Source organism: Kitasatospora sp. NPDC058046, assembly GCF_042885595.1.
Taxonomy (GTDB): Bacteria; Actinomycetota; Actinomycetes; order Streptomycetales; family Streptomycetaceae; genus Kitasatospora.
In genome coordinates, this window is sequence record NZ_JBHVRS010000005.1 from 216,257 (window position 1) to 270,340 (window position 54,084).

Annotated in this window: 57 protein-coding genes and 1 pseudogene (2 of these 58 only partly in view); 26 read left to right on the forward strand and 32 right to left on the reverse strand. The window is 73.9% G+C overall.

Annotated elements, in window-relative coordinates; genetic code table 11:
* A protein-coding gene (locus ACFVU7_RS13200; protein WP_049655082.1) for a DUF4097 family beta strand repeat-containing protein crosses the window boundary here: on the reverse strand, positions 1-480 show its 5' portion. It extends 249 nt beyond the left edge of the window; only the first 480 of its 729 coding nucleotides appear in the window; its start codon is at positions 478-480; its stop codon lies off the left edge, out of view.
* Between the two features lie 187 nt (positions 481-667).
* Here ACFVU7_RS13200 and ACFVU7_RS13205 point away from each other — a divergent pair, with 187 nt between their 5' ends.
* Entirely contained in the window at positions 668-1,396 is a 729-nt protein-coding gene (locus ACFVU7_RS13205; RefSeq protein WP_053112228.1) for an aspartate/glutamate racemase family protein, read from the forward strand.
* A 72-nt stretch (positions 1,397-1,468) separates the two neighbouring features.
* On the opposite strand, the gene ACFVU7_RS13210 is transcribed toward ACFVU7_RS13205, so the two are convergent.
* The gene (locus ACFVU7_RS13210; RefSeq protein ID WP_388045068.1) at positions 1,469-2,182 is read right to left on the reverse strand and encodes a 2-hydroxychromene-2-carboxylate isomerase; all 714 of its coding nucleotides are present in this window, start codon (positions 2,180-2,182) and stop codon (positions 1,469-1,471) included.
* A 161-nt stretch (positions 2,183-2,343) separates the two neighbouring features.
* On the opposite strand from ACFVU7_RS13210, the gene ACFVU7_RS13215 reads away from it, so the two are divergent.
* On the forward strand, positions 2,344-3,597 hold the full coding sequence (locus ACFVU7_RS13215; RefSeq protein WP_380777695.1) for an RNA-guided endonuclease InsQ/TnpB family protein: 1,254 nt from the start codon (positions 2,344-2,346) through the stop codon (positions 3,595-3,597).
* Between the two features lie 13 nt (positions 3,598-3,610).
* Here the strand turns inward: ACFVU7_RS13215 and fabG are convergent, their stop codons facing one another.
* The 8 genes from fabG to ACFVU7_RS13255 all read right to left on the reverse strand — a co-directional run bounded on the left by fabG (position 3,611) and on the right by ACFVU7_RS13255 (position 9,757).
* A complete protein-coding gene (gene fabG, locus ACFVU7_RS13220) occupies positions 3,611-4,345 on the reverse strand; it encodes a 3-oxoacyl-[acyl-carrier-protein] reductase (RefSeq protein ID WP_388045069.1) in 735 nt (244 codons plus the stop codon).
* The gene (locus tag ACFVU7_RS13225; RefSeq protein ID WP_049655093.1) at positions 4,345-4,842 is read right to left on the reverse strand and encodes a 3-hydroxyacyl-ACP dehydratase FabZ family protein; all 498 of its coding nucleotides are present in this window, start codon (positions 4,840-4,842) and stop codon (positions 4,345-4,347) included. The genes fabG and ACFVU7_RS13225 overlap by 1 nt, the downstream gene beginning before the upstream one ends.
* A complete protein-coding gene (locus tag ACFVU7_RS13230; protein WP_074002437.1) occupies positions 4,839-5,234 on the reverse strand; it encodes a hypothetical protein in 396 nt (131 codons plus the stop codon). The genes ACFVU7_RS13225 and ACFVU7_RS13230 overlap by 4 nt, the downstream gene beginning before the upstream one ends.
* Positions 5,235-5,337: 103 nt before the next feature.
* A complete protein-coding gene (locus ACFVU7_RS13235) occupies positions 5,338-6,459 on the reverse strand; it encodes a beta-ketoacyl synthase N-terminal-like domain-containing protein (protein WP_387823100.1) in 1,122 nt (373 codons plus the stop codon).
* Positions 6,456-7,421: a hypothetical protein gene (locus tag ACFVU7_RS13240; RefSeq protein ID WP_388045070.1), complete on the reverse strand. Its 966-nt coding sequence runs from the start codon at positions 7,419-7,421 to the stop codon at positions 6,456-6,458. The genes ACFVU7_RS13235 and ACFVU7_RS13240 overlap by 4 nt, the downstream gene beginning before the upstream one ends.
* The gene (locus tag ACFVU7_RS13245; protein ID WP_181970522.1) at positions 7,418-8,221 is read right to left on the reverse strand and encodes an alpha/beta fold hydrolase; all 804 of its coding nucleotides are present in this window, start codon (positions 8,219-8,221) and stop codon (positions 7,418-7,420) included. Before ACFVU7_RS13245 ends, ACFVU7_RS13240 begins: the two co-directional genes overlap by 4 nt.
* Positions 8,218-9,459, reverse strand: coding sequence for a beta-ketoacyl synthase (locus ACFVU7_RS13250; RefSeq protein WP_049652156.1), 1,242 nt, complete (start codon positions 9,457-9,459; stop codon positions 8,218-8,220). Before ACFVU7_RS13250 ends, ACFVU7_RS13245 begins: the two co-directional genes overlap by 4 nt.
* A gap of 37 nt (positions 9,460-9,496) precedes the next feature.
* Positions 9,497-9,757 (reverse strand): acyl carrier protein, encoded by a 261-nt coding sequence (locus tag ACFVU7_RS13255; RefSeq protein WP_049652157.1) that lies wholly within the window; start codon positions 9,755-9,757, stop codon positions 9,497-9,499.
* Positions 9,758-9,918: 161 nt separating this feature from the next.
* Here ACFVU7_RS13255 and ACFVU7_RS13260 point away from each other — a divergent pair, with 161 nt between their 5' ends.
* From ACFVU7_RS13260 to ACFVU7_RS13275, 4 genes are all read left to right on the forward strand, one after another.
* A complete protein-coding gene (locus ACFVU7_RS13260) occupies positions 9,919-10,260 on the forward strand; it encodes a winged helix-turn-helix domain-containing protein (RefSeq protein WP_049652158.1) in 342 nt (113 codons plus the stop codon).
* 54 nt (positions 10,261-10,314) lie between these two features.
* Positions 10,315-10,554, forward strand: a complete 240-nt coding sequence (locus tag ACFVU7_RS13265) for a hypothetical protein (RefSeq protein WP_049652159.1) — start codon at positions 10,315-10,317, stop codon at positions 10,552-10,554.
* A gap of 78 nt (positions 10,555-10,632) precedes the next feature.
* On the forward strand, positions 10,633-11,460 hold the full coding sequence (locus ACFVU7_RS13270; RefSeq protein WP_388045071.1) for an ABC transporter ATP-binding protein: 828 nt from the start codon (positions 10,633-10,635) through the stop codon (positions 11,458-11,460).
* Entirely contained in the window at positions 11,460-12,818 is a 1,359-nt protein-coding gene (locus ACFVU7_RS13275) for an FtsX-like permease family protein (RefSeq protein WP_049652161.1), read from the forward strand. Before ACFVU7_RS13270 ends, ACFVU7_RS13275 begins: the two co-directional genes overlap by 1 nt.
* On the opposite strand, the gene ACFVU7_RS13280 is transcribed toward ACFVU7_RS13275, so the two are convergent.
* The 4 genes and pseudogenes from ACFVU7_RS13280 to sbnB form a co-directional block, all read right to left on the reverse strand.
* Positions 12,710-13,654 (reverse strand): substrate-binding domain-containing protein, encoded by a 945-nt coding sequence (locus ACFVU7_RS13280; protein ID WP_234348408.1) that lies wholly within the window; start codon positions 13,652-13,654, stop codon positions 12,710-12,712. The two genes, ACFVU7_RS13275 and ACFVU7_RS13280, sit on opposite strands and share 109 nt — an antisense overlap.
* A 3-nt stretch (positions 13,655-13,657) precedes the next feature.
* Positions 13,658-14,041 (reverse strand): annotated as a pseudogene (locus tag ACFVU7_RS13285) (LysR family transcriptional regulator); the annotation flags it as partial.
* Positions 14,042-14,054: 13 nt separating this feature from the next.
* Positions 14,055-14,855 carry an AfsR/SARP family transcriptional regulator gene (locus tag ACFVU7_RS13290; protein WP_234348407.1) on the reverse strand — a complete coding sequence of 267 codons (801 nt, stop codon included), beginning with the start codon at positions 14,853-14,855 and terminating at the stop codon, positions 14,055-14,057.
* 310 nt (positions 14,856-15,165) lie between these two features.
* Complete coding sequence (sbnB, locus tag ACFVU7_RS13295; RefSeq protein WP_388045072.1) at positions 15,166-16,248, reverse strand: 2,3-diaminopropionate biosynthesis protein SbnB; 1,083 nt, start codon at positions 16,246-16,248, stop codon at positions 15,166-15,168.
* A gap of 294 nt (positions 16,249-16,542) precedes the next feature.
* Here sbnB and ACFVU7_RS13300 point away from each other — a divergent pair, with 294 nt between their 5' ends.
* From ACFVU7_RS13300 to ACFVU7_RS13310, 3 genes are read left to right on the forward strand one after another with little or no spacing between them, the layout of a single operon-like run.
* On the forward strand, positions 16,543-18,093 hold the full coding sequence (locus ACFVU7_RS13300) for a tryptophan halogenase family protein (RefSeq protein ID WP_388045073.1): 1,551 nt from the start codon (positions 16,543-16,545) through the stop codon (positions 18,091-18,093).
* Between the two features lie 30 nt (positions 18,094-18,123).
* The gene (locus tag ACFVU7_RS13305; protein ID WP_388045074.1) at positions 18,124-19,434 is read left to right on the forward strand and encodes a cation:proton antiporter; all 1,311 of its coding nucleotides are present in this window, start codon (positions 18,124-18,126) and stop codon (positions 19,432-19,434) included.
* Positions 19,431-19,991, forward strand: coding sequence for a flavin reductase family protein (locus tag ACFVU7_RS13310; RefSeq protein ID WP_117487100.1), 561 nt, complete (start codon positions 19,431-19,433; stop codon positions 19,989-19,991). The genes ACFVU7_RS13305 and ACFVU7_RS13310 overlap by 4 nt, the downstream gene beginning before the upstream one ends.
* A 60-nt stretch (positions 19,992-20,051) precedes the next feature.
* On the opposite strand, the gene ACFVU7_RS13315 is transcribed toward ACFVU7_RS13310, so the two are convergent.
* Complete coding sequence (locus ACFVU7_RS13315; protein ID WP_388045075.1) at positions 20,052-21,062, reverse strand: ArsR family transcriptional regulator; 1,011 nt, start codon at positions 21,060-21,062, stop codon at positions 20,052-20,054.
* Between the two features lie 104 nt (positions 21,063-21,166).
* Positions 21,167-21,385, reverse strand: a complete 219-nt coding sequence (locus ACFVU7_RS13320) for an MbtH family protein (protein WP_074002447.1) — start codon at positions 21,383-21,385, stop codon at positions 21,167-21,169.
* Positions 21,386-21,852: 467 nt separating this feature from the next.
* Between ACFVU7_RS13320 and ACFVU7_RS13325 the strand changes: the two genes are divergently transcribed.
* Complete coding sequence (locus ACFVU7_RS13325; protein ID WP_388045076.1) at positions 21,853-23,061, forward strand: MFS transporter; 1,209 nt, start codon at positions 21,853-21,855, stop codon at positions 23,059-23,061.
* Positions 23,062-23,155: 94 nt separating this feature from the next.
* Here ACFVU7_RS13325 and ACFVU7_RS13330 read toward each other — a convergent pair whose 3' ends face one another.
* The 3 genes from ACFVU7_RS13330 to ACFVU7_RS13340 form a co-directional block, all read right to left on the reverse strand.
* Positions 23,156-23,743, reverse strand: a complete 588-nt coding sequence (locus tag ACFVU7_RS13330; RefSeq protein ID WP_074002449.1) for a hypothetical protein — start codon at positions 23,741-23,743, stop codon at positions 23,156-23,158.
* A gap of 178 nt (positions 23,744-23,921) precedes the next feature.
* The gene (locus tag ACFVU7_RS13335) at positions 23,922-25,193 is read right to left on the reverse strand and encodes an MFS transporter (RefSeq protein WP_388045077.1); all 1,272 of its coding nucleotides are present in this window, start codon (positions 25,191-25,193) and stop codon (positions 23,922-23,924) included.
* 177 nt (positions 25,194-25,370) lie between these two features.
* The gene (locus tag ACFVU7_RS13340) at positions 25,371-26,105 is read right to left on the reverse strand and encodes a sulfite exporter TauE/SafE family protein (RefSeq protein WP_117487094.1); all 735 of its coding nucleotides are present in this window, start codon (positions 26,103-26,105) and stop codon (positions 25,371-25,373) included.
* 292 nt (positions 26,106-26,397) lie between these two features.
* Here ACFVU7_RS13340 and ACFVU7_RS13345 point away from each other — a divergent pair, with 292 nt between their 5' ends.
* Positions 26,398-28,926 carry an SdrD B-like domain-containing protein gene (locus ACFVU7_RS13345; protein ID WP_388045078.1) on the forward strand — a complete coding sequence of 843 codons (2,529 nt, stop codon included), beginning with the start codon at positions 26,398-26,400 and terminating at the stop codon, positions 28,924-28,926.
* Positions 28,927-28,985: 59 nt separating this feature from the next.
* Here ACFVU7_RS13345 and ACFVU7_RS13350 read toward each other — a convergent pair whose 3' ends face one another.
* A complete protein-coding gene (locus tag ACFVU7_RS13350; RefSeq protein WP_388045079.1) occupies positions 28,986-30,347 on the reverse strand; it encodes a right-handed parallel beta-helix repeat-containing protein in 1,362 nt (453 codons plus the stop codon).
* Between the two features lie 31 nt (positions 30,348-30,378).
* Here ACFVU7_RS13350 and ACFVU7_RS13355 point away from each other — a divergent pair, with 31 nt between their 5' ends.
* Positions 30,379-31,605, forward strand: coding sequence for a Dyp-type peroxidase (locus tag ACFVU7_RS13355; protein ID WP_388045080.1), 1,227 nt, complete (start codon positions 30,379-30,381; stop codon positions 31,603-31,605).
* 113 nt (positions 31,606-31,718) lie between these two features.
* Here ACFVU7_RS13355 and ACFVU7_RS13360 read toward each other — a convergent pair whose 3' ends face one another.
* Together ACFVU7_RS13360 and ACFVU7_RS13365 are read right to left on the reverse strand one after the other, a co-directional pair.
* Complete coding sequence (locus tag ACFVU7_RS13360; protein WP_388045081.1) at positions 31,719-32,966, reverse strand: cytochrome P450; 1,248 nt, start codon at positions 32,964-32,966, stop codon at positions 31,719-31,721.
* A 102-nt stretch (positions 32,967-33,068) separates the two neighbouring features.
* The gene (locus tag ACFVU7_RS13365) at positions 33,069-33,707 is read right to left on the reverse strand and encodes a TetR/AcrR family transcriptional regulator (protein WP_388045082.1); all 639 of its coding nucleotides are present in this window, start codon (positions 33,705-33,707) and stop codon (positions 33,069-33,071) included.
* 101 nt (positions 33,708-33,808) lie between these two features.
* Between ACFVU7_RS13365 and ACFVU7_RS13370 the strand changes: the two genes are divergently transcribed.
* Together ACFVU7_RS13370 and ACFVU7_RS13375 are read left to right on the forward strand one after the other, a co-directional pair.
* Positions 33,809-34,225 carry a DUF4345 domain-containing protein gene (locus ACFVU7_RS13370; RefSeq protein ID WP_388045083.1) on the forward strand — a complete coding sequence of 139 codons (417 nt, stop codon included), beginning with the start codon at positions 33,809-33,811 and terminating at the stop codon, positions 34,223-34,225.
* A 91-nt stretch (positions 34,226-34,316) separates the two neighbouring features.
* A complete protein-coding gene (locus ACFVU7_RS13375) occupies positions 34,317-34,859 on the forward strand; it encodes an MOSC domain-containing protein (RefSeq protein ID WP_117487089.1) in 543 nt (180 codons plus the stop codon).
* Positions 34,860-34,870: 11 nt separating this feature from the next.
* Here ACFVU7_RS13375 and ACFVU7_RS13380 read toward each other — a convergent pair whose 3' ends face one another.
* From ACFVU7_RS13380 to ACFVU7_RS13390, 3 genes are all read right to left on the reverse strand, one after another.
* The gene (locus tag ACFVU7_RS13380) at positions 34,871-35,173 is read right to left on the reverse strand and encodes a hypothetical protein (protein WP_388045084.1); all 303 of its coding nucleotides are present in this window, start codon (positions 35,171-35,173) and stop codon (positions 34,871-34,873) included.
* Between the two features lie 99 nt (positions 35,174-35,272).
* Positions 35,273-35,554: a metal-sensitive transcriptional regulator gene (locus ACFVU7_RS13385; protein ID WP_375875564.1), complete on the reverse strand. Its 282-nt coding sequence runs from the start codon at positions 35,552-35,554 to the stop codon at positions 35,273-35,275.
* A 117-nt stretch (positions 35,555-35,671) separates the two neighbouring features.
* Positions 35,672-35,992, reverse strand: coding sequence for a heavy-metal-associated domain-containing protein (locus tag ACFVU7_RS13390; protein WP_388045085.1), 321 nt, complete (start codon positions 35,990-35,992; stop codon positions 35,672-35,674).
* Between the two features lie 231 nt (positions 35,993-36,223).
* Here ACFVU7_RS13390 and metF point away from each other — a divergent pair, with 231 nt between their 5' ends.
* Positions 36,224-37,156 (forward strand): methylenetetrahydrofolate reductase [NAD(P)H], encoded by a 933-nt coding sequence (gene metF / locus ACFVU7_RS13395; protein WP_082346002.1) that lies wholly within the window; start codon positions 36,224-36,226, stop codon positions 37,154-37,156.
* Positions 37,157-37,236: 80 nt separating this feature from the next.
* Here metF and ACFVU7_RS13400 read toward each other — a convergent pair whose 3' ends face one another.
* Together ACFVU7_RS13400 and ACFVU7_RS13405 are read right to left on the reverse strand one after the other, a co-directional pair.
* Positions 37,237-37,542, reverse strand: coding sequence for a hypothetical protein (locus ACFVU7_RS13400; protein WP_388045086.1), 306 nt, complete (start codon positions 37,540-37,542; stop codon positions 37,237-37,239).
* 223 nt (positions 37,543-37,765) lie between these two features.
* Positions 37,766-39,352 (reverse strand): serine protease, encoded by a 1,587-nt coding sequence (locus tag ACFVU7_RS13405; protein WP_388045087.1) that lies wholly within the window; start codon positions 39,350-39,352, stop codon positions 37,766-37,768.
* A 123-nt stretch (positions 39,353-39,475) separates the two neighbouring features.
* On the opposite strand from ACFVU7_RS13405, the gene ACFVU7_RS13410 reads away from it, so the two are divergent.
* Both ACFVU7_RS13410 and ACFVU7_RS13415 read left to right on the forward strand, forming a co-directional pair.
* A complete protein-coding gene (locus tag ACFVU7_RS13410; protein WP_375877149.1) occupies positions 39,476-40,123 on the forward strand; it encodes an RNA polymerase sigma factor in 648 nt (215 codons plus the stop codon).
* Complete coding sequence (locus ACFVU7_RS13415; RefSeq protein WP_388045089.1) at positions 40,120-41,253, forward strand: CU044_5270 family protein; 1,134 nt, start codon at positions 40,120-40,122, stop codon at positions 41,251-41,253. Before ACFVU7_RS13410 ends, ACFVU7_RS13415 begins: the two co-directional genes overlap by 4 nt.
* Before the next feature lie 104 nt (positions 41,254-41,357).
* Here the strand turns inward: ACFVU7_RS13415 and ACFVU7_RS13420 are convergent, their stop codons facing one another.
* Positions 41,358-42,263, reverse strand: coding sequence for an NADP-dependent oxidoreductase (locus ACFVU7_RS13420; RefSeq protein ID WP_388045090.1), 906 nt, complete (start codon positions 42,261-42,263; stop codon positions 41,358-41,360).
* A gap of 279 nt (positions 42,264-42,542) precedes the next feature.
* On the opposite strand from ACFVU7_RS13420, the gene ACFVU7_RS13425 reads away from it, so the two are divergent.
* From ACFVU7_RS13425 to ACFVU7_RS13435, 3 genes are all read left to right on the forward strand, one after another.
* Positions 42,543-43,979 carry an MFS transporter gene (locus ACFVU7_RS13425; RefSeq protein ID WP_117487080.1) on the forward strand — a complete coding sequence of 479 codons (1,437 nt, stop codon included), beginning with the start codon at positions 42,543-42,545 and terminating at the stop codon, positions 43,977-43,979.
* Positions 43,980-44,067: 88 nt separating this feature from the next.
* Positions 44,068-44,238 carry a hypothetical protein gene (locus ACFVU7_RS13430; protein ID WP_388045091.1) on the forward strand — a complete coding sequence of 57 codons (171 nt, stop codon included), beginning with the start codon at positions 44,068-44,070 and terminating at the stop codon, positions 44,236-44,238.
* A 35-nt stretch (positions 44,239-44,273) separates the two neighbouring features.
* Positions 44,274-44,597, forward strand: coding sequence for a hypothetical protein (locus ACFVU7_RS13435; RefSeq protein WP_388045092.1), 324 nt, complete (start codon positions 44,274-44,276; stop codon positions 44,595-44,597).
* A gap of 12 nt (positions 44,598-44,609) precedes the next feature.
* Here ACFVU7_RS13435 and ACFVU7_RS13440 read toward each other — a convergent pair whose 3' ends face one another.
* A complete protein-coding gene (locus ACFVU7_RS13440) occupies positions 44,610-45,548 on the reverse strand; it encodes a LysR family transcriptional regulator (protein WP_388045093.1) in 939 nt (312 codons plus the stop codon).
* Between the two features lie 72 nt (positions 45,549-45,620).
* On the opposite strand from ACFVU7_RS13440, the gene ACFVU7_RS13445 reads away from it, so the two are divergent.
* The 4 genes from ACFVU7_RS13445 (at position 45,621) to ACFVU7_RS13460 (ending at position 48,556) form a co-directional block, all read left to right on the forward strand.
* Positions 45,621-46,508 carry an SDR family NAD(P)-dependent oxidoreductase gene (locus ACFVU7_RS13445; protein WP_388045094.1) on the forward strand — a complete coding sequence of 296 codons (888 nt, stop codon included), beginning with the start codon at positions 45,621-45,623 and terminating at the stop codon, positions 46,506-46,508.
* A 40-nt stretch (positions 46,509-46,548) separates the two neighbouring features.
* Positions 46,549-47,478 carry an SDR family NAD(P)-dependent oxidoreductase gene (locus tag ACFVU7_RS13450; RefSeq protein ID WP_388045095.1) on the forward strand — a complete coding sequence of 310 codons (930 nt, stop codon included), beginning with the start codon at positions 46,549-46,551 and terminating at the stop codon, positions 47,476-47,478.
* A 46-nt stretch (positions 47,479-47,524) separates the two neighbouring features.
* Complete coding sequence (locus tag ACFVU7_RS13455) at positions 47,525-47,920, forward strand: contact-dependent growth inhibition system immunity protein (protein ID WP_380745555.1); 396 nt, start codon at positions 47,525-47,527, stop codon at positions 47,918-47,920.
* 135 nt (positions 47,921-48,055) lie between these two features.
* Positions 48,056-48,556 carry a hypothetical protein gene (locus tag ACFVU7_RS13460; protein WP_388045096.1) on the forward strand — a complete coding sequence of 167 codons (501 nt, stop codon included), beginning with the start codon at positions 48,056-48,058 and terminating at the stop codon, positions 48,554-48,556.
* Between the two features lie 223 nt (positions 48,557-48,779).
* On the opposite strand, the gene ACFVU7_RS13465 is transcribed toward ACFVU7_RS13460, so the two are convergent.
* Complete coding sequence (locus ACFVU7_RS13465; RefSeq protein ID WP_049651127.1) at positions 48,780-49,496, reverse strand: TetR/AcrR family transcriptional regulator; 717 nt, start codon at positions 49,494-49,496, stop codon at positions 48,780-48,782.
* Between the two features lie 123 nt (positions 49,497-49,619).
* On the opposite strand from ACFVU7_RS13465, the gene ACFVU7_RS13470 reads away from it, so the two are divergent.
* Positions 49,620-50,321 (forward strand): NAD(P)-dependent oxidoreductase, encoded by a 702-nt coding sequence (locus ACFVU7_RS13470; protein WP_375877139.1) that lies wholly within the window; start codon positions 49,620-49,622, stop codon positions 50,319-50,321.
* A 139-nt stretch (positions 50,322-50,460) separates the two neighbouring features.
* Here the strand turns inward: ACFVU7_RS13470 and ACFVU7_RS13475 are convergent, their stop codons facing one another.
* A complete protein-coding gene (locus ACFVU7_RS13475) occupies positions 50,461-51,360 on the reverse strand; it encodes a hypothetical protein (protein ID WP_388045097.1) in 900 nt (299 codons plus the stop codon).
* Positions 51,361-51,450: 90 nt separating this feature from the next.
* Positions 51,451-51,732 (reverse strand): metal-sensitive transcriptional regulator, encoded by a 282-nt coding sequence (locus ACFVU7_RS13480; protein ID WP_049651130.1) that lies wholly within the window; start codon positions 51,730-51,732, stop codon positions 51,451-51,453.
* 302 nt (positions 51,733-52,034) lie between these two features.
* Here ACFVU7_RS13480 and ACFVU7_RS13485 point away from each other — a divergent pair, with 302 nt between their 5' ends.
* On the forward strand, positions 52,035-54,084 hold the 5' portion of the coding sequence (locus ACFVU7_RS13485; protein ID WP_388045098.1) for a heavy metal translocating P-type ATPase. It continues 197 nt past the right edge of the window; the window shows 2,050 of its 2,247 coding nt (coding positions 1-2,050); its start codon is at positions 52,035-52,037; its stop codon lies off the right edge, out of view.

The window sequence follows — 54,084 nt, forward strand, 5'->3', positions numbered from 1 at the left end:
CCCGCGCCCGGTGATGGCGCCGTTGGTGGTCTTCACCTCCGTGGTGCCGTTCACCCCGTCCAGGCTGACCGCCCCGGAGTGGGTGGACACCTGCACGTTGCCCACCTGGGTCAGGTTGACCGAGCCGGAGTTGGTCTGGCCGCTGACCGGCAGGCCCGGGGGGACCTCGACGGTGTAGGTGACCGAGCAGTACTGGCCGCAGCCGCCCAGCACCAGGACGCCGTTCTCGACCCGGCTCGTCACCCCGGGCTTGTCGTTCTTGTAGCTGACCGACCGGTGCACGGAGACCTTGTCGAGGCCGTCCTTGCCGCGCAGGGTCACGCCGCCGGAGGTGGTGTCGAGCCGTACGGCGGTGATCTTGTCGCTCACCGTGGCGTCGTCGTCGAAGTTGTTGTCGGGAGCCAACCCGCACGCGCTGAGACCGCCCACGGCGGCCGCGAGGACGACGAAGGACGCGAGACGGCCGGACTGCTGGCGCATGTCATTCCCCAGATCTGAAGGACGTTCCTGGACAGGCCCCGTCGCGGGGCGGACCCCACGAAGCTATCCCGCTGGGAAAGCCGGGGACCATGGGGCTAACCCCCGTCTCCTGAGGGGGAGTTCCCCCAAACGGTGGATGTCAGGCGAATGTCAGTTCCGGGTCAGCGCAGCCGTCCAGAGTCGAGGCATGACAGCGCTGACGGCACGGGCTCCCGAGCGGACCCTGGGCGTACTGGGCGGCATGGGCCCGGCGGCGACCGCGGAGTTCCTGCGGCTGCTCGCGGCCGACGCGCCGGCCTCCCGGGACCAGCAGCACCCCCGGTTGCTGCTGCTGTCCGAGCCGGGCATCCCGGACCGCACCGCCGCGATCCTCGGCGGCGACGACGAGCCCGGGCGGCGGGTGCGGGAGTGCCTGCGCACCCTGGCCGGCTGGGGCGCGGACCTGCTGGCCGTCCCCTGCAACACGGCGCACGTCTTCCTGGACGGCTTCGCCGCCACCTCGCCCGTCCCGGTGGTCGACATCGTCGACGCCACCCTGGACGAGGCCGTCCGGCTGAGCCCGGACGGCGGCTGGCTCACGGCGACCACCGGGACCGTGCGCAGCGGCCTCTACCAGCGGCGGGCCGCGGCCCGGGGCTACCGGCTGCTGGTGCCCGACGGCGGGACGCAGGAGGCGGTCCACGGGGCCGCCGAACGGGTGAAGGCCGGACGGGCCGAGGAGGCCGGCGCCGCCTTCCGGGAGGCCGTCGGACGGCTCTGGCGGCGCCGGCGGCTGCCGGTGGTGGCGGCCTGCACCGAACTCCCGCTCGCCTACCGGAGCGCGGGCCTGCCGCCGGAGCTGATGGTCTCCAGCCTGGCCGCGCTCTCCCGGGCCTGCATCGCCGAGCTGTACCGGAGCGTCCCGGTGCGGTCCTGAGGCGCGCGCGTACGCGTACGGCACGGCCCCGGCGGAGGAACGCCGGGGCCGTGCCGTACGCGTGCGGGCCGGTCAGCCGCAGCCGCCCGCGTGGCCGTCGTCGACGGCCCGGGCGCCGAGCCCGACCGCCGGGGCGGCCGGCGGCGGCAGCGCCCCGTCGCCGCCGGCCCGGGCCCGCAGGTGGGCGACGAAGTCCGGCAGCCGGTCCAGCCCCCAGAATCGGTTGAAGCCCTGGACGAAGAACGGGACGCCGAACACCCCGTCGTCGCAGATGTCCTTGAGCAGCAGGGCCCCCTGCCGGCGCAGCTCCGGGTCGTCGCTCGCACCCGCCAACTCCGCCGGGTCGAGGCCCAGTTCGGACCCGATCCCGGCGATGACGGTCCGGTCGCAGATGTCCCGGCCCTGCTCCCAGCGGGCCCGGTAGGCGGCCGCGACGAACTGCGGGCCGAGACCCCCGCACAGGGCCCGCAGATAGGCCAGGTGGGGGACCTCCCAGACCGGGTCGCGGTCCACCGGCCAGCGGAACGCGATCCCCCGCGCGGCGGTGAGGCGCCGCACGTCCTGGAGGACGTACAGGTGCTTGGCGCGGGACATCGCGGTGTACGGGAACGAGCCGCCCAGCTCGGCCAGCAGCCGCTCGCTGGTGCCGTCCGGTTCGAAGAAGGGCCGCCACTCCACCGCCCCGGCGACGTCCGGGTGCCGCTCCAGCAGCTCGCGGTAGGCGAGCCAGGAGTACGGGCTGCGCAGCGAGAAGTAGAACCGCGGAGCCCTGCCGGACCCGCTCACCTCGGGTCTCCCACAAGGCCCCGGCTTTCGAGCCGGGGAGACAGGGGTCCATCCGCCCAGGGAGTGGGGGACACTCCTTGGTTTGGAGCCGCGATACGACGGAGCGAGCTGCGCGGGTTCGGGCGGAGGTCGTTGTCAGTGGTCCTCGATAGGTTGATCGTGTGCATCTTCGGTACTCCTATCGCATCTATCCGACGGTTGGTCAGCGCGAGGCTCTGGCCCGTACGTTCGGGTGTGCGCGGGTTGTGTACAACGACGCCTTGGCGGCACGGAAGGACGCCCGCAAGAGCGGCTTTCCGTACCCTAGGAGCTCCGACCTGCAGAAGCAGGTCATCACGGCGGCGAAGGGGACACCGGAGCGCGCTTGGCTTGCTTCGGTCGGGGTGGACCCGTTGATCCAATCGCTGAGGGACCTGGATGCGGCTTACCAGAACTTCTTCGACTCCGTCTCGGGCAAGCGTGCCGGCTGCCCTGTGGGGCTTCCCCGGTTCAAGTCCCGCAAGGACAATCGGCAGTCGCTGCGGTTCACCCGCAACGGGTTCCGCATCCGGGGGAACGGGAAGCTGAACCTGGCGAAGATCGGCGACGTGCGGGTGAAGTGGTCCCGGAACCTTCCGGCCGACCCGTCGTCGGTGACGATCGTGCTCGATCCGGCCGGCCGCTACCACGCCTCGTTCGTGGTGGACGTGGAGCCAGAACCCTTGCCCGAGGTTCAGGCCGAGGTCGGCATCGACCTCGGCCTGACCACCTACGCCGTCCTCTCCGACGGCGGCGTGATCGACAACCCGCGCTTCCTGCGCAAGGCGGAGAAGAGGCTCAAGGTCGCGCAACGGGAGTTGTCCCGTAAGGCCAAGGGCAGCAAGAACCGGGAGAGGGCCCGGGTGAAGGTCGCCAGGGCGCATGCCAAGGTGGCCGACACCCGCCGGGACTGGCTGCACAAGCAGACCACCAGGATCATCCGCGAGAACCAAGCGGTATACCTGGAGGACCTGAATGTGCGCGGCCTCGCACGGGGCCGTCTGGCCAAGTCCGTTCACGACGCCGGATGGGCCGCCTTCCGGCGCCTGCTCGAAGAGAAGGCGGCCCGGTACGGGCGTACCGTCGGCATCGTGCACCGCATGTTCCCGTCGTCCCAGCTCTGCTCGCGGTGCGGACACCGCGACGGTCCCAAGCCCCTGGTGGTACGGGAGTGGGCCTGTGGTGCGTGCGGTGTGCTGCATGGTCGTGACCTCAACGCTGCTCGGAACATCCTGGCCGCCGGGCAGGCGGACAGGCTAAACGCCCCTGGAGGGCCGGTCGGTCCCGGCGTGGCAATCCCACGCCGGGCACGGCCCGTCGAACGGGGAACCCACCTCGGCGACTTGCGACCCACGGGCAACCGTGCCGCAGGCGTGGGAGGAATCCCCATTCATTAGGGTGGGGAGGATGTCAAAGCACGAGCCCGCCGTCGACGCCGAAGACCTGCCCGGTGATGTACGAGGCGCGGTCGGACAGCAGGAAGGAGACCAGGTCGGCGACCTCCTCGGGGCGGCCGAGGCGGCCCAGCGGGATGCGTCCGGTGAGGTCGGTGCCCTCGGCGAGGGCGGAGGTCATGTCGGTCTCGATGAAGCCGGGCGCCACGGAGTTGACCCGGATGCCGCGCGGCGCGACCTCCTTGGCCAGCGCCTTGGAGAACCCGATGATCCCGGCCTTGGACGCCGAGTAGTTGGTCTGGGTGGCGTTGCCGTACACGCCGGCCACCGAGGACATCGTCACCAGGGCGCCGGCGCGGCGCTTCATCATCGCGAACACCGCCGCCCGGCAGACGTGGTACGTGCCGTCCAGGTTGACCCGCATGACGTCCTGCCAGGCCTGCTCGGTGAGCAGCACCAGCGGGTTGTCCCGGACGATGCCGGCCGAGGAGACGACCGCGTGGAGCGGCCCCAGCTCCTGCTCGGCGGCCTTGACGAAGGCCTCGGCCTGGGCGCGGTCGGCCACGTCGACCCGCCGGGCCAGCACCCGGGCGCCGGCCGCCTCGGCCTCCTTCGCGGTCTCCGCCGCGGCCTCCTCTCGGGACTGGTAGCAGAACGCCACGTCGTAGCCGTCGGCGGCGAGCCGGGCCACCACGCTGCGTCCGATGCCCCGGGACCCTCCGGTCACCAGGGCGACCCGTCGTGCGGACATCAGGACCTCCCGTCGGTCGTGCTTCCAGGGGCCCGGAGGAGTTCCGCCGGGCGCAGCGCCAGCGTCAACTGGCCGACCTCCAGCACCGGGTGGCCGTCCACGGTGCTGCGGCCGGAGGTGATGAAGGAGTCGCCCAGGGCGCGGACCATGGTGACCTCGTGCACCACGACCGAGCCGGGGCGGACCGGGCCGAGCACCCGGACGTCCCGGGTCCGGGCCAGCAGCACGACCTGCCCGTCCAGCACGTTGGCGTTCGGCCGCTCCCAACAGGACAGCAGCACCGCGCACTGCGCCCAGGACTCCAGCAGCTGGCCGAGCGGGTAGTCGTACTCCTCGTTGGCGGCGTCCTCGGGCACGTCCCGGTAGGCGGGCTCGGCGAGGGTGACCGCCTTGTACGCGACGAGCCGGCGGCCCGGTTCGATCTCGGCGATCCGGTCGACCAGCAGCGCGGGGTGGCGGTGCGGGACGACCGAGGTGATGGCGGCGATGTCCTTCACAGGGCCTCCCGGGGGTAGAACAGGGTGATCTCGGCGGCGAGTCGGTCGTCGGCGTGGACCTGGGCGCAGACCCGGGCCCCGTCGTGGTCGCGCTGGATCCGGGCGTCGACGGCGATCTCGTCGCCGGGCCGCACCGGGCTCAGGAAGCGCGCCCGGGTGAGCTCGGCCCGGCCGGGGCCGGGGACGGCGGCCGCGGCCGCCAGCTCGTGGACGTACTGCACCAGGCCGAAGCCGGGGACCACCGGCAGTCCGGGGTAGTGCCCGCGCAGGAACGGTTCGGCCGCGGTCAGCACGACGGTGCCCCGGACGTGCCGCGCCACCGGTTCGCCGGCCGCGCCGGGGGGTTCCGGGCGGCCGTCCGGCTCCGCCACGGTCAACGCTGTGAGCATCATGGTCTGTCCCTCCTCTGTGTCGGGGCCGTCCGGGCCTGCCGACCGGGCCCCGCCGGGGCCGGGCCTGCCGCGACCGGGCCCCGCCGTGTCCGGGCCGCCGCGGTCAGCCGCCCAGGAGTGCGCAGCCGACCGTGCCGTCCCGGTCGACGCAGGTCACCAGTGCCAGCCCGCCCTCGGGCAGCCGTCCCTCGCCGGCCGCGGCCAGCACCGCCGCCAGCTGGAGGCCGGTCGCGGCCGCCGAGGCGTCGCCGAGCAGCGGCCGGCAGCGGAGCCACTGCGGCTCCGCCCCGGCGGGCAGGGCCGCGCGCACCGCCGCCTCCTCGTCCGGTCCGCCGAGCGGGGCCGCCAGGCGTACGTCCCGGCCGTCCGCGCCGGCCTCGGCGAGCGCCGCGCGCACGCAGTCGGTGAGCGCCCCGGCGGCCTGCTCGGGCCGGTGGTAGGCGCGGAAGCGGGTGCCGAGCAGCCGTGCCAGGACCGGGCGGTGCGCCGCGCGCGCCTGCTCGGCGGACTCCAGCAGCCAGGCGACGCCGCCCTCGCCGAGCGGGGTCCGGCCGTCCTCGCCCGCGCTGTGCCACTCCAGCCAGGCGCGCTGGACCGAGTACTCCTCGGCGGCGCCGCACAGCACCCGGTCGCAGTGCCCGCCGCGGTACAGCCGGGCGGCGTAGCCGAGGGCGAGCAGGCCGGCCGACCAGCCGCCCGCGATGGTGCTGTTGGGGCCCTTGATGCCGTGCCAGATCGCGCACTGGCCCGCGGCCCGGTTCATCACGGTGTTCGGGAACCTGGCCGGGTCGACCAGGTAGGGGCGGTCGCCGGTGAGCGAGTCCTTGGTGAAGTCCATGATGCTCTGCACGCTGCCCGAGCCGGTGCCCAGGACCAGGCCGACCCGTTCGGGGCGGTCCAGCAGGCCGGGCCCGCAGCCGTCGAGCAGGGTGCCGAAGGTGTGCACGGCGAGCGCGGTGACCCGGTCCATGGTCCTGGTGCCCTTGCGGCCGAGGGCCGCGGCGGCGCTGAAGTCCGGTACCAGGGCGGCCTGTTCGTAGGGGCCGGGGTACGCGGTGCGGTCCAGTGCGGCGACGGCGCCGGTGCCCGCGCGCAGCCCCGCGCCGAAGGCCTGCGCGCCGACCCCGAAGGGCGAGACCGCCGACCAGGCGGAGAACACCGGCTCGGGCACCGCCCGGTCCGGGCCGGCCGGCCGGGCCCGGGCCCGGCTGTCGGTCGCCGTCATGCCCGGCCCCGGCCGAGGGCCTTGCCCGCCTTGCCGGTCAGGGCGTCGGTCAGCCGGTCGTCGAAGTCGACCAGGCTCCAGTCGCGGCGGTTCTCGATCACCGCCCAGCCGTGGGTGATCCGGCCGGTGGCGGTCGGCACCAGGACGCCGTCGCGCAGCACGTAGGCGTCCATCCGCGCGGTGTAGGTCAGCCGCTTGAAGACGCTCTCGACGGTGTAGACGGTGTAGAGCGTCTCCTCCATCAGCGCCTCGTCGAGGAGGGTGATCCGGGAGTGCGGGACGACCGGGATCCAGTCCTGCTCGTCCAGCAGGGTCTTGATGGAGACGCCGCGGTCCGCCAGGAAGAGGTCGACGACCTCCTCCATCTGCCGCAGGTACCCGGACATCTGGACCCGCTCGGTGAAGTGGCAGTAGAAGTACGGCATCCGCCACGCCCAGCCGAAGGCGTTGCGGCCCGCCGTCAGCTGTTCGAGCGGGTCGGTGCCGGGCTCCAGCGGGACGGGTGCCGCGCCCGCGCCCAGCCGGTCGACGGTGAGTCCGACGAGCTCGGCGGGCGGTTCGGCGACGGCGTGGCCGCGCGGGTCGGAGCGGAGGTGGACGGTGGCCTTGGCGGCGACGGCCTTCACCGTCTCGCCGGAGCGCTCCACGGTCAGCTCCACGCCCAGGCGCAGCCCGCCGGCGTCCTGGGCGGGCAGCCGGCGCACGGTGGCCGTCACCACGTCGTCGATGTGCAGCGCGGTGAGGATCTTGGTGTCGAGATCGGTGAGGTCGACGCCCAGGCCGTACCGCTCGAAGAGCTCCCCGGGCGGGAACCCGTGCTGCCGGGCGTGGTCGTAGACCGCCTCCTCGACCAGGTAGTTGACGTGCTTGAAGCCGATCCAGGTGCAGATGTTCGAGCCCTCGTAGCGGGGGCGCAGCCGCACCCGCGTGGTCGGGTCGGCGGCGGGGGCACTGCTGGTCATGGCAACTCCTGGGGTGAGAGGGTGGTGGCGTCGGCGTGCGGCGCCCCGGGCACGGCGGCGCGCAGGAACTCGCACACCAACCGGGTGACCAGGTCGGGCCGCTCGACCATCGGGAAGTGCCGACAGCCCGGCAGCAGTTCGTACCGCGCCCCGGGCACCCGGGCCGCGAGGGCCCGGCCGTCCTCGGGCCGGGCGGCGGTGTCCCGCTGCCCGGACAGCACGAGCAGCGGCGAGCCGACGGCGCCGAGGTCGAGCGTGGGGGAGCGCAGGTAGGCCTCGAAGAACCGCATCCAGCCGTACGGCCCGACCTGGTCGCGCAGTTGGCGCGCCATCCAGTCGCGGTGGGACCGGGCGAACCGCGCGGTCTCGCCGACCTCCAGCGCCTCCTCGAAGACGCGGTGGAAGTCGTTGAGGTAGTACGAGATCACCGACCAGTCGAAGTCCTTGGGGCTGGGCCGGTAGAAGGGGCTGATCAGCACGGTCGGCCGGGGCGCGGTGCGGCCGGCCGCGGTCGCCTCGACGACCAGGTTCGCCGCGTACGAGTGGGCCACGACGGCGTCGAAGCGCTCGTCCAGCAGCTCGACCAGGAACCGGCCGGGGTCGGGCCGGGCGCCCCAGCCGTCGCCCTCGGACTGGGCACGCCAGGGCAGTTCGACGTCCCAGAGCTCGAAGGCGGCCCCGGCCCGCCGGACCAGCGGGCTCCACACCGAGGGTTTGCCGCCCAGGCCGTGCAGCAGCAGCACCCGGACCGGGTCGGGGCCCTCGGCGGCCCTGCGCAGCCGGGGGGTGGGCGCGCTCATGCGTCCGGGTGCGCTCGGTACGCGCCGAGGATGAGCACCGCGTTGTTGCCGGCGAAGGCCAGCGCGTTGTTCTGCACGATGCGCACCTCGGCGGGGCGGGCCCGGTTGGGGACGGGGTCCAGGCCGCACTCCGGGTCGGTCTGCCGGTGGTTGATCGTCGGCGGGATGAAGCCCTCCTTGATCGCCAGCGCGCAGGCGGCGGAGGCGAGGGCGCTGGCCGCGCCCATGGTGTGGCCGAGCATGGACTTGATGGAGACGGTCGGCGGCGGGGTGGCGAACACCTGCCGGATCGCGCCCGCCTCCGTCACGTCGTTGGCCTTGGTGCCGGTGCCGTGCGCGGAGATGAAGTCGATGTCCTCCGGCTTCACCCCGGCGTTGCGGTGGGCCAGTTCGATGCAGGCGGCGAGGCTGTCGCGGTCCGGCGCGACCGGGTGGTGGGCGTCGCAGTTGAGCCCGTACCCGAGCACCTCGGCGTAGATCCCCGCGCCGCGGGCCAGTGCCGACTCCAGGCTCTCCATCAGCAGGATGCCGGCGCCCTCGCCGGTGAGGATGCCCTTGCGGTCGACGTCGAAGGGCTGGCTCAGCTCCGGCGCGATGGTGCCGAGCCGGTAGAAGCCGGTGAAGGTCTTGCGGCAGACCGCGTCGGCGCCGCCGGACAGGGCGACGTCCGCCTCGCCCGAGCGGATCGCGTCGAAGCCGGAGCCGATGGCGTAGTTGCCCGCGGCGCAGGCGGTCGCGATGGTGACGGCCTCCACGTCGGTGAGCTCCAGTTCGCGCACCACGCTGCTGGACAGCAGGCCGGCCGCCGACCGGCGGGCCACCACGGCGGGCAACCCTTCGGGTCCGTGGTGGAGTTGGTGCTCCGTCAGGGCGTCGAGGTCGCGCGACTCGCCGTCGGTGGTGCCGACCGAGACCAGGACGCGCCTGGCGCGGAGCTCCTCCAGGGCGAGGCCCGCGTCGGCCACCGCCATCCTCGCCGCCGCGACGGAGAACTGGCTGGCCCGGCCCAGCTCTTCGGGATCCCCGTGCTCGATCCACTGGGCCGGGTCGAAGTCGTCGATCTCGCAGCCGTTCGCATGGGCGTAGCCCGTGGTGTCGAAGGACGTGATCGGTTTGACGCCGCTGCGGCCGCTGCGGAGCCCGCCGAGGAACTCGGCCGCCCCGGTGCCGATGCTGGTGACCGCGCCCAGCCCGGTGATGACGACCCGGCGCGGTTCCCGGTCTCCGCTGCCCACCATTGCTGACTCCGTTCTGTCGACTCGGCGCTGCGGCGGGCTACTTGGACAGGCTCTCCTGGACGACGGCGACGACGCCGTCCAGGTTGACCATCCGGATCAGCTCGGCCTGGTCGATCTCGATCGAGAAGGTCCGCTCCAGCGAGGAGAGGATCTCGATGGCGCCCAGCGAGTCGGCGTTGTGGTCCTCCTTGAACCGGCTGGTGTCGGTGACCTCGTCGGCCTCCAGTTCGAGGATGTCGCAGACGATCTCCTTGATCTGGGCGCGCTGTTCGGTGGTGACGACCGCGGTGCTGGGCATTTCGCCTCCCGGTGAGGGGGTGGGTGCGACAGATGATGATCTGAATTCTTCTCGCCCGCGCTGACGGACAACTGACGTGCAACTGACGGTCGTTGATCGGCTTGACAGTGCTCGCCAACACCTGTCAGTCTCAACTTTCAGGTAGGAGGAAGAGGGTGGGGGTGCCGACAAGCGCGGAACTACTGGCCCTGCTCGCCGCCGTCGGGCACACCCAGCGCCTGCGGATCATCGGCGAACTGGCGCAGGGCCGGGTCCACGTCAGTGAACTGGCCCGGCGGCTGGGCATGTCCAGGCCGCTGCTCTACATGCACCTGGAGCGGCTCGAACACGCCGGCCTGGTCGCCGGCGCGCTGGAGCTCTCCGATGACGGCAAGGCCATGAAGTTCTTCGAACTCACTCCGTTCGACATCCGCGTCACGGTCGACACCGTCATCGCCGCCCTCCGGGAGGACCGGGCGCAGGTCGACGGGCGCAACGCGACGCCCGAAGGCAGCGACGCCTGAACCAGGCGCCGCCCGGAGGAAGGCGCGACGCCCGAAGGAACAGAAGGGACCCTCATGAGCGGCGGCGTGATCGCCATCGTCATCACACTGATCGTCATCGGCGGGATCAGCGTCAGCATCGTCTCGTACTTCACCCTCCAGCGGCACCGCGCGGACGCCGCCGCGATGGCCGCCTACCGGCAGCTGGCCGAGGAGACGCTGACCGGACAGAAGGCGCTCCGGGGTGAACTACGGGCGCTGACCGCCAGGTTGGCATCGGTCGAGGACCTGCTGCGAAGCGTCGACGAACTCTGAACCACCCGTCCCACCCGTTCCATCCGCGCCGTCCGGCGCCATCCCGTCCCATCCGTCCTGGTCACCCACGGAGTCGCCATGACCACCGCCACCGTGCACGGCATCGACGATGCCGTGCGACTGAGGAACGTCTGCCGTGGCTACGGCAACGAGCGCAACCGGGTCGTCGCCCTCGACGACGTGTCGGTGGGCTTCGGCCGCAGCACCTTCACCGCGGTGATGGGCCCGTCCGGCTCCGGCAAGACCACGCTGCTGCAGTGCGCCGCCGGGCTGGACCGGCCGGACTCCGGCTCGGTCTCGCTGGACGGCATGGAGCTCGCCGGGCTCAGCGAGAAGGAGCTCACCAGGCTCCGCCGGGACCGGATCGGCTTCATCTTCCAGGCCTTCAACCTGCTGCCCGCGCTGAGCGTGGCCGACAACGTGGCCCTGCCGCTGCGGCTGGCCGGGCGCCGACCCGGCCGGGAGAGCGTCGAGCGGGTGCTGGAGCAGGTCGGCCTCGGCGCGCGCAGCAACCACCGGCCCGGCGAGCTGTCCGGCGGCCAGCAGCAGCGGGTCGCCATCGCCCGGGCCCTGATCACCCGGCCCGCGGTGCTCTTCGGCGACGAGCCGACCGGCGCGCTGGACACCCGCACCGCGGTGGAGATCCTGCGGCTGCTGCGCCAGGCCGTCCACAACGACGGGCAGACCGCCGTCATGGTCACCCACGACCCGGTCGCCGCCTCCTACGCCGACCGGGTGCTGTTCCTGGCCGACGGGCGGATCGTCGACGAGCTGAGCGGCGCCTCGGCCGACACCATCGCCGAGCGGATGACCCGGCTCGGCGCCTGGGGCGACAGCCCGGACACCCCGGTGACGTCCGGCGCCCATGGCACCCCCGTCGCCCGCGGCGGAGAGGCGGCCCGCTGATGTTCGCCCTGGCCCTGCAGACCCTGCGGTTCCGCAGGACGAGCTTCATCGCCTCCACCGTCGCGCTGTTCTTCGGCGCGGTGATCCTGACCGCCTGCGGCGGCCTGATGGAGACCGGCATCCGCCACCGGGTGCCCCCGTTCGCGGCCGTCCCGCCGGGCACCCAGCAGGCGGCCAGCCGGCTGATCTCGATGTCCGCGGTGTTCGGCGGGATCGCCGCGATGGTCACCGTCTTCATCGTCGGCTCCACGCTGGCCCTGGTGGTCCAGCAGCGGCTCGGCGAGATGGCGCTGCTGCGCGCGATCGGCACCCTGCCCGGCCAGCTCCGCCGGATGATCGTGGTGGAGACCCTGGTCGTCGCGCTCGTCGCCGTCGCCCTCGCCCTCGTCCCGGGCTACCTCGCGGGCGGGTGGATGCTGGAGCAGATCGCGGCCAGCGGCGTGGTCACGAAGGGGATCACCTACCACGCCGGCTGGATCCCGATGGTCACCGCGGGCGGCACCTCGATGCTCGCCGCGCTGACCGCGGCCTTCATCGCCTCCCGGCGGGCGGCGCTCTCCCGGCCCGCCGACGCGCTCGCCGAGTCCCGCCTCCAGCACCGCTGGCTGAGCGGCCCGCGGCTGGCCTTCGCGGTGCTCTGCCTGGCCGGCGGCACCGCGCTGGCGGTGGTCACCGGCACCGTGATGAACGGCGAGGTCGCCGCCAGTACGGCCGGCCCCTCGGCGATGCTCTGGGCGGGCGGGATCGCCCTGCTCGGCCCCGGGCTGACCAAGGTGCTCACCGGGGTGTTCCACCGCCCGCTGCGCGCGCTGTTCGGCCTGACCGGGGACCTGGCGATGGACAACGCCCGGGCCCGCCGGATCCGGATCGCGGGCGCGGTCAGCCCGGTGATGCTGGCCACCGGGCTGTCCACCGCGCTGATCTACCTCCAGACCACGCTCTCCGCCGGCCAGGGCGGCGACGGGGTCGGCGCCTGGGTGGACTACCTGCTGGCCGGCAGCATCATCGCGTACGCGGTGATCTCCCTGGTCAACACCCTGGTGGTGGCCGCCGCCGAGCGCCGTCGGGAGTTCGCCCTGCAACGGCTGGTCGGCGCCACCCCCGGCCAGATCCTGGCCATGACCGGCATCGAGTCGCTGCTCGTCACCATCGTCGGCACGGTGCTGGGCACCTTCGTCGCCGCGGCCACGCTCGCCCCCTTCCGGATGGCGCTGGACGGCTCCTGGCTGCCCCGCGGACCGGTCTGGATCTACCTCTCGATCGTCGGGTTCGTCGGGGCGCTGACCGCCCTCGCCAGTGTCTCGGCCACCGGCGCCGCCCTGCGGACGCCGCCGGCCGAGGCGCTCGCCACCCTGTGACCGGCCCCGGGCCCGGACCACTCCGGGCCCGCCCGGCCGGCCCCGCCCCACTGCACCCGGGGCGGCAGGAAGGACTCCAACTCGGCGAACTGGTCCGGGTGTCGGATGACCCACGACCAGTACCCGGGGATCGTGCGGGCGTACTCGCAGTAGTAGCGCCGGAGTGTGGTGAGCAGTCTGCGCTGGATGTCGTCGGTCACCGAGTCGCTGCGCCACACCAGCAGCATGTCGGTGCCCTCGGCGACGGAGACCGGGACGAGCCGCACCTCGCGGGTGACGCCGGTGGGCGGCGTCAGCGCGGCGGCCCGGACGTCCCGGACCCAGTTCATCGCCTCGTGGTGGCCGTCGACGTAGTGCAGCACCTCCAGGTCGGCCCGGCCGACGGCGGCGAACAGCTGCTTCTCGATCGGGTGGAACCAGTGGTCGCGGGTGTAGCGGACCCACCGCAGCGAGGCGAGCTGCGCCGGGCTCACCGCCTCCTGGCCGACCAGGTGGTGGTCGTGCGGGAGCGCCACCCAGACGGGCTCCCGCACGATCACCGTGCTGGCCAGGGCGGGTTCGTCCGCCTCGGCCGAGGCGGCCAGCGCGACCCCGGGCACCATCGCGGCGTGCAGGGCGCCGCGGGACACCTGCGCGATGGCGGCGTCGGGGCTGAGCGTCTCGGTCTGCACCTCCTTGACCGGCAGCGCGGACTTGAGCGCGCTGCGCAGCGACGGCGGCGTCCACTCGGCGTTCCCGAACCGGAACACCTCCGAGAAGTGCGCGGCCGCCTCGGCGATCACCCGGTCCGCGTGCTGGACGAGTTCGGCCAGAATCGGGATGAGCCTTTCCCCCAAGGCGGTCGGAATGGTTCCGGTTCTGGTCCGTACGAACAGCTCGCCGCCCACGGCTCTTTCGATCCGCTTCAATTGTGCGGTGAGGCTCGATTGGGGAAGGCTCAATTGGGCGGCGGCTCTGGAAATGCTGCCCAGCCGGTCGATGGTGGTAACGATCTTGGCATGCCTCAACTCAACGTCCACTGGGCCCCCGTCCGCGATTCCGACTTCCTCGCGTAGCCACCAGGAAAAATCCAAGGCGGTCGCCACGCTAACAGAGTGATCCTTGACCGTCCACAGTCGGAAGCGGCGTGAACGGGCCGGAACGGGACGGGGGTCGGGAGGGGGGAATGCGCGGCGCGGCCGGTGATCGGAAACCGGTATTCCGGGATTTTCCGGAACGGGCATATGCCGAGCGGGATCAGGCCGGTACGGGTCCGGCGAAGTCGAGCACCCGCCGCGGCTCGCCGAGCAGGTCGGCCTGCCGGAGGATCGCCTGGTAGGCGTGGTGCAGCGCGCGGCCGGGCTCCAGCCCCAGGTCGTCGGCGAGCCGGCGGCGGGTGCTGTGGAAGACCTCCAGCGCCTCGGCCTGCCGGCCGTCGCGGTAGAGCGCGAGCATCAACAGCTCGCTCAGGCGCTCCCGTTCGGAGTGCTCGACGGCGAGCTGCCGCAGTTCGGACACCGGGACCCGGGCCGAGTCCACGGCGAGCTTGGCGGCGGTCAGGTCCTCGTACGCGCTGATCCGGCGCTCCTCCAGGTGCGCCGCCCGGATCCGGCAGCGCAGCCCGTCGCAGGAGTCCATCAGGGCGCCGCCGCGCCACAGGCCGAGCGCCTCCTCCAGGGTCGCGATGGCGCGGTCCGGGTCGCGCCGGGCGAGATCGCCGCCCGCGTCGGCGAGCCGCAGGAATCGGTGCGCGTCGATCGCGTCCGTTGGGACGTCGAGGAGATAGCCGCCGTTGGCGGTGCGGAGGGTTTCGTCGCCCTTGCGGCCGGTCACGGATTCCAGCAGCCGGCGCAGTCGGCCGACATTCGCCTGGAGGGCGTTGCGGGCATTGGCCATCGGCTGGTCGCCCCATAACTCGTCCACGATCTCGTCGAACGGGACCGGGATCCCCGGTGAGGTCGCCAGCAGGGTCAGCACGACGCTGGTCCGCTTCGACGCCATGGTGTAGTGCACGTTCTCGTGCGACAGGAGCAGCGGACCGAGAAGCTTGATTTCCACAGCAGCACCCCATGATTTTCCGAGCCGTCCAGGTGAGTCTGCGCGACGCCGGTGCGGACCGGGAGATACCAGCCGGGCGGGGCGGCCGGGGGCGGATGGTATGACACGCCCTGTGCATGACACCCGGAGGGGCGCCGGATCGACGGGGGAGCGATCCGGCGCCCGGCTCGGAGGCGGGGGTGCGGCCTCGCCGCGCCACCCGGGACGGGCCGACGGGGACGCACCGTGACGGCGGGCCCGTATCTGTCGACCTGTCAGAAGAATGCTACAGGTGGCGGGTTGAGCTGTCCATGGGAAGTCGGAGGTGCGGCTACGGCTGCCCGGCGCCCCGGCCGTAGCGGTCCAGCTCGTGGAAGAAGCCGTCCACGACGGCGAGTTCGCCCCGCGCGGCCAGCGCGTCGTAGACGTACCGGCCGACCGCGAGGTCGAGCACGCCGAGCCCGAACGGCGAGAACACCACCGGCCGGTCGGTCGGCACCCGGACCTTTCCGGCCATCACCTCGTGGAGCGTGCCGTCGATGAAGTCCCGGTTGCCGGTGAGCTGTTCGGTCAGGTGCGGGGAGGTCTCGGCCTTCAGGCAGTGCTCGACGTCGTCCAGCACGTTGGCCGAGGCGAGCAGCACCTCGGGCGCCAGGTCGCGCAGCGAGACGTTGAGCACCACCGGGTTGTGGGAGAACCACGAGGGGTCGGTGAGGTGCGGCTTCGCGGCGACGGTCGCCAGGACCACCAGGTCCGAGGCGCGGACCAGTTCCTCGGCGCTCCCGTGCACGGTGATCCGGGGCGAGGCGCCGGCCTGCTCCCGGTCGGCCCGCTCCGGGGCCGCGCGCTCCAGGTAGGAGCGGAAGCCGGCCGCGTGCTCGGCGGACAGGTCGTGCACCCCGACCTCGTCGAACTCCCAGCCGGTGCGGGCCAGATAGGTGTGGATGTGCCGGGCGATCAGCCCGGTGCCGATGAAGCCGACCCGCCGCGGCCGGGGCCGGCCGACGGAGAGCCGGTCGGCCGCCAGCGCGGCCGAGGCGGCGGTGCGGGCGGCGCTGATGATCGAGCTCTCCAGGCAGGCGATCGGGTAGCCGGTCGCGGGGTCGTTGAGCACCAGCACCGCGGAGGCCCGGGGGAGGCCCGCGGCCACGTTCTCCGGGAAGCTGGAGATCCACTTGATCCCGTCGACCGGCGTGCCGCCGCCCACCGAGGCCGGCAGTGCGATGATGCGCGAGCTGGGCCGGTCCGGGAAGCGCAGGAAGTACGACGGCGGGTTGACCGTGTCCCCCTCGCCGTGCACCCGGTAGGTCGCCGCGACCAGGTCGACGGTCTGCTTCTCGTTGCCGGACAGCACGCCGTGCACCTGCGCGCCGGGGACGACGGCGAACTGCGGGATCTGCCTCTGCTGCGTCATGGATGGCTCCGTCTCGGGGGAGATCTGGCCACAGCAGTGTGGCTGACCTGCGCTGACACCTCGCTGATGGTCAGTCAGGCGTTCGAATAGTCCGACAGGTACGGGTCAACCCGACCTGCGACTTTCGACCAGTGCCAAATGACCTGGTCGGACCTTACGAGGATGCCTAGAGTCACTCTCTGGTGGCGCCGCCCTCAGCTTCTACCAGCGGGGTGACGACCGACGGCGCCACCTCGGCCGGTATCCGGCACCTCCCCTGCCGGAAACACGTGGACCACCGAAGAGGAGTCACCAGTGCTCGACCGGGTTGTGATCGTAGGCGGCGGAACAGCGGGTTGGATGACGGCTTCGTACCTGAAGGCCGCGTTCGAGGACCGGGTGGACATCACCCTCGTGGAATCCGGCAACATCTCCACCGTGGGCGTCGGCGAGGCCACCTTCAGCGACATCCGCCACTTCTTCGAGTTCCTCGGACTCAAGGAGAAGGACTGGATGCCGGCCTGCAACGCGACGTACAAGCTCGCCGTCCGCTTCGAGGACTGGCGCGAGCCCGGCCACTACTTCTACCACCCGTTCGAGCAGATGCGCTCGGTCAACGGCTTCCCGCTCACCGACTGGTGGCTCAAGCAGGGGCCGACCAGCCGGTTCGACAAGGACTGCTTCGTGATGGCCTCGGTCATCGACGCCGGCCTCAGCCCCCGCCACCTCGACGGCGCCCTCATCGACCAGCCCTTCGACGAGGGCGCGGACGAGATGCAGGGCCTCACCATGTCCGAGCACCAGGGCAAGACCCAGTTCCCGTACGCCTACCAGTTCGAGGCCGCGCTGCTCGCCAAGTACCTGACGCAGTACGCCACCGACAGAGGCGTCAAGCGCATCGTCGACGACGTCCAGGACGTCCGGCTCGACGACCGCGGCTGGATCAGCGGACTGCGCACCGCCGAGCATGGCGAGCTCACCGGCGACCTCTTCATCGACTGCACCGGCTTCCGCGGGCTGCTGCTGAACAAGGCGCTGGAGGAGCCGTTCATCTCCTACCAGGACACCCTGCCCAACGACAGCGCCGTCGCCCTCCAGGTGCCGATGGACATGGCGAAGCGCGGCGTGCTGCCCTGCACCACCGCGACCGCCCAGGACGCCGGCTGGATCTGGACGATCCCGCTGATGGGCCGGGTCGGCACCGGGTACGTCTACGCGAAGGACTACCTCTCGCCGGAGGAGGCCGAGCGGACCCTGCGCGCCTTCGTCGGCCCCGCCGCCGCCGACGTCGAGGCCAACCACATCCGGATGCGGATCGGCCGCAGCCGCAACTCCTGGTCCCGCAACTGCGTGGCCGTCGGCCTCGCCAGCGGCTTCGTGGAGCCGCTGGAGTCCACCGGGATCTTCTTCATCCACCACGCCATCGAGCAACTGGTCAAGTACTTCCCGGCGCAGGACTGGAACCCGGTCCGGCGCGACCTCTACAACCGGGCCATCGCCCACGTCATGGACGGGGTACGGGAGTTCCTGGTCCTGCACTACGTCGCCGCCAAGCGCACCGACACCCAGTACTGGCGGGACACCAAGACCCGGAAGATCCCCGACTCGCTGGCCGAGCGGCTCGAACTCTGGAAGGCCCAACTCCCGGACTCCGAAACGGTCTTCCCCTACTACCACGGCCTGCCGCCGTACTCCTACATGAGCGTCCTGCTGGGCATGGGCGGCATCGAGGTGGCGCACTCCCCGGCCCTGGACCTCTCCGACGGCGCCGCCGCGGAACGGGAGTTCGCCCAGATCCGGGAGAAGACCGAACGGCTCGTCGCGACGCTGCCCAAGGCGTACGACTACTTCGCCCGGATGCGCTGACCACGATCCCGGGAAAGGGGCCCGTTCGTCATGGACGTCCTCCAGCTCCTGACACGCGTCGTGCACGCGGCCGCCGTCCTCGGCGTCGTGCTGCTGATCGCCGTGGCGGGCAGGAGAGTCGCGCGCCGTCTCCGGCAGCCGGAGGTGATCGGGGAGATCACGGGGGGCCTGCTGGCCGGGCCCGCCGTGATCGCCCTGGCCGGCCGGCCCGCCTTCGACGCCGTGCTGCCGGGGCCGGTGTTCGACCTCGTCAAGACCGTCGCCGAGGCCGCCCTGGTGCTCTTCCTGGTCGGCCTCGCCCACAAACTACGCCGCGGCCGGGACCGGCTGCCCCGGCGCGCCACCACCTGGATCACCGTCGGGGCGCTGGTGCCGCCGCTGGCCACCGGAGGCCTGCTGGTCGGGCTGATCGCCCTCACCGGCGACCGGGCGGCCCGCGGCGGCGCCCCGCTGCCGGCCTTCCTCCTGATGGTCGCGGTCACCATGTCCATCACCGCCGTCCCGGTGATGGCCCGCATCCTGGCCGACCGCGGGATGAGCGACGGCGTCCCGGGCCGGCTCTCGCTGGCCTCCGCCGTCGTCATCGACGCCTGCGGCTGGCTGCTGCTCTCCCTGGCGATCAGCCTGGGCGCCGGGGACCCGGCACGCTCGCTGCACTCGCTGCGCGCCCTGGCCGTCGGCGTGGTCTGCGCGCTGGCCATCCGCTACGCGCTGGGCACCCGGACCGCGTCCCGGCTCTGCGGCCGCTCGCCCCGGGCGATGGCGGTCCTGGTCGCGGTGGCCGCCCTCGCGGTGGCCTTCGCCATGAAGCACCTCGGCATGACGTCGATCCTCGGCGCGGCACTGGCCGGGCTGGCGGTCCCGCACGACGACGGCGGCCCGTGGACCCGGGTGGTGTCCACGGTCTCCCGGTCGGGGCAGTTCCTGACCCCCGCCTTCTTCGTGGTCACCGGGGTCACCGTGCTCACCGGCGCCTTCTCCGCCACCTCCGGGGTGCTGATCGTCGGCACCGTCCTGCTGGGCTTCCTCGGCAAGGGCCTCGGCGGCTACCTCGGGGCCCGGATCGGCGGCCAGCCGCCCCGGACCGCCCGGCGGATCGGCGCGCTGATGAACACCCGCGGCCTCACCGAACTGATCGTCCTCCAGGCCGGCTTCGCCTCCGGGGTGCTGCCCGCGCCGCTGGTCCTGGCCCTGGTGGTGATGGCACTGGTCACCACGGCGGCCACCGGGCCGCTGCTGGAGCTGTTCGACCGGATGGAGGGCCGCCCGGCGGCCGAGGGGATCAGCGCGACGGCCATGGCGCCGGTGGAGTCCGTCGAGACAGAAAGCGGTGCGAGATGACCGAGTACGCGGGCGACCGGGCCCGGTTACGGGCCGGGGCCTCCGGGGCGTCCGGAGCCGTGGGGACGGCGGGAGCCACCCCCGACGAGTTCCGGGCCATGATGAGCGGGTTCCCCACGGGCGTGAGCGTGGTGTCCGCCACCGGCCCCGACGGCGCTCCGAGGGGCATGACCTGCTCCGCGGTGTGCAGCGTTTCACTCGACCCGCCCACCCTCCTGGTCTGCCTGCGCGACGGCAGCCCCACGCTCGAAGCGGTCACCGACAGCGGCCTGTTCGCGGTCAACCTGCTGCACGAGGACGCCCAGGGGACCGCCGAACTGTTCGCCTCCGGCAACCCGGACCGGTTCCAGTTGCTCCCCTGGGAGCAGGCCCCGGAGGCGGCCGGCCCGCACCTGGTGCGCGACGCCCACACGGTGGCCGACTGCGACGTGGTGCTGGCCCAGCGGGTCGGCGACCACGTCACCGTCTACGGCGAGATCCGCCGGGTCGTACGGCGCCACCACCCGCGGCCGCTGCTGTACGGGCTGCGCCAGTTCCGGGCCTGGCCGCGGAGCTGATCCCGGCAGGCTCCAGGACCCCCGGCACCGGACGGCGGCCGGGGGTCCAGCCCGCTGTGCCTACGAGGCGAGCAGGTGCGAGGCGCTCCGCGGCCGGGCCCCGCGGGCCGGCCGCTCGGACCGGTCGCAGCCCGTCGTCGCCGGCCGTACCGGCCCGCCGTCCAGCAGCGCCATCCCGAGCGGCGTCACCGAGTGCAGCACGGTGTTGCGCACCCGGCGGGTGGTGATCAGCCCGCTCCGGCGCAGCACCGCCGCGTGCTGGCTGGCGCTGGCCGCCGAGATGCCCAGCCGGTCGGCGAGCTGGCTGGTCGTGCAACTCGCCCGCAGCGTACGCAGGGCGGCGGCCCGGGTCTGGCCCACCAGGGCGCCGAGCGGCCGTGAGCCGCTGTCCCGCTCCTGCCACAGCTGGGCCCCCTTGCGGGCGTGCGGCGGGGCCGCGAACACCAGCACCACCTGCGCGTCCGGCCCCTCGGCGTCGATCGCCAGGCCCGGCCGGTGGTTGAGGAACACCGAGGGGGTGAGCACCAGGCCCCGGCCGCCCAGCCGGATGTCCTGGTCCGGCCCGCCGGGGATCTCCAGGACCGGCGCCCGCCAGGTCATCCGGGGGTGCGCGGTGGACAGCAGCAGCTCCACCCCGCCGGCCATCACGATCCGGCCGCGCGCCTCGCACTCGGCCACCAGGTAGGCGTGCAGGTGCTGCCAGAACGGCGCCACGGCCAGCTGCCAGGCCTCCAGCAGGCAGGCGTCCACGCCCGCCCCGGTCCGCTGCGGCAGCTCGGCGGCCTCGGACGCGTCGAACGGCCCGGACGGCTCGGGCGGCGCGTCGGGCGCCTCCGCGTACCGCAGCGCCTGCCGGAGCAGCGAGTCCACGTCGTGCTCGGGACGGCTGCGCGGGCGGGGCACCGGCCGCCGGGGGAGGCGCTCGTTCACCTGCTTTCGCCACCGGGCGTACGGCGCGCTCACGCCGCGGTCCAGCAGGTCGCAGGCGAAGGCCGATTCCACGAGCGGGCCCATGGTGCTCTTCAGTCGGGTTCTGGCGAGGTCGGCTGCGGTGAAGTGAATCCTCTGCACGATGAAGGTCCCCGTTTCCGTGTCGATGAGGGAGAAATCGACGTGGCCCGGCCGCCGCCACGCGGGCAGGCCGGGCCCTTCCTCGGATGGATCGGACGTCGCCGCTACGAGGCCCGGGCGGCGGAGGCCTCGCGCAAGCTGCGCGGGCGCATGTCGGTCCAGTTGGCCTCGACGTAGGCCAGCGCCTCCTCGCGCGGCCCCTCGGCCAAGGCCACCGCCCAGCCGTCCGGCCGCTCGGCGAACGCGGGCCACAGCGAGTGCTGGCCCTCGTCGTTCACCAGCACCAGGAAGGTCCCGTCCGCGTCGTCAAAGGGGTTCGACATGTCGCACACTCCATTCCGGGTAGGGCGCGGTGCGGCCCTCGGGTCATCGGCGCACGCGGGACAACCGGGTGGGCCCGCTCCGCACATGCTCCCTCGGCTCGCTGACATGGTGCTGACCGCACCCTGATGGGGCTCCGGCGAGCCCGCCGGAACCCGGGAGGAGCGGTGAACTCTCCTTGGTCACAACGAATATGACACAACGTCCGCTCCGATACCGGCGTTCCGCACCGTTGCGGCCGGCGGCGCGGAGCCCGGCCGGGGGAGCCGGTGCGGCCGACGTCCCGGACGGGCGCCCGCACGGACGTGCCCCCGCACGGACGGCCCCCCGCACGGACGTGCCCTACCATGGCCCCGTGTTCCTCTTCCGTGACTAGGGCCCCGCGCGGCGACCGCACCCCGGTGGTGCGGTCCTTCGGCGTCCCGGTCCACCGGCGCGCGGCGCGCGCCAGCTCCAGAGGAACCCCCCCATGTCTTCGTCCTACGCGACGGTCCTGCGCACCCCCGGCGCGGTCCGGCTCTTCAGCGCGGCCCTGACCGGCCGCCTCTCCTACGGTGTCGTCCCGCTCTCGCTCCTGCTGGCCGTCACCGCCACGACCGGCTCGTACGCCCGGGCCGGCTGGCTGACGGCGCTTTTCGCCGCCTCCAACGTGCTGCTCTCACCCGCCCGGGCCGGGCTGGTCGACCGCCACGGCCCGCGCCGGACACTGCCGCCGATGGCGGCCGGGTACGCGCTGGTGTTGCTCGGCCTGGCCGCCGCCACCTGGCGTCCCGGCGTCCCGTACCCCGTCCTGCTCGCCCTCGCCGTGGCGGCCGGCGTGCTCGCGCCACCCCTCGGCCCGGTCACCCGGGCGCGGTGGAGCGCCCTGCTGTCCGATCCCGGGCTGCGCCGCCGGGCCTACAGTCTGGACACCGTCGCCGAGGAACTCCTGTACGTCACCGGCCCGTTGCTGGCCGGGGTGATCGCGGCGACGGCCCGCCCGGCGCTCGGACTGGTGCTGGGCGCCGCCCTCGTCCTGACCGGCTCCCTCGCCCTGGCCGCCTCGGTCCGCGCCGTCGGGCCGGACCGCGCCGAGGCCGACTCCGCCGCGACCGGCGGCCGTTCGCGCCCCTGGCGGCCGCCGGCCCGGACCGGCCTGCCGCTCGCCGCGGCCGCCGGGGCCGGGGCCGGACTCGGCGCGTTCGCCCTGCTGACGGTGGTCTTCGCCCGGCGGCACGGGCAGGCGGCCGACGCCGCCTGGGTGGAGGCGGCGCTGGCGGCCGGGAGCGCGACCGGCGGCCTCGCCCTCGGCGCCCTCGACTGGCGGGCCCCGGCCCGGCGGCGGCTCGCCGTCCTCACCGCGGCCTTCGCCGGCGCTCTGACCCTGACCTCCCTCGCCCCGACGGTCCCGCTCCTCGCGGCCGTCGCCGCCCTGGCCGGCCTCACCGTGGCCCCGACCCTCACCACCGCCTACCTGCTCGCCGACGAACTCGCCGAGCCCGGCCGCCGGACGCGCGCCGGCGCCTGGGTCAACACGTGCTTCAACGCGGGCAGTTCGGGCGGCACCGCGCTGGCCGGCCTGCTCGCCGACCACCTGCCGCTGCCCCTCTGCCTCGCCCTCGCCGCCACCCCGGCCCTGGCCGCCCTCAGCACCGCCCGGCCCCGTCCCACCACCCCGCCCGACCGCCTGCCCGCCTGATGCCGGGCCACCGCGCGGGCGGCAGCACCCGCCCGCGCGGCCTCCGGGGCCTGGGCGGCGCATCGGAGTACGGAGCGGCGCTCGAACCCGGCGGTCACGCCCCGCGTGCGATGAGTTCCCGTACGCCGTCCGCGACGGCCTTGCTGGTGCGCCACTTCCGGAGGAGGCGGTCCGCCGCCAGTTCCTCGACGACGGAGGTCAGCCAGGCGTCGTCGCCGAGCCGTTCGACCCGGCCGAGGTCGACGATGTTCCCCAGCAGCTGGTGCAGCAGCGTGATCTCGGGCGCCGGGTACCACCGCCGGTGGTGGACGAACCGGGGGCTCCACAGGTCGTAGGGGTGCCGGACCATGGCGCTGAGGCAGGAGCCGTGGGTGCCGATCGCCTCGTGGGGCGCGTGGTGACCGGTCAGGAGTCCGCCGGCCGGTGTACTGAGGAACCGGCCGCTGGTGACCCCGAGCTTCAGGCTCATCAGGCGCTTCCACGGGACCAGGAAGGGCTCCCGTCCGGTGACGCGGTGCTCGAACCCCTCGGGGAGGACGGCGAGATACGCCTTGCTCTCGTGGTCGCCGATGTACCAGCTGCCGTCGACCCGCACCAGCGGGCCGAGCCCGGGACCGAGGTCGCGGCCGGCCCCGACGGGCGGCGCGGCGGTACCGGAGGCGGCGGGGCGGTCGGTGTTCATGGCTCTCCTCAGGACGGGCGAGCAGCTGCCCGCCGACCAGACTTCCCGGCACACCCCCCGCGGTCACCATACCGGCGGACAGCGGCCGTTGGGCGGGAGGACGCGCAACGGCCCGGCGGGCGCGAGGTCCTCTCTTTCGGATCATGCCGGGCGCGCGACGTGATCCGAAAGAGAGGACCTACCCGACGTCGGACGGCTCCGAGGCGGCCGGGACGGTCTCCAGCGCCGTCATCCGCGGGAGCAGGACCAGCACCGCGACCAGCAGGACCAGCAGCAGCCCGCCGCCGACGAGCAGCGGGGTGCGGATGCTGACGACGGAGGCGATCCAGCCGCTGAGGGCGGCGCCGGCCATGATGCCGAGGCGGCTCAGCAGCATGTAGCAGCTGTTGACCCGGCCGAGCAGTTCCTTCGGTACGGCCTGCTGGCGCAGCGAGATCGCCTGGATGTTCCAGGTGACGATCCCGAAGCCGATCACGCCGTACAGCGCGGCGACTTCGGCCACCGAGGTGCTCAGGCCCATCAGGATCAGCGAGACGCCCATCAGCAGGAAGGCGAGGGCGATCCGGGTGCCCCGGCCGAGCAGCCAGCTGAGGCGGCCGGCCAGGGTGCTGGCGGCGGTGCCGCCGATGGCGCCGGCCGCGAGCACGATGCCGTAGGAGGCGGCGGGTGCGTGGATGACCTTGGTGACCATCAGGACCATCATGGTGGTGCCCATGAAGCAGGCCAGCGCGCCGAGGGTGGAGAGCACGGCGAGCATCCGCACGTCGCGGTGGCGGAGCAGCCAGTCGACGCCCTCGCGGATCTCGGTGAGCACCGGTCGGCGGTCGGCCCGGGTGCTGGGGGCGGTGGAGCGGCCGGTGGCGGCGACCAGGACGGCGGCGAGCGCGAAGGAGACGCCGTCCACGGCGAAGGGGTGGGCGGCGGCGACGGCGAACAGCGCGGAGCCGAGCAGCGGGCCGATCAGGTTGCCGCCGACCAGCATGTTGGCCTGCATCCGGCCGTTGGCGGCGTCGAGTTGGTCGGGGCGGACCAGCTCGGGGACGGCGGAGGTGGCGGCGTTGGAGAAGACCGTCTCGCCGCAGCCGAGCAGGAAGGCCAGGGCGGCGAGCGCGACCAGCGGCGGGTCGGCGAGGAAGACCCAGGCGGCGAAGCCGAGGACGACGACGGCGCGCGCGGCGTCGATGGTCCACATCAGCCGCCGCCGGTCGGCCCGGTCGGCGAGCACCCCGCCGTAGAGGGACATCAGCAGGAAGGGCAGCGAGGCGGAGACGGAGACCACGGAGACCGCGCTGGGGGAGTCGGAGACGGCCACCGCGAGCAGCGGCAGGGCGGAGTCCCGCATGCCGTCGCCGACCGATGAGATCGCCGACGCGGACCACAGCAGGTTGAACTTCCGGCCCAGTTGGGGACGGCTTTTGGACGGCTTCGCGGCCAGGTCTGCTGAGGTCACCGAGGCAGTATGTCATGTCCGCGGAGGGCCGTTCGGGCGGTTTCCGAAGTGCCCGGGGCGTCCCGAACTGTCCGTGTCGGTACGGGTGTCGGGCTCATCCGGAGGCGTCCGGAGTGTCCGGTGGGTTTCGGGCGGTTTCCGGTGGTTCGTCGGACGGCGGTGGAGGGCCGGGCGCGCTCAGCCCAGCCCCGAGACGCCCTTGACGAGGGTGGTCAGCCCGCCCGCCAGGGCCAGGCCCAGCACGACCAGCCGGGCGCGGGCCTCCGGCACCCGGGCGGCGAGCAGCCGGCCGATCGCCGCGCCGCCCGCGAGCGCGGTGGCCACCAGCCACCAGGCGGTCCCGGACAGCGCGGGCAGCCCCTTGCCCGCCAGGGAGAAGGCGTTCACCACCACGCCGTAGAACTGGGCGTTGGGCAGGAACTCGCGCGCCGTCCAGCCGGTGTTGACGGCGTACAGGGAGACGGCCGGACCGCCCACCCCGGCGGCCGAGTTCATGAACCCGCTGGTGGCGCCCGCGACCAGGGCGCCGCCGACCCCGCGCAGCGCGGCCGCCCGGACCCCGCGCAGCACCAGCAGCGAGGCCAGGGTGACCAGCGCGCCGATGCCGACGAGCAGTCCGGGCGTCGGAACCGTCGCCGCGACCCAGACCCCGGCCGGCACCGTGCAGGCCGCGGCGAGGATCAGCGGCAGCATCGCCGCCAGCCGTACCTGCCGCCAGCTGCCCAGCAGGCCGACGGCGCTGATGGCCCCGGCGGCGAGGTTCGACAGCGTGACGCCGTCGCCCGGCCCGAGCAGCAGCACCAGGACGGGCGCCGCGACCAGGGCGAAGCCGATCCCGGCGAGCCGCTGGACGGAGGCGCCCAGCAGGACGGTGCAGCCCAGTACGAGGTCGGTGGTCAAGCCGTCGGGCATCGGGTGCGGCCTCCCTCTCGGCGGGCTCCGCCGTCGGCGGGCGGTGCGTACCGATCATGCCGCACAGGCGGGTCGGGCGTGCCGTCGGTCTCATCGGGGACGGCCCGGAGATGTGGTCGGGAAGTATGCGAACTAGTGAGGCCGTGTCCGAACTCGATGCGATTTCCCGGCGCTTTCCGTCACCCGCGCCGGTGAACGCGGGGTGAGTGCGGGACGTGGACGACCGGTGGCCGCTGTCCTGGGGGTCCTGTCCGGATCGGGCCTGCGCCCGTCGGTGAGGGGAGACGGAACCTTGAAGAGGACGAGAAGACGGACGCGCCGGGCCGCGCTGACGGCGGCCTTCGCCGTCGTGCTGGCTGGCGGAGGACTCGTGGCGGCCCCGCCGGCCTCCGCGCAGGGCGGTGTCGGGGCGGTGACGGTCCGGGTGGTCCGGGCGGTGGACGCCACCGGCGTGTGGACGCCCGCGCTGGAGCCGGGCATCGCGGGCGTGACGGTGACGCTCACGGATGACGCGGGCACCAGGACCGAGGGCGCCACGGGCACCGACGGCACGGTGACGCTGGCCCCGGCCGCGAGCACGGCGACCGACGGCAAGTACCGCGTCCGGGTGGTGAATCCGAAGCCGGGCACGCTCTTCCCGGCCTTCGCCTCGCGCCAGGGCCTGGACGGCGCGCCGAACCAGTTGAGCTCCAACGAGGAGTTCGTCGACCTCTCCGACGGCCGGAACGTCGCGTACACCACCGGGTTCTGGTACCCGGGCGACTACTGCCAGAAGAACGCCCCGCTGGTGACGACCTGTCAGAACACCACCTGGCAGGGCGGGGAGCAGCGCACGCTGGTGTCGTTCCCGTACAGTGCGCGCGGCCAGGACGGCGTGGACGTCGACGTCACCGGCATCGCCACCGACGCGCAGACGGGCACGCTGTTCGGCATCGCGTGGAACAAGGCCGACCAGCGGGTGTTCTCCTCAGCGGCGGCCAAGCGCACCACCGACTACGGTCCGGGCGGCGCCGGCGGGATCTACGTGACGGACCCGGCGCGGAAGACCACCACGCTGTTCGCCACCGTCCCGGACGCCGGCGGTACGGCGCACGCGCCGGGGTCGGACGACGCGTTCCTGGCCGTGCCGGGCAAGGAGAGCCTCGGCGGGCTCAAGGTCACCGAGGACGGCCGGGACCTGTTCGTCGTCAACCTCAACTCCCGTGCGCTGTACCGCTACGACGCCACCGCGGCGACGGCCGCGGCGCCGACGGCCGTCTACCCGGTCCCGGACCCGGGCTGCCCCTCGGCTGGGGACTGGCGGCCGTTCGGCCTGGGCCTCCAGGACGGCGTCGGCTACCTGGGCGGCGTCTGCTCGGGCGAGTCGACGGGCCGGGCCTCGGACCTGCGGGCGGTCGTGCTGCCCTTCGACCCCGCCACCGGGCTGTTCCAACCAGCCGTCCTGGACCAGCCGTTGGACTACCCGCGGCAGTCGACCGTGGGCAGCGGCCCGTGCGACGGCGCGGGCTGGTTCCCGTGGACGGACACCTATCCGACCTCGCAGAACGGCCAGGCCTGCTCCGGCTACCGGGCCCAGCCGGAACCGGAGTTGGCCGAGGTCGGCTTCGAGACGGACGGCTCGATGCTGCTGGCCTTCCGCGACCGCCTGGCCGACCGGGCGACGGGCCAGTCGGCCTCGGGCGCCGCGGTCGGCGAGGTGCTGTCGGGCGGTGACCTGGACAAGGCCTGCGCGGAGAACGGCACGTACGTGCTGGACACCGACAACGGGTGCGGGCTCTCGCCCCGGGGCACCCGCTTCTTCGACACCAGCCGGTTCGGCGTCCACCACAACGCGGACTACGCCGGGATGGCGCTGTCCAAGGTCGAGAGCACCATCGGGATCTCCGGGTACGACCCGAACAACACGGCCTTCGGCTACGGAACGGCCTTCGTCCAGCGGGCGGACGGCCGGCAGGCCCCGGGGACCGGCCTGCGGCTCAACCCGGCGGACGTGCCCGCGCCGTTCGGCAAGGGCGCCTCGATGGGCGACCTGGAGGTGCTCTGCGACCGGGCGCCGCTGCAGATCGGCAACCGGGTCTGGTACGACCCCGGGCGCACGGGCATCCAGCGGCCGGGCGGGCGCCCGGTCCCCGGTGTCACGGTGCACCTGTACGACGGGGCGGGCGCGTTGGTCGGCACGACGAGGACCTCGGCGCGCGGCGAGTACTACTTCGACGACTCGAACGTCACCGGCGGCCTCGCGCCGCGAACCCGGTACACCCTCCGGCTGGACGAGCCGGCCGACTACGCCGAGGGCGGCCCGCTGTACGAGTGGGCGCCCACCCGGCACGACGTCGGCGACGACCCGTTCGTCAACTCCAAGGGCGTCGTCCCGAGGGGCGGGAAGTACGCCGAACGGGAACTGACCACCGGCGGACCGGGCGAGAACGACCACACCCTCGACTTCGGCTTCCGCCCGACGAGGGGCGTGCTGACCCTGGTCAAGGTGGACCAGGACGGCAGGCCGCTGGCCGGGGCGACGTTCCAGCTGTGGCGGGTCAGCGGCGGACCGGGGTGGCCGGGGTGGCTCGGCTGGCCGGGTCCCGGCCGCGGGGACACGCCGGTCGGCGAGCCCTGCACGACCGGGGCCGACGGCATCTGCCGGGGCCGCGGCGGGCCGGGGACGTACTACTGGGTGGAGCTGAGGCCGCCCGAGGGCTACGCGGCGGACCGGGCGGTCTTCGGGCCGCTGGTGCTCACCTGCGACAACCTCGGCGACGGGATCACGGTGACGGTGGTCAACCGGCTGATCCCCGGCCCCTGGCTGCCGCACGACCGGTGACCGGCGCCGGGCGGCCCCGCGGGGAGCAGGAGTCCGCGGGCCCGCCCGGTGCGGCCGGTTCAGTGCTTCGGGACGGCGTCCGCGGACTCCGGCAGCGGGTAGGCGCCGGGGTCGACCGGCCCCGGGAGGTCGGTCGCCGGGCGGCCGGGCGCGGTCGGGTCCGGCAGCGAGGGCTGCGCGGGCGGGACGGGCACCTGGCTGAACGGGATGCCGGGCGGCGCCTGGACGGGGCTGGTCCGGCCGAAGGGCGGGGCGCTCCGGCCCTGGGCGGCGCAGCCCGCCAGCGTCTCCAGGCCGTCCGGGCTCTGGACGGCCGGCTGGTTGCCGGTGAAGCAGTTGCCCGGGTCGACGGAGGCCAGCACCAGGTCGGTGCCGTTGCCGGTGGCCCGGTTGCCCTCGACCCGGTTGCCGCTCGCCGGGTGCCCGGGCGGGTCGGTGATGACGATGCCGGCCGCGCGGTTGCCCTGGACCAGGTTGCGCTGCACCTGGTTCGCCGTGCCGCCGCCGATCCCGATCCCGATCCCGTAGGCGCCGTCGGCCTGTTGGGGGGTGTCGGTGGCGTTGTTGTCGGTGACGACGTTGCCCACGATCACCGCGCCGTGCTGCGGGGCGAGGGCTTCGAGGTCGTTGGAGTTGACGGTGACGCCGACCCGGTTCCCGGTGACCCGGTTGCCGACCACGGTGAGCCCGTCGGAGGCGTTGGTGATCTCGATGCCGACGGCGTTGCGCTCCACGGTGTTGCCCCGCACCAGGGTGTCGCAGGGCTTGCACTGGCCGACGTAGATGCCGGAGTCGGCGCCCCCGGAGGCGTACGAGTCCTCGATGACACCGCCGCGGGCGTCGAAGGCGTAGATCCCGTACAGGCCGTTGTTGTAGGCGGTGACACTGCTGGCGCGGAAGCCCTCGACCACCGGGAAGCGCACGGTGTCCAGCGGGTTGTAGGCGGAGCCGCCGGCGCCGTGCTGCTGGAGCTTCTCGTCGGTGACGCCGGTGAACAGCACGCCGTTGGCGAGGTAGCCGTGGACGGTGAGGTTCTCCACCACCGAGCCGGGGCCGGAGGCGGTGATGCCGTTGACCAGCCGCAGGCCGCCGTCCAGCACCACGGTGTTGCGGTCGGTGCCGCGCAGCACGATCCGGGGCTTGGTGAGGCGCACGCTCTCCCGGTAGGTGCCCGGGTCGACCAGCACGGTGTCCCCCTCGCGGGCGACGTCCACGGCCTGTTGGATGGTCGGGAAGTGCTGCGGGACGCGGATGACCGTGCCGTCCGGGTGCTTGGCGTCGGAGGAGGACGAGCCGCCCGAGGAACAGCTGGCCAGCGCCAGGACGGCGGCGGCGAGCAGGGCGGGCAGGCGCCTGGCGACGCGGGCCCCGGGTGGGGGTGTCGTGCCGGACCGCGGGTGACGTGTGGTCAAAAGTTGCATACGGCGTGTTCTATCGTCTCCAATGTCGCCCATGCATGCCGAAACCGGAAAGGCGCAGGACCAGCCACCGACCGCGCGGGGCGCCGGGGTGGATCGAAGGGGGCTGCTCGCGGGCGGGGCCGTGGTGGCCGCCGGGCTCGGCGCGGGGGTCACGGCACTGGCCATGGGCACCGGCGGCGTCCGGGGGCACGGCCGCGGCGCCCGACCGGCGGCGGCACCGGAGCCACCGGCTATCCCCTTCCACGGCGAACGGCAGGCCGGGGTGACGACCGCGCAGCAGCCGGCCACCCAGCTGCTGGCCCTCGACCTGGCGCCCGCCGCGACCTCGGACGGGCGGGCCGCCCTGCGCGGCCTGCTCGGCGAGCTGACCCGGGTGCTGGCCGGGGCGACCGGCGGCAGCCCGGCCGACGCCCGGCTGCAGGGCGGCCAACCGGCCCGGCTCAGCAGCCTGGTGGGCGTCGGGCCGGGCCTCGCCGCCCGGCTGGGGCTGAACGTTCCGCCGGCCCTGCTGACCGAGCTGCCCGCCTTCCCCGGGGACCGGCTCGACCCGGCGCGCGGCGGCGGCGACCTGGTGGTCCAGCTGTGCGCGGCCGACCGCTGGCCGCTGTCCGTGGTCGCCGAACAGGTCGACGCGGTGGCCCGGGCGGCGGGCGCGACCGCGCGGTGGACGCAGTCCGGCTTCCTGGCCCGGACGGCCGGCGGCGCCACCCCGCGCAACCTGTTCGGCTTCAAGGACGGCACGGCGAACCCGGACGGCACCGAGAGCGGGCAGTGGGTCTGGGGCCCGCCGGGGCCGTACGAGCACGGGACGGTGCTGGTCTACCGCCGGATCCGGATGGACACCGCCGCCTTCGCCGCCCTCCCCGTCGACCACCAGGAGCAGGTGATGGGCCGCCGGGCCGGCGACGGCGCCCCGCTCACCGGCACGGCCGAGCACGACGAGCCGGACATCTACGCCAAGAACCCGGACGGCTCGTACCTCATCCCGGCCACCGCGCACGTCCGCCTCTCCAGCCCCCGGCTGGACGGCGGCGCCCGGATGCTGCGGCGCGGCTACAACTACGACGACGGCCCGGGCGACCGCGGCCTGCTGTTCTGCGCCTTCATGCGCGACCCGGCCCAGTTCACCCGCGTCCAGAACCGCCTGGCGGCGCGCGACGCCCTCAACACCTTCATCGAGCACACGGCCTCGGCGGTGGCCTATGTCCTGCCGGGAGCGCCGGAGGGCGGGACGCTGGGGGAGGGGTTGTTCGGGTGAGCCGGGGGCGGTGGTCGGCCGCCCCGCCCGACGGCTGAGGCCGGGCGGCCGACCGCCGGTGCCGGCTCCCGGCCTACCACCGGCTCCCGGCCTACCACCGGCTCCCGGTCGACCTACCAGTCGACCGGGAGGCGGGCCGGGCTCCGGGTGGTGCCGCCGAGCTGCCAGGCGAGCTCCGCGACCGGGGTGGTGAGGCGCAGGCCCGGCAGGGCGGTGGCGAGCCGGTGCAGGGACTCCCGCATCTCCAGCCGGACCCGCCAGGCGCCGATGCAGTAGTGCGGGCCGGAGCTGAAGGCGAGGGTCGGGGCGGGGAGCGGGAGGCCCAGGTCGGCGTCGAGGCCCTCGGGGTAGACGGCCGGGTCGCGGTTGGCGCTGCCGAGGCTGACGGCGACGACCGAGCCGGCCGGGATGGTCACGTCGCCGACCTCGACCGGCGCGGTGGTGCGGCGGATGGTGGCCTCGTCGTCGCCGAGCGGGATGTAGTGCAGCAGCCGTTCGGCGGTGCGCTCGGCGGTGTCCGGGTCGGCGAGGCGCGGCCAGTGCTCGGGGCGTTCGCCGAGCACGTAGACCAGGGCGTTGGCGAGGGCGCCGGCGACGCTCTCGTTGCCGCTGGCGGTGAGCCCGGCGACCAGGAAGACGAGGGACTCCTCGGGGACGCCACCGTCCTGGTCGGCGGCCCGGACCAGCCGGCTGACCAGGTCGTCGCCCGGCTCGCGGCGCCGGCGGGCGACCAACTCGCCCATGAAGGAGCCGAATTCGGCGAGGGTGGCGTCGTGGTCGGGGTCCGTGCCCGGTTGCTGCCCGCCGTCCTGCCCGCCGGCCAGCTCGCCGCCCTGGTCCTCGCCCTGGGCGAGCAGGGCGCGGGTCCAGCGCCGCAGCCGCTCCTCGTCCAGGTGGTCCGGCCCGTCCCCGTCGAGCCCCATCAGCCGGGTGGTGACGGCGAACGGCACCGGCCGGGCGAAGGCGGGGACCAGGTCGGCCGTCGGGCCGGCGGCGACCAGCCGGTCCACGGACTGCTGGACGGCGGCGGCGACCCACGGCTGCCAGCCGGCGATGGCGCGCGGGGTGAAGGCCCGTTGGGCGGTGCCGCGCAGCCGGCGGTGGGCGGGCCCGTCCTGGTTGAACAGGGACGCCGGGTTGGCGGCCACGTCGGCGGTGGCGCCCGCGGTGCCGACGTCATGCAGGTCGGCCCGGGTGACCCGGGGGTCGCCGAGGACCTGCCGGACGTCGTGGTAGCGGGTGATCAGCCACGCGGGGGTGCCGTCCGGGAGGGTGGTGGGTTGGGGCGGCTGGGCGGGGGTGGTGGGGAGCCGGTGGAGTGGGGGGAGGGTGGTCCCGGTGTCGGCTGCGGCGGAGTCCATGGGTCCCTTCGCGGGGTTCGGAGGTCCGACTGGTCGAGGGGAGTCAGAGCATCCAATTGTCATATGTTCATGAGGAATTGGGCGCTTGCGGAGCTTCTCCCCTTACGTCCCGATGGTATGCCCTCGGTGCCCCCAGCCGGGTGCCGGATCGACGGGCAGCAGCGGCCGGAGCGCGCCCAGCACGGCGCCGATGCAGGCGTCCCGCAGCTCGGTGCGGGAGCAGCTCTCCTCGGTCAGCCAGTCGATGACCAGCACCCGGACGAACACCAGCCAGCTGCGCAGGACCTGCGACACCGCCAGTCGCGCCTGCTCGTCCGCGAGCGGGAGGACGCCGAGCAGCCGGCCGCGCAGGGCGTCGAGCTCCTCGGTGATGATGGTCTGGATCACCTGGTCCCCGGCCAGCACGCGGTTGGCCGCGAGCACGGCGTGCCGGTTGGCGATGAAGTAGTCGAGGTGGGCGTCCATGCCCTCGACCAGCTGCTCGACCAGGGTGTCGCCCGGGTCGAACCGGCTCCTGGCGAGCAGGTCGGCGGAGGCCTCCCGGTAGACGGCGGCGAAGAGTTCGTGCTTGCTCGCGAAGTGCCGGTAGAGCAGGGCGCGGGAGACCCCGGCCTGCTCGGCGACCTCCTCCATCAGCACCCCCTCGTACGGCCGTTCGGCGAACAGCCGGGCACCGACGGAGAGCAGCTGGGCGCGTCGCTCGGCGGGGGAGAGTCGGCGGCGCCGTTCGTGGACTGGCATGCGGGCCAGGCTACTTGACACGTGTCTACTTGCCGGCGCTAGCGTGGTGGGCAACGTAGTAGACACGTGTCAACCAGACCTCTGTGAGGGGTGGACGGGCCATGGCCAAGGCGTTGCGGGTGCTCGCGTGGACGATGGGGATCGCCTGTGTGGCGATCGGCTTCCTCCACATCCTGCTGGGGAACTCCGCGATGCCCGGGATCGCGGACGCCGGCCCGACGGTCGGCAGCTTCGGCCGCTTCATGGGCGCGGTCTTCGCCGGGTACGGGGCGGCCTGGATCCACGCTGCCCGGCAGGCGCCGGTGCCCGCCCGGCCGGTGCGGTGGCTGGCGGCGGTCCTCCTGCTGGGCGGCCTCGCGCGGGTGCTGGCGCTCGTCGTCGACGGCCGTCCGCACTGGTTCCAGCTGGTGCTGATGGGGATCGAACTCGGGCTCGCACCCGTGTACTTGTGGCTCGCCGACGCGGACGAGCGGGCGCACGCGGACCTGCGGTCGACGCACGCGGAGCGGCGGTCCTGAGCTCCCCCGGTTCCGTCATCGGGGGCCGGTCGTCAGCGGAGGCTATGCTGCCCCTGCGATCGAACGTACGTCCGCGAGGAGGGTCCGGAGCATGAGCGGCACCGTGGTGGCGGTCAGCAGCAACGCCGAGTACTCGTTCACCAAGCCGAACCGGGACGGCATCACCCTGCTCGCCGGTCTGGGTGTCGAAGGGGACGTGCACGCCGGGGTGACGGTCCGGCACCGGTCCCGGGTCGCCCAGGACCCGACCCAGCCCAACCTGCGCCAGGTCCACCTGATCCACCGCGAACTGCTCACCGAACTCGGCGAGTCGGGCTTCGACGTCACGCCGGGCGCCCTCGGCGAGAACATCACCACCGAGGGCGTCGACCTGCTCGGCCTGCCGGTCGGCGCGGTGCTGCGGATCGGCCCGGAGGCCGAGGTGGAGATCACCGGCCTGCGCAACCCGTGCACCCAGATCGACGCCTACCGGCCCGGCCTGCTCAAGCAGGTCGTCGGCCGTGCCGAGGACGGCACGATCGTGCGCCGCGCCGGCATCATGGGCGTCGTCCGCACCGGCGGCCCGGTCCGGCCCGGCGACGCCGTCGCGGTCGAGCTGCCGGACGGCCCGCACCGCCCGCTCGACCGGGTCTGACCCCGCGGGCCTCAGGACGCGTCGCCGTCCCCGTTTCCATCGACGCGGCGCAGGTCGTAGAGGTACGACCGGCCGGCCTTCCAGCTGCGCCACGGCCCGGTCGGCGGGAGCTCCCGGTGCCGGTCCTCGCCCAGCAGCGGAGCGGAGTTGGGCACGCCCTCGGCGTCGACGACGCACCAGCCCCGCTCCGGCGTCCACCGGCACCACAGGTCCAGGTCCCGCCGCTTGTAGGACGGGCGGCCGTTGGCGGTGCCGTTCAGGTCGAAGCGGTAGACCAGGCCGTCCAGGCGGCGGACGAACTCGATCGCGGACACGGCTGATCCCCTCCTGGAATGCCCCGGCGAGATACCCCCACCCCGTAAAGGTGACGGCTTCCGGAGGCCGTCGGAGGAGCCGTCACCGCTGGAACGCGGTCAGGACCTGACCAGGCGGGCGATGGCCTGGTTGGCCTCGCGGATCTTGGTGCCCGCCTCCTGGCCGCCCTCGGCGATGGCGTCCCGGACGCAGCATTCGATGTGCTCGTCGAGGAGTTGGAGGGCGAAGGACTGGAGGGCGCGGCTGGCGGCGGACACCTGGGTGAGGACGTCGATGCAGTAGGTGTCCTCTTCGACCATGCGCTGGAGGCCACGGATCTGGCCCTCGATGCGGCGGAGCCGCTTTCGGAAGTCGTCCTTGTGCGAGCTGTAGCCGGCCATGGCCGTCTCCGGTTCCTGTGCGGTGAGGCGTGCGCTCACTCTACCGGGGGCGTGCCGAGGGGGAGTCGGCCCGGACGGGCGGGGTGGCGCCCTCCCGTCCGGGCCGATGTCGGAGGCTCAGGCCTCGACGCGGCCGACCAGCTCGTAGCCGGCCTCGTCGACGGCGGCGGCCACGGCGGAGTCGGCGAGCGGCAGGGTGCTGCCGACGGTGACCCGGCCGGTGGCGAGGTCCACGGCGACCTCCTCGACGCCGTCGAGCTTCTTCAACTCGGCGGTCACCGAGGAGACGCAGTGGCCGCAGGTCATGCCCTTCACCTGGAAGACCGAGGTCAGGCCGGACTCGGCGGCCGGTGCCGCGCCGGCGCCGGTGCCGCACGAGCCGCAGCAGGAGGTGGCCTCGGCGGCGGCGGACTCGACGGTGACGGTGGTCTCGCTCATGGGTGTGCTCCTGTCGTGGTGCCCGGCGCCGGCCGGACTGCCCGGGCGGCTGCTTCAGTTCGAACATACCATACCCCCCTAGGGTAATTGCTAGAGCTGCCGGAGCACCTTCCACCGCCCGGACGGGGCCGTCAACGACCCGCTGTGACAGTCCTGTTGCGGGTGCCGGGGCAGGGTGGAGGAGCTCCCCCGCATCCCCGGACGACCGACCCCACCACCTGAGGTGAACCCATGGACCACACCACCCGGCGCACCCCGCGCGGCCTGCGCGACATCCTCGCGGCCGGCGAACGGACCTACTCCTTCGAGTTCTTCCCCGCCAAGGACGAGGCCGGCGAACGCGCCCTGTGGGCGGCGATCCGGCGGGTGGAGGCGGTCGCGCCGACCTTCGTCTCGGTCACCTACGGCGCCGGCGGCTCCTCGCGCGACCGCACCATCGGCACCACCGAACTGATCGCCGCCCAGACCACCCTGCGCCCGGTGGCCCACCTCACCGCCGTCGGCCACTCCACCGCCGAACTCCAGGCCGTCCTACGGCGCTACGCCGACGTCGGCATCCGCGACGTCCTCGCCCTGCGCGGCGACCCGCCGGGCAACCCCAACGGCCGCTGGGAGCCCCACCCGCAGGGCCTGCGCTACGCGGCCGAACTCGTCCGACTCGTCAAGGAGTGCGGCGCGTTCACCGTCGGCGTCGCAGCCTTCCCCGAGCGCCACCCGCGTTCGGCGGACTGGGACGACGACATCCGGCACTTCGTCGCCAAGTGCCGGGCCGGCGCCGACTACGCCGTCACCCAGATGTTCTTCGACGTCGAGCACTACCTGCGGCTGCGCGACCGGCTGGCCGCGGCCGGCTGCGCGACCCCGGTCATTCCCGAGATCATGCCCGCCACCGACGTACGCCAGATCAGCCGCTTCGCCGAACTCAGCGGCGCCTCCTTCCCCACCGGACTGGCCCGACAACTGGAGGCGGCCCGCGGCGACCGGGCGACCGCCCACCGCATCGGCGTCGACCACGCCACCAGGATGGCCGAACGCCTCCTCCACGAGGGCGCGCCCGGCCTCCACTACATCACCCTGAACCGCTCCACCGCCGCCCTGGAGATCCACCGCAACCTCGCCCTCACCACCCCGACCCCCCGCCCCCTGACCCCCACCGCAGCCTGACCCCTGCGGCGAACGGCGAAGCCGAACCAGTCCGGCGCCGGCCTCCCCACCCGAGGAGGCCGGCGCCGGAGGGCGCCTCGCTACGAACGGAGTCCATCATTCGCGCGTTCCGTAGCAGTCGCCGACTCGGCGAGTGCACGGACGACGAGCAATGCCGTCCCCTCGTCGTGGATCCCTGTCGATTCCCTCTGCTCCACGATCATTTCCGCTGCCATGTGCGCCGTGGCATGCGCCAGCGAGTACTCGCCCAGGACCAGATCCCGCCCGATGATCCCGATGACAGCGTCGAGAGCGGGGACGACGTCGTACAGGTTCCTTCCATCCGCCCACACGGCTTCTCGGGCCCTCGGATCCTCACTCATGAACGAGATCTTCTCAAGGATCACGAGGCCGACCGACTGTGGGGCGGCAGTCGTGCGGACCCCTGGCCACCGACTCCACCGCGGCCGGCGGCGTGAGCGGATCGGCTTGGCCGGGATCCCGGCCAAGCCGATCGCGGATCCGGTAGGCACAACAGGGCCCTGCCCTGCGCGCTTGACCTTCGATGAGACACGGTGTGATCCGTCAGGCCTCGGTGAGGATCGCTCAGGGTTCGTCGCAACGGGACGGTCAGCGGGTGCGGTAGGCCTCGGTGATGGTCTGGTCGAGGGTGTTGCCGTCGGTGTCGGTCAGTTCGGCGCGCAGGGAGACGGCGGTGCCGGCCGGGGGGTTGTGGACGGTGACGGCGCCGGCGTCGAGGGGGAGGCGGGTCCAGGAGGCGCCGCCGTCGGTGGAGGAGGAGACGGTGAGCGAGCGGACGCGGCCGTCCGCGGCGGCGCCCTGCACGGTGACCGGGACGCGCAGCGCGCTGCCGGCCGTCGCGGTGCCGGTCGGGTCGAGCTCGGGGGCGAACCGTACGACGCTGACGGGGAGCGCGGTCGGGGCGGCGGTGGTGGCGGAGGCGAAGGTCCAGGACGCGGTCACCCGGGTGGTCGCGCCAGCCGCGGCCTTGCGGGTCACGGTGGTGGCCAGGCGGTAGCCCGCCGTGCCCGGGGCCACGGTGAACTCGCCGCGCCCGGCCGCGTCGGAGGCGGCGCCGACCAGCACCCCGTCGCGGTACAGCGAGGTGTAGGCGGTGTCGAACGACGGGGTCCACGGCACGTGGCCGTCGCCGTCGGCGAGCAGCGGGACGTCCGCGGTGATCCGGTCGCCGTCGCGGGAGACGGCGGGGCGGTCGGTGAGCGCGGGGCCGAAGACGGGGCCGTCGAAGGTCCGGGTGGTCGTGGCCCCGGCCCGTACGGCGACGCGGTCTTCGGTGTAGTAGGTCGGCCGGCTGCCGTCGGCGCGGGGGACGGTGACGCCGATGTCCCAGGTGCCGCGTTCGGGTGCGACGTGGAAGGTGGCGGTGGCGGGTGTGGTGACGCTCCGGGATTCGCCGATGCTCGCTCCGTCGCTCGGCTGGAGGCTGACGAGCGCGGTCCCGGCGCCGCCCGGTCCGGCGGCGCCGCGGATGTTCACGGTGGCCAGCTCCTGCGTGGAGTAGTGCTTGCTGAGCCCGGTCAGCGCGCGGGTGCCGGTGGAGGTCCGGCCGAGCAGGTAGCCGCCGGTGTCGGTGTCCCAGTTGACGTCGAACCACTGCTTGACCGCCCCGGCCTCGGCCTGCGGCCCGAGGTGGGCGACGCGCAGGTTCGGCGACCCGTTGGCGACGTTGACGGTCCTGGTGGCACCCTCGTGTGTGACCTCGACGAACATCCCGCTGTGCCGGAAGCGCGCGGACCCGTCCGGGGGCCGGACGTCGACGAGGGCGGTGGTCCGCGCGTCGACGGTGACGGTGGTGTCGTGGTCGAGGTCGAGGCGCGGCTGGACAATCCAGTCCGTCCAGATCGTCCCGCCCGGCTCCAGACCCGAGGTCAGGTTGCTGTCCAGCACGTACCGACCCTTGGGCAGCCGCACGGTGGTGACGCCGGAGGGGGCGTCGAGCCGGACCGAGGTGTCGGCGCCGGGGCCGGAGATCCCGGTGACGCTGGTCCGGTAGGGCGCGGTCGCCTGGCCGGCGCGGTCCAGGTGCCGGACGGTGAGGGTGTACGTCTCCGGCTCGGCGGCGAAGGCCGGGCCGCCGAGGGCGGGAGTCGAGGCGCCGACCAGGGCGACGGCGACGGCCAGGGCCCGGAGGGCGTTCCGGCGGGGAACGGAACGGGGAGCGGAAGCAGTGGTCATGTCCTGTACTGCTCGGAGGGGCACCGGAGTTCCTGTGAGCCGGGCCACACACCAGTGGTGGCTGTGACGCACGTCACCGGAACCCGGGTGCCGGACCGGGCAGGGCAGAGTGTGGAAGCACTCATGAGAACGCGTCTGCGCCGCGGCGACCCCGACGTCCTGGGCGAGCTCTACGACGAGCACGCCCAGGTGCTGTACCGCTACGCCCTGCGCGTGACGGGCGACTGGGCGGAGGCCGAGGACGTCGTCTCGACGACCTTCCTGGAGGCGTGGCGGGGCCGGGAGCGGCTGCACCCCGACGGCGACGGCCTGCGCCCGTGGCTGCTGGGGATCGCGACCAACGTCATGCGCCGCAACGCCCGCGCCCGGCGGCGCCGCGACCTCGCGCTCGCCCGGATCCCGGAGCGCGGCGCCGTCCCGGACTTCTCCGACGACCTGGTCGCGCACCTCGCGGACGTCGAGGAGCTGCGGGCCGCGCGCCGGGCGCTCGCCCGGCTCCGGCGGCGCGACCGGGAGGTCTTCACGCTGGTGGTGTGGGCCGGACTGGACTACGCGAGCGCGGCCGAGGCGCTCGGCACGCCGGTCGGGACCGTCCGCTCGCGGCTGTCCCGGGCGCGGGCCCGGCTGCGCGAACTCACCGAGGCCGAGGCCAGGGCGGAGGCGAAAGTGAAGGCGAAGGCCGAAGCCAGGGCCCGTGCCGCCGCCCCCGCCCTGCCCGTACCGGGCCGCCTCCCCGCGCTCCGGCCGTCGACCCAGGAGAGCCACGGATGAACGCCACCCCACGGCGCGCCGCGCAGCGCCCGGCGTCCGAGGAGTCGGAGCGCCGCGAACTCGCCGGGCTGCTGCCCCCGCCGGCGGTGCCCGGCCTGGACGCGGACCGCCGACTGCTGTTGAGGGAAGCGCTGTTGCGCCAGGCCGCCGAGCCGCAGGGCCGCCCCGCTCCGCGAGCCTCGCTCCGGCGTCGGGCCGGGCGCCCGGTCCGGCGTTCGGCCAGGCGTTCGGCCCGGTTCCGGATCGCGGTGCCGGCGCTCGCCTGCGCCCTGGCGGTGGTCGGCGTCGTGGCGTCGGACCTCGGGGGCGCGGGGACGCCCGGGCGCGACCACGCGGCGGTGGCGGGAGGCGGTGCGACCGGCGGCTCCGAAGCCGTACGGCTGCTCGCCCGCATCGCCCTCGCCGCCGCCGGATCGGAGCAACCGGCGGTCCGCGCCGACCAGTTCGTCTACATCGAGAGCAGGGTCGCCTACGCGGCGCAGAGCGCGGGCGGCGGCCCCGTGACGATGGCGCCCGCGCACACCCGGCAGGTGTGGCTGTCCGCCGACGGCAGTCGCCCCGGCCTGCTGCGCGAGGAGGGCGGGCCGGACAGCCGGCTCGGCGAGGACGGGCCGGTCCTCCACCTCGACCAGCCGGGGGCGACGGCCCGGCCCGAGGCGTTCGGCGGGGGAGGCGGCCCGTCGGTCGGCGAACCGACCCATGCCTTCGTCGCCGCGCTGCCCACCGACCCGGACGCCCTGCTGCGGCTGATCAGGGAGCAGACCCGGGGCCAGGGCCAGGACCCGGACCAGCGGGCGTTCACGGCGATCGGCGACCTGCTGGCCGAGACCTGGGCACCGCCGCAGGTCGGCGCCGCGCTCTACCGGGCGGCCGAGCGGATCCCCGGGGTCACGGTGGTCGCCTCGGCCGTCGACGCCGCCGGGCGCGAGGGCGTCGCCGTGGCCCGTACGGCGTACGGGCGGCAGACGCAGTGGGTCTTCGACCGGAGCACGTACGCGTTCCTCGGCGAGCGCACGGTCCTCGCCGAGGACGGCGACGCGGGCCCGGCCGGGACGGTGGTCGGCACCTCCGCGGTCCTCGCCCGGGCCGCCGCCGACCGCGTCGGCGAACTCCCGCCGCCAGTCCGGTAGTCCGGTGCCGGCCCACCCCCGCCGGGTTCCTCCACGAGGGCCCCGGTGCGGTGGGCGCGGCCCGGCCGAGGGCCGCTCGCGGGTGAGGCGGCCGAGGGCGGCGGTCAGAACGTCACGACGATCTTCCCGGCCAGGCCGCCCTCGCGGAACCGCTCGTGCGCGGCCCGGATCTCCTGGAGCCCGTACGTGGCGTGCACCCGCGGCCGCAGGGCGCCGGCGTCGACGAGCCGGGCCAACTCGGCCAGCCCGGCGCCGTCCTCGCGCACCTGGTGGACGGTGGTGCGCACGCCCCGGGCGGAGAGGTCCGGGACGGGGCCGGCCTGGGTGGCGATCGAGGCGTAGCGGCCGCCGTCCGCGACCGCGTCGGTGACGAAGGCCCCGAAGGTGTCGAAGACCGCGTCGTAGCCGTCGCCCCGGAAGGCGGCGGGGTCGGTGGAGACGAGCCCCGCGCCGTGCTCGCGGGCGAAGCCGGCCTGTGCGTCGCGGGAGACCAGGGCGTCGACCTCGACGCCCCGCGCCCGGGCTATCTGCAGGGCGAGCCCGCCGACCGCGCCGGCGGCACCGGCGATCAGCAGCCGCTCCCCGGCGGACACCGCCAGCCAGTCCAGCGTCTGCAGGGCCGTCAGCCCGGGCAGCGGCAGCGTGGCGGCCTCGACCAGGCTGACCGCCCGCGGCGCGACGGCCACCGCCTCCGCCGGGAGGGCGACCAGGTCGGCCCAGGTGCCGCGGGTGGTGCCGAGTTGGTGGGACATGGCGATGACCCGTTCCCCCGCCTCCAGCGGGCTGTCGCCGCCGTCGACCACGACGCCGGCCAGGTCCCAGCCGAGCGTCGTCGGCAGCGGGGGAGCGCCCTCGCCGATGGCCCCCTCCCGGGTCTTGTCGTCGACGGGGTTGATGCCGCTCGCGACGGTCCGGACCAGCACCTCCCCGGGGCCGGGCGCGGGCCGGGGGGTCTCGACGAGGTCGAGGACCTCGGGGGTGCCGAAACGGTCGATCTGGATGGCGCGCACGGAGGGCCCTTCACGAGGCGGGTGCTGACGCCTGGTGAAACCCCGCCGGTGGACGCCGGATTCCCCGCCTTCGCGGGCTGCCTCCCGCCGCCGGGCCCCGTTCCCCGCCGCCCCGGCTCCGTTGACTAAACCCTACCCCCCTAGGGTATGTTCTCGGTCGTCCTCACCGGGGTCGTCGACCGGCACATCCACCGTGCCCGTCCTGCGAGTTGGCGATCCTCGGCGATCGCCGCGAGGCACCGCCCCCGGCCGATACCCCTCACAGACAGGGAGTAAGAGATGGCAACCGACAGCACCGGGCCCGACCCCCGGAGGTGGCGCGCACTGGCGCTGATCGCCGCCGCGCAGTTCGTGGTGATCATGGACACCTCGATCATCGGGGTGGCCCTGCCCAGGATGAAGGACGCCCTCGGCTTCGGTCAGGAGGACCTGTCCTGGGTGTTCAACGCGTACGTGGTCGCCTTCGGCGGCCTGCTCCTGCTCGGCGGACGGCTCTCCGACCTGCTCGGCGCCCGCCGCCTGTTCAGCGCCGGCTGGGCGGTCCTCGGCGCGGGCTCACTGCTCGCCGGCCTCGCCGGGAACGTGCCCACCGAGCTGGCCGGCCGCGGCGTCCAGGGCCTCGGCGCCGCCCTCATCGCCCCCTCGGCGCTCACCCTGCTGATGACGCTCTTCGGCGGGAACCCGAAGGAACTGACCAAGGCCTTCGCCCTGTACGGCGCGGCGGCCCCGGCCGGCGGCACCGCGGGCGTCTTCCTCGGCGGCCTGATCACCCAGTACGTCAGCTGGCCCTGGGTGTTCTACATCAACATCCCGGTGGCCGCGGTCGCGCTGCTCGCCACTCCCGCGCTGATGCCCTCCGCGCCCCGGCGCCGCGGCGGCATCGACCTCGTCGGCGCGCTCACCGTCACCGCCGGACTGGCCGCCGCCGTGTACGCCGTCGTCCGCGCCCCGGAGGCGGGTTGGGCCTCCGCGTCGACCCTGCTGACCCTGGCCGGCGCGGCCGTGCTGCTGGCCGCCTTCCTGGTCGTCCAGGGCAGGCGCCGCGAGCCGCTGATGCGGCTGGGCATCTTCCGGGTGCCGAACCTCGGCGCCGCCAACCTCGCCCAGTTCCTGCTGGCCGCGGCCTGGGTGCCGATGTGGTTCTTCCTGAACCTCTACCTCCAGCAGGTCCTCCACCTCGGCGCCTTCGCCAGCGGCGCGGCCCTGCTGCCGATGACCGTCGCCATCATGGGCATCATGATCACCCTGGCGCCCCGGCTGATCGCCCGCTTCGGCCCCAAGGCGCTGGTCGTCACCGGCATGCTCGCCCTCGGCGCCGGCCTGGCCGGGCTCTCGCAGGCCCGCCCGGACGGCAACTTCTGGACCGACGTGCTGCCCGCCTCCCTGCTCGCCGCGACCGGCATGGCGCTCGCCTTCATCCCCTCCCTCGGCACCGCGATCTCCAGCGCGCCCCCGGAGGACGGCGGCCTCGCCTCCGGCATCGTCAACACCGGCTACCAGGTGGGCTCGGCGCTCGGCCTGGCCGCGATGACCGCACTGGCCGGCGCCCGGACCCCGGACGCCACCGTCCAGGGCCTGACCTCGGGCTTCTCCGCGGCCTTCCTCGGCGCCGCGGCGATCGCGGTGGCCGGAGGCCTGCTCGCGGCGGCCACCCTGCGCACCCCGCGCCCCGGGCGCGCGGACGCCGCCGGGACGAAGTCCGCGACGGCCGCGTGAGGCCGCCCACCACCCCGCCCGCCCCGCCGGGGGCCGCGTCCACCGACGCGGCCCCCGACGGCCGTACCCCCACGCGAAGGAGCCCTCGATGACACGCCACCCGGCCCCCGCCACACGCCCGCCCGCCCTGCTGCGCGCCGTACGCCACCCCGTCACCCGCTGCCTGATCGCCTGCCTGGCCGGCGCCGTCGCGGCGGCCGTCACCGCCGACCCGGCCCGTGGCACCCCCGCCCCCGCCCCCTGCCGCCCGGGCCGCTGACCTCGGACGCCCTGCCTCACGTACGATCCTCAGCCGTGGACTTCACCTACGAAGCACTCGCCGGGCTCGCGCGGGCCGGAGACGCCGCCGCACTGCGGCAGGCCCTGCCCGTAGCCCTGCCCTGGTGCACCGTCCTGCCCGACGAGGACCTCGACACCCTGATCACCGAACTGTTCGACACGGCGCGCGGCGTGGTGGCCCTGGACGACCTCGCCCCGGTGGAGCTCCTGCTCACCCAGTGGCAGCACAGCGCCGAGGTGTACGCGGACCCGGCCCTGCTCGCCGTCCTCACCCGCGAGCCCGAGGTCGACCTCGGGCCCGTCCCGCCGCCCGGGGCGGACCGACGAGCCTCGGACTGACCTGCGCGCGGCTCAACGGGCCTCCTGCGGACCGCCGTTCGCCTCCGCCACCGCTGCCGCGCGCAGCGCCGCCGCCAGGCGGCGGACCGGGTCGGTGGGCGGCTGCGGGAGGCGGGCCAGCAGCAGCCGCCGCACCTCCTGCGGGCCGCCGCGTACCGGCAGGACGCGTACGCCGGGCGGTGCGGCGGCGGCCATGGCGGGGGAGACGGTGGTCAGCCCGCCGCCGGCCGCCACCAGGTGCAGCTTGGCGAGCCAGTCGCGGGCGGTGTGGGCGATCTCGGGCCGTTCGTCCAGCCCCGGCCACACCCCCATCAGCCGGTCGGCCCCGGCGGACGGCCCGGCGATCCACCGTTGCCCGCGCAGGTCGGCCACGTCGACGTACTCCCCGCGGGCCAGCGGGTGCGCGGCGGGCACGGCCAGGCACAGGGCGCGCTCGGTGAGGGTCTGCAGCACCAGGGGCGGCGACTCGGTGTCCGGGGCGCGGAACGGCGGGGCCGAGGAGAGCAGGGCGAGGTCGATGCCGCCCGCCCGCAGCGCCCGCGCCAGCGTCGCCGTGCCGCCCTCGCGGCTGGTCACCCGCACCCCCGGGTCGCTGCGCCGCAGCGCGGCGAGGGCCTGCGGGACGAGCGTGGTGCCGGTGGTCGGCACCCAGCCGAGCCGGACCGTCCCGCCCTCCTCGGGCCGGCCGGACAGTTCGCGGGCCGCCGCGTCGATCTCCTCCAGCACGACGGTCGCGTGCCGCATCACCACCCGCCCGGCGGCCGTCAGCCGGACGCCCTCGCGGCGCCGTTCCAGCAGCTCCGCGCCCGCGGCCCGTTCGATCGAGGCGATCTGCCGGGACACCGCCGACTGGGTGTACCCCAGCGCCTGCGCGGCCGCCGTGAAGGTGCCCTGCTCGGCCACGGCCCGGAACACCCGCAGCGCGGTCAGCGAGACGTCCGTGAAGTCCATGACGTCTACGCATAGCAGAGGTGCGAGAGTTTCGTTGGACTCATGGAGGCGCCGGTTCCTACCGTGGTCGGTATGAGCGATCCCCGCACCGCCCTCGTCACGGGGGCCAACCAGGGCCTCGGCCGGGCCCTCGCCGAGGGGCTGGCGGCCCGCCTGCGGCCGGCCGACCTGGTCCTGCTCACCGGCCGCAGCGAGCAGCGCGTCACCGAGGCCGCCCACCAGGTCGCCCGGTCGGCCGGCACCCGTGGCCGCGTCGAAGGACGGGTCCTGGACGTCACCGATACCGAGGCCCTCGCCCGCCTCGCCGACGAACTCCGGCAGCGGCACGGCGGCGTCGACATCGTCCTGTCCAACGCCGTCGCCCGGCTGCTCCCCGGCGAGTCGCAGTCCGAGCGCGCCGACGAGTTCATCGACGTCTCCAACACCGCCACCCACGCCGTGCTGCGCGACTTCGCCCCGGTGCTGCGCCCCGGCGGCCGACTGCTCGTGGTGGCCAGCAGCCTGGGCACCCTCGGCCACCTGGACCCCCGGCTGCGGCACCTGTTCGACGGCGCGACCCTCGACCAGGTGGAGTACGCCGTCGAGTCCTGGCGCGCCGCGATCCACCACGGCACCGCCGAGGAGGCGGGCTGGCCGCGCTGGCTGAACGTGCCCTCGAAGGTGGCCCAGGTGGCCGCCGTCCGGGCGGTCGCCGCCGAGCGGCGCGAGCGCGACCTCGCCGCCGGCATCCTGATCGCCTCCGTCTGCCCGGGCATGGTCGACACCGCGACCTCGCGCCCCTGGTTCGGCGACTACCGCGAGGCGCGCCCGCCCGCGGTGGCGGCCGCGGACATCCTGGACCTGGTGTTCGCCGCGCCCGTCGACCCGGCCCTGTACGGCGAACTCGTCCGCGCGGGCCGCCCGCTCGACTGGTACGGCGGCACGCCGCCGACCGAGCAGGACCGCCTGCTCGTACCGTGAGGGCGTCGACAACACCCGTTGCCCGAAGAGGAGTTCACCGATGAACGCGATCAGCACGCCGTACGGCTTCGCGACCACCGCCGCCGAGGTCGCGCAGGGCGTCGACCTCACCGGCCGCCGCGCCGTGGTGACCGGCGCCGCCTCCGGCCTCGGCACGGAGACCGCCCGGGTGCTGGCCGGCACCGGCGCCGCCGTCACCCTGGCCGTCCGCGACGTGGCGGCCGGGCGGCGGGTCGCCGAGGAGATCACCGCGGCCACCGGCAACCGGGAGGTGCACGTCGGCCGGCTGGACCTCACCGACCTGGCCTCCGTCGCCGCGTTCGCGGAGGCCTGGCAGGGCCCGCTGCACATCCTGGTGAACAACGCCGGCGTGATGGCCTGCCCGGAGCGGTACACCGAGCAGGGCTGGGAGTGGCAGTTCGCCACCAACCACCTGGGGCACTTCGCCCTCGCCACCGGCCTGCACCGCGCGCTTGCCGCCGACGGCGCCGCCCGGATCGTCTCGGTCAGCTCCAGCGCCCACCAGCGGTCGCCGATCGTCTGGGACGACGTCCACTTCGCCTTCCGCCCGTACGACCCGTGGCTCGCCTACGCCCAGTCCAAGACCGCCAACGTCCTGTTCGCGGTCGAGGCGAGCCGCCGCTGGGCCGGCGACGGCATCACCGCCAACGCCCTGATGCCCGGCGCGATCCTCACCAACCTCCAGCGCCACACCGACGGCCGGGGCAGCGGGACCATCCCGCCCGAGCTGATGAAGACGGTCGCCCAGGGAGCGGCGACCTCCGTCCTGCTCGCCGTCTCGCCCCTGCTGGACGGCGTCGGCGGCCGCTACTTCGCCGACTGCGACGAGGCCGAGGTGCTCGACCGCCGAGGCGTCCCGCTGCAAGGCGTCGCGCGCTACGCACTGGACGGCGAGAACGCCCGGAGGCTCCGGGACCTGTCGGAGGAGTCGGTGAAGTCCTCCGGCTGACCGCCGCTCGGACAGCTTTCGAGAGCCGACATGGGACGATCGGCCGGTGACTCGCATCGTGGACCGTGACCGCTCGCTCGAGGAACTTGAGCACGACCGCCGGCCGGCCCCTTCGGGCGGCGAGACCCGGCTCGTGGCGACCGCGCGCGAGCTTCGGCGCCGGCCCATCGGCGGCCTGACCGTCGAAGACCTGCGGCTGCTGATCAGGCAGGACGTCGGCCTTGCCCACCTCCTGCCGCTGGCGGTGGAGGTCCTGCGGGCCGACCCGCTGGCGGCAGGCGACATGTACGAGGGCGATCTGCTGGCCGCCGTGCTCACCAGGGGCGAGGCGGTCTGGCGGGAGCGCCCCGAACTCAGGTGGGAGGTGCGCTCGATCGTCTCGGAGCTGGCCGAGGTGCCGCAGCCTCTGAAACGCGACGTCGAGGGGTTCCTGTCCTGGTAGGACCTGCTCCGCTGTGAGCCGATCATGCCCGCGAAGGTATGGCGCGATAACGGGATTGGTCTTGGAAAAGGCCGGCTCGCGGGTCATAGCGTCGAGGGAGTTCGCGCACGAGTTCACAGCGAAGGGGGACCCAGCATGGGCACCAACGGAAGCAGCAGGTACCTGACGGCCAGGAGGTTCGTCGCCGCCGCGCTGGCCATGGCCGCGATCGGATTCGCCGCGGTGGGTACCGCGGACGCCGACAGTCCGCGAAAGGGCCGCGCCGAGCTGCTCGAGCTCAAGGTCCAGAACGACCAGTACGAGGTGCTGGACCTTGGCGCGGCCGGGCCGAGCCTGGGCGACATGGACGTCTACTCCGGCGCCACCGTTCAGGGCGGCCGCAGCGTCGGACGCGGGGGCGGATCGTGCCAGGTCGTCCAGCTCCACGGTGGGGAGGTGACGAAGCAGTGCCTCATCACCATGGAGGTCGAGGGCGGTTCCCTGGCGATGCAGTCGCTCTGGACGAAGGGATCGAGTGCCCCGCTCGACATGGCCGTCACCGGCGGTACGGGCGCCTACGCCGGCGCGCACGGAATCGTCCGCTTCTGGGACATCGGCACGCCGGACGAGCGGGCGCGGGCCGAGATCCAGCGCTGATCGGGCCAGGGCTCCGGCCCGTCAAAGGGCAGGTGGTGTGAGGCGGGAAGGCTTGCGCGAGAAGTCGGCCTGGCCGACTTCTCGCGCAACTGCTTTCAGGTGTTGGTGGCTGCGGACAGGTGTGAGGCCCCCGACCCGCACGAGGTCCTGAACCGGTGTTCCGCTCCTCCTCACCTCACCGGGCCGCGGGACAAGCCCGATCAGGGCTGTGCGGCGGAGCCGCTCAGCCCTGGTGAGGGATGCCCAGTGCTCGGACGAGCTGGGCCAGTTCCTCGCGGAAGAGCTTGTCCGGGCTGGCCATCTGAGTGTGGAGGTGGCCGTAGATCTCCAGTGACACCAGGCCGTGCAGGTGTCCCCAGATGCGCAGGGCGAGTGCGACGGCGGCGGGGGGCAGCTCCGGGAAGGCCTCGCGCACCTTGTCGCGGAGCCCGGGGTCGAAGTCGGGCCACTCGAACGTGCTGTCTCGGTAGAGGTGTTCGGTGTGGGGCCAGGCAGCTGCCGCGAGTGCGGCGAGTCCTGTGCACACCCGGCGCGCGGCGTCCGGGGCGGCGCCGCCCTCGGGGGCGTGGTAGCCGGGGACCGGGTCACCGTAGACGAGGCGGAAGCCCTCGGGGTTGGCGACGGCCCAGTTCCGGAAGGCGGTGGCCCATGCCTGGATCCGGACCGCCGGGTCCTTGGCGGGGGCGGCCTCCCAGGCCGCGTCCACGGCGTCGGCCAGCGCGGTGTACACGTCGTTGATGAGCGTGGTGACCAGATCGTCGCGGGTGGCGAAGTAGCCGTAGATGGCGTTGGCGGTCATGCCCATCTCTCGGGCGATGGCCCGCAGCGTGATGGCGTCGGGGCCGCCTGAGGCCATCAGCGCCAATGCCACGCTCTTGATTTCGGCCGTCGTCTCGGCGCGCAGCCGCTCGCGTCGTCCTGTGGTCCCGGTAGCCGCCATGCGGACACTCTACAGTGTCACCAGATTGGTTGGCGTATCAAAACTTCACGCCGTATAGTTTTCGCCGTGGCGACCGACGGTCCGTCATGTCGCCGTATTCGCAGGCAGGTTGAGGGGAGAACCATGCACATCGGAGTCATCGGCGCCACTGGCGGCATCGGCAGCCGGGTCGTCACCGAGGCGCTTCAGCGCGGACACCTGGTCTCGGCCTTCGGTCGGGACACTTCACGGATCAAGGAGACCCGCGAGAACATCACCTGGGCCGACGTCGACGTCCTCGACGCGGCGAGCATCGCGGCCGTGCTGCCCGGCCTGGACGTGCTGATCAGCGGATTCCAGCCGGGCAACGCCGCCAAGGACTTCGCCGACACCGTCCGTCGCTCCATCGCCGACCCCACGGTCTACGCGACTGCCGCCCGCGCGCTGCTGACGGCACTGGAGAGCCACCCCAGGACGCGCCTGATCGTGATCGGCGGTGCCGGAAGCCTGGAGGTCGAACCGGGCGTGGTGCGCGCCGACCATGACGAGCTGATCCATGAGAGCCTCGACGCGCTCGGACTGCCCCGGGAGTACGCGGCCGCCGTGCGCGGCCACCGGGACGCCCTGACCGTCCTGCGAACTTCGAATCGGCTGTGGACCTACTTCAGCCCGGCCGAGGACATCGCTCCCGGCGAGCGTACCGGCCGTTTCCGGACCGGTGGCGACCAGTCCGTCCTGGACGCGGACGGACGCAGTCGCATCTCGGTGGAGGACGCCGCGGTCGCCCTGGTCGACGAGGCGGAGCTGCCGCGCTTCGTCCAGCGCCGCTTCACGGTCGGGTACTGAAAGGTCGTAGTCGAGATCCACCCGGGAACCTCTCTCCTCGCCGTGCTCCGGCAAGCCGCTCCACACCCGATCGGGTGAACAGCAGAGGTGCCGGGCGATCCCCCCGTGGGATCGCCCGGCACCTCTCGTACGGGCCCGCTCAGTGCTGGTGGCCGGCCGGGGCGGCGGCGCCTTCCGTCGTCACGGTGAAGGCCGCCGTGTGGACGGTGTCCTGGTGCTTGAAGTCCAGGAAGAGGCGGTAGCTGCCGGGGCTCGGGGCGGTGGTGGTGAAGCCGATCTCCGGGCCCGGGGTGCCGGTGTCCGGGTGGACGTGCAGGTAGGCGAGGTCGCCGGCGCGCAGGGCGACGAGGTGGCCGTACGCGCCGAGGTAGGGCTGGAGGTCGGTGACCGGCCGGCCGTCCTTGCTGACGCCGAGGGTGAGCGTGCCGCTGCGCCCGGGCGTGAGGTCGCCGCCGAGGGTGACGGTGTAGCCGTCGACGGTGACGGTCCGTCCGGTCTCCGGCAGCGGGGCGGGCCGCAGGTCGCCCGCGGCGTGCAGATCGGCGCCGAGGGTGAGTCTCTCGGTCGCCCCGGCCGGGGTGAAGTCCGCGAAGACCCGGTACTCCCCGGCGGCGGGGACGGCGGTCTGGGCGCTCCAGGTGCCGTCGGCGGCGAGGGTCGGGTGCAGGTGCTGGAAGGTCGACAGGTCGCGCGGGGCGACGATCAGGTGCAGGTCCTTCTCGTGCTGCTGCTGGTAGGCGGTGACGGGCTTGCCGTCCGTGCCGAGGATGCGGAAGCGCAGGTCGGTGGGGGAGCCGGCGGTCACGAACGGGTTCTCGACGCTGAGCGTGTAGCCGCGTTCGGAGACCTGCAGTCCGCCGGGCAGGTGCTCGGCGCCGCCGTCCGTCGTCTCCTCGCCGTGCCCGGCGTGCCCGCCGTGCGCGGTGGTGGCGGGCTTGGGGGAGGGGCCGTTGCCGGTGGCGTGGCCGACGCCGAGGGCGAGGCCGAAGGCGGCGGCGAGTCCGGCGGTGAAGGCGGTGATGCGCAGCGGGGTGTTCATGGCGGCGTTTCTCCTCGTGATGCGGGACGGCGGGACGGCGGGACGGCGGGGCGGCAGGACGGCAGGACAGAAGGGGGACGGGCCGGGCGCTCAGGCCCGCATGAGCCGGGCGATGGCCTGGGTGGCCTCGGCGACCTTGGCGTCCGCCTCGGCCCCGCCGCCCGCGATGGCGTCGTGGACGCAGTGGGCGAGGTGGGAGTCGAGCAGCTGCAGCGCCACGGACTGGAGGGCCTTGGTGGCGGCGGAGACCTGGGTGAGCGTGTCGATGCAGTAGGTGTCGGTGTCGACCATGCGCTGGAGGCCGCGGATCTGGCCCTCGACGCGGCGCAGGCGGCGCAGGAGCTGGTCCTTGTCGTTGTGGTAGCCGGCCATGGGGTCCTCCTCGGGTTCCGGCGGGGGCTCGGTGCGACGTGATGCGACTTGATGCGGTTCGACGCGCCTTGGTGCGTCTCGATGCGGCTCGACGCCGCTCGATGCCCACGAGTGAATACCCCATGGGGGTATCAAGTCAAGCAGTCGCCGCCCCCGGAAAAATACGGGCAGGGGGTATCCGTCAGGGCTTGCGGCCGATACCCCTCAGGGGTATAAATGAACCCGGCACCGCCCGATACCCCCCATGGGTACGAGGGCCCGGCCGCCGAACGTACCGCACGACGACGTCACGAGGAGCGACGATGACTACGCAGGCACCCGCCTCAGCGGAGGTGGAACTCTCGATCGGCGGCATGACGTGCGCCTCCTGCGCGGCCCGGATCGAGAAGAAGCTCAACCGGATGGACGGGGTCACGGCCAGCGTCAACTACGCCACGGAGAAGGCGAAGGTCTCCTTCGAGGGCGGGGTCGAGGTCGCCGACCTGATCGCCACCGTCGAGGCCACCGGCTACACCGCCGCGCTGCCCAAGCCCCCGGCCGCGGAAGGGGGTTCGGGCGCCGGGCAGGCCGAGCCGGCCGACGAACTGGCCCCGCTGCGCCAGCGGTTGTTCACCGCCGTGGCGCTCGCGGTGCCGGTGATCGCGATGGCGATGGTGCCGGCCCTCCAGTTCGACAACTGGCAGTGGCTGTCGCTGACCCTCGCCGCACCGGTCGTCACCTACGCCGCCTGGCCGTTCCACCGGGCCGCGTTCACCAACGCCCGGCACGGCGCCGCGACCATGGACACCCTGGTCTCGCTCGGCACCACCGCCGCGTTCCTCTGGTCGCTGTGGGCGCTGTTCTTCGGCGACGCCGGGATGCCGGGCATGCGGCACGGCTTCGAGTTCACCATCGCCCGCGGCGACGGCTCGTCCAACATCTACCTGGAGGCGGCGGCCGGGGTCACCGCCTTCATCCTGGCCGGCCGCTACTTCGAGGCGCGCTCCAAGCGCACCGCCGGGGCCGCGCTCAAGGCGCTGCTGGAACTGGGCGCCAAGGACGTGACGGTGCTGCGCGGCGGGGCCGAGGTGCGCATCCCGATCGCCGACCTCGCCGTGGGCGACCGCTTCGTGGTCCGGCCGGGCGAGAAGATCGCCACCGACGGCACGGTGGTCGAGGGCGCCTCGGCGGTGGACGCCTCGATGCTGACCGGCGAGTCCGTCCCGGTCGAGGTCGGGGTCGGCGACGCCGTCACCGGCGCCACCGTCAACGCGGGCGGCCGGCTGGTGGTCGAGGCCACCCGGGTCGGTGCCGACACCCAGCTGTCCCGGATGGCCCGGCTGGTCGAGGAGGCGCAGAACGGCAAGGCCGCCGCCCAGCGGCTGGCCGACCGGATCTCCGCGGTCTTCGTCCCGATCGTGATCACCCTCGCGGTGGCCACCCTCGGCTACTGGCTGGGCACCGGCGAAGGCTGGACCGCCGCCTTCACCGCGGCCGTCGCCGTGCTGATCATCGCCTGCCCGTGCGCCCTGGGCCTGGCCACCCCGACCGCCCTGCTGGTCGGCACCGGCCGCGGCGCCCAGCTGGGCGTCCTGATCAAGGGCCCGGAGGTCCTGGAGTCCACCCGCAAGGTCGACACCATCGTCCTGGACAAGACCGGCACCGTCACCACCGGCCAGATGACCCTGCTCGCCGTGCACACCGCCGAGGGCGTGGACCGGGCAGAGGTGCTGCGCCTGGCCGGCGCCTTGGAGCACGCCTCCGAGCACCCGATCGCCCGGGCGATCGCCACCGCCGCCGCCAAGGCCGGCGAACTGCCCGCCGTCGAGGGCTTCGAGAACGTCCCGGGCCTGGGCGTCCAGGGCGTGGTGGACGGCCACGCCGTGGTGGCCGGCCGGGAGGCCCTGCTGAACGAGTGGTCGCAGTACCTGCCCGAGGCGCTGGCCGAGGCCAAGCGCACCGCCGAGGCGGCCGGCCGCACCGCGATCGCGGTCGGCTGGGACGGCGAGGCCCGGGCCGTGCTGGAGGTCGCCGACGCGGTCAAGCCGACCAGCGCCGAGGCCATCGGCAGGCTGCGCGCCCTGGGCCTGACCCCGGTGCTGCTCACCGGCGACAACCGGCTGGTCGCCGAGGCCGTGGCGGCCGAGGTCGGCATCGGGCCGGAGCACGTGATCGCCGAGGTCATGCCGCAGGACAAGGTCGACACCGTCAAGCGGCTGCAGGCCGAGGGCAAGGTCGTCGCGATGGTCGGCGACGGCGTCAACGACGCGGCCGCGCTCGCCCAGGCCGACCTGGGCCTGGCGATGGGCACCGGCACCGACGCCGCCATCGAGGCCGGCGACCTCACCCTGGTCCGCGGCGACCTGCTGGCCG

Bases quoted from the DNA above. Each gene is read 5' to 3' on its own strand.
- ACFVU7_RS13205 (WP_053112228.1), top strand. From the start codon at position 668: ATGACAGCGCTGACGGCACGGGCTCCCGAGCGGACCCTGGGCGTACTG.
- fabG (WP_388045069.1), bottom strand. From the start codon at position 4,345: ATGTCCGCACGACGGGTCGCCCTGGTGACCGGAGGGTCCCGGGGCATC.
- ACFVU7_RS13230 (WP_074002437.1), bottom strand. From the start codon at position 5,234: ATGATGCTCACAGCGTTGACCGTGGCGGAGCCGGACGGCCGCCCGGAA.
- ACFVU7_RS13235 (WP_387823100.1), bottom strand. From the start codon at position 6,459: ATGACGGCGACCGACAGCCGGGCCCGGGCCCGGCCGGCCGGCCCGGAC.
- ACFVU7_RS13240 (WP_388045070.1), bottom strand. From the start codon at position 7,421: ATGACCAGCAGTGCCCCCGCCGCCGACCCGACCACGCGGGTGCGGCTG.
- ACFVU7_RS13245 (WP_181970522.1), bottom strand. From the start codon at position 8,221: ATGAGCGCGCCCACCCCCCGGCTGCGCAGGGCCGCCGAGGGCCCCGAC.
- ACFVU7_RS13250 (WP_049652156.1), bottom strand. From the start codon at position 9,459: ATGGTGGGCAGCGGAGACCGGGAACCGCGCCGGGTCGTCATCACCGGG.
- ACFVU7_RS13255 (WP_049652157.1), bottom strand. From the start codon at position 9,757: ATGCCCAGCACCGCGGTCGTCACCACCGAACAGCGCGCCCAGATCAAG.
- ACFVU7_RS13265 (WP_049652159.1), top strand. From the start codon at position 10,315: ATGAGCGGCGGCGTGATCGCCATCGTCATCACACTGATCGTCATCGGC.
- ACFVU7_RS13270 (WP_388045071.1), top strand. From the start codon at position 10,633: ATGACCACCGCCACCGTGCACGGCATCGACGATGCCGTGCGACTGAGG.
- ACFVU7_RS13275 (WP_049652161.1), top strand. From the start codon at position 11,460: ATGTTCGCCCTGGCCCTGCAGACCCTGCGGTTCCGCAGGACGAGCTTC.
- sbnB (WP_388045072.1), bottom strand. From the start codon at position 16,248: ATGACGCAGCAGAGGCAGATCCCGCAGTTCGCCGTCGTCCCCGGCGCG.
- ACFVU7_RS13305 (WP_388045074.1), top strand. From the start codon at position 18,124: ATGGACGTCCTCCAGCTCCTGACACGCGTCGTGCACGCGGCCGCCGTC.
- ACFVU7_RS13310 (WP_117487100.1), top strand. From the start codon at position 19,431: ATGACCGAGTACGCGGGCGACCGGGCCCGGTTACGGGCCGGGGCCTCC.
- ACFVU7_RS13320 (WP_074002447.1), bottom strand. From the start codon at position 21,385: ATGTCGAACCCCTTTGACGACGCGGACGGGACCTTCCTGGTGCTGGTG.
- ACFVU7_RS13325 (WP_388045076.1), top strand. From the start codon at position 21,853: ATGTCTTCGTCCTACGCGACGGTCCTGCGCACCCCCGGCGCGGTCCGG.
- ACFVU7_RS13330 (WP_074002449.1), bottom strand. From the start codon at position 23,743: ATGAACACCGACCGCCCCGCCGCCTCCGGTACCGCCGCGCCGCCCGTC.
- ACFVU7_RS13340 (WP_117487094.1), bottom strand. From the start codon at position 26,105: ATGCCCGACGGCTTGACCACCGACCTCGTACTGGGCTGCACCGTCCTG.
- ACFVU7_RS13350 (WP_388045079.1), bottom strand. From the start codon at position 30,347: ATGCAACTTTTGACCACACGTCACCCGCGGTCCGGCACGACACCCCCA.
- ACFVU7_RS13355 (WP_388045080.1), top strand. From the start codon at position 30,379: ATGCATGCCGAAACCGGAAAGGCGCAGGACCAGCCACCGACCGCGCGG.
- ACFVU7_RS13360 (WP_388045081.1), bottom strand. From the start codon at position 32,966: ATGGACTCCGCCGCAGCCGACACCGGGACCACCCTCCCCCCACTCCAC.
- ACFVU7_RS13365 (WP_388045082.1), bottom strand. From the start codon at position 33,707: ATGCCAGTCCACGAACGGCGCCGCCGACTCTCCCCCGCCGAGCGACGC.
- ACFVU7_RS13370 (WP_388045083.1), top strand. From the start codon at position 33,809: ATGGCCAAGGCGTTGCGGGTGCTCGCGTGGACGATGGGGATCGCCTGT.
- ACFVU7_RS13375 (WP_117487089.1), top strand. From the start codon at position 34,317: ATGAGCGGCACCGTGGTGGCGGTCAGCAGCAACGCCGAGTACTCGTTC.
- ACFVU7_RS13385 (WP_375875564.1), bottom strand. From the start codon at position 35,554: ATGGCCGGCTACAGCTCGCACAAGGACGACTTCCGAAAGCGGCTCCGC.
- ACFVU7_RS13390 (WP_388045085.1), bottom strand. From the start codon at position 35,992: ATGAGCGAGACCACCGTCACCGTCGAGTCCGCCGCCGCCGAGGCCACC.
- metF (WP_082346002.1), top strand. From the start codon at position 36,224: ATGGACCACACCACCCGGCGCACCCCGCGCGGCCTGCGCGACATCCTC.
- ACFVU7_RS13405 (WP_388045087.1), bottom strand. From the start codon at position 39,352: ATGACCACTGCTTCCGCTCCCCGTTCCGTTCCCCGCCGGAACGCCCTC.
- ACFVU7_RS13410 (WP_375877149.1), top strand. From the start codon at position 39,476: ATGAGAACGCGTCTGCGCCGCGGCGACCCCGACGTCCTGGGCGAGCTC.
- ACFVU7_RS13415 (WP_388045089.1), top strand. From the start codon at position 40,120: ATGAACGCCACCCCACGGCGCGCCGCGCAGCGCCCGGCGTCCGAGGAG.
- ACFVU7_RS13425 (WP_117487080.1), top strand. From the start codon at position 42,543: ATGGCAACCGACAGCACCGGGCCCGACCCCCGGAGGTGGCGCGCACTG.
- ACFVU7_RS13430 (WP_388045091.1), top strand. From the start codon at position 44,068: ATGACACGCCACCCGGCCCCCGCCACACGCCCGCCCGCCCTGCTGCGC.
- ACFVU7_RS13440 (WP_388045093.1), bottom strand. From the start codon at position 45,548: ATGGACTTCACGGACGTCTCGCTGACCGCGCTGCGGGTGTTCCGGGCC.
- ACFVU7_RS13445 (WP_388045094.1), top strand. From the start codon at position 45,621: ATGAGCGATCCCCGCACCGCCCTCGTCACGGGGGCCAACCAGGGCCTC.
- ACFVU7_RS13450 (WP_388045095.1), top strand. From the start codon at position 46,549: ATGAACGCGATCAGCACGCCGTACGGCTTCGCGACCACCGCCGCCGAG.
- ACFVU7_RS13460 (WP_388045096.1), top strand. From the start codon at position 48,056: ATGGGCACCAACGGAAGCAGCAGGTACCTGACGGCCAGGAGGTTCGTC.
- ACFVU7_RS13465 (WP_049651127.1), bottom strand. From the start codon at position 49,496: ATGGCGGCTACCGGGACCACAGGACGACGCGAGCGGCTGCGCGCCGAG.
- ACFVU7_RS13470 (WP_375877139.1), top strand. From the start codon at position 49,620: ATGCACATCGGAGTCATCGGCGCCACTGGCGGCATCGGCAGCCGGGTC.
- ACFVU7_RS13475 (WP_388045097.1), bottom strand. From the start codon at position 51,360: ATGAACACCCCGCTGCGCATCACCGCCTTCACCGCCGGACTCGCCGCC.
- ACFVU7_RS13480 (WP_049651130.1), bottom strand. From the start codon at position 51,732: ATGGCCGGCTACCACAACGACAAGGACCAGCTCCTGCGCCGCCTGCGC.